Below are 57,671 nucleotides of genomic sequence, written 5' to 3' on the forward strand. Positions count from 1 at the left end.
TTCTTCAAGAAAAAACAAAAATGAACCTCAGGAACTGGGGGGATAGCACGGTAAAACTACTTTCGTGGGAAAGTACCAGCCCGTGAAGTAAGAATCCTCGACCTCATTAAGGTCGAGGTAGTTCAATTTTTATCCGCAGCGTTATAATTAACATAGCTGCTAACACGATGGCTAATCCATACATTACGGTTGCCATTGCATTCTGAATAATTATATCTGCAGTATTCACAACAATACTATCTTGTCCCTCTATAGTGTCTAATTTTTGGAAGTAGTCATAGACCTCCTGATGGAATTGTTCATCTCCTGAATAATCAGGCGCATAGGTATCGACTGCAGTACTAATACCGCCCATAACTCCAAGAATTAGAATTATTCCAATGATTGCTGTACCCAATGAGGAACCTAATGTCTCACCAGTTGTAATAATACCAGATGCATTATTTTGGCCTTCTGCAGGAACATCAAATAATGCAACATCCGCTGCTAAAGCCATCATAAAACCAATACCTGTTCCAAGTAAAAACTGTCCTGGAATTAAATCCAGCATGTTTACATTTAATTTAAATTGATAACTTAAAATCAGACATCCTACAATAGATATTATACATCCTATTGACATGAGTGTCTTGTGATTCAGTTTTCCCATTAGTTTTGGAGCGGTCAATGAAAAAATAAACAAAGCCATAACAAACGGAAGTGAAGCCAAACCAGTATCGAATGGATTTAACTGCAATACAGTTTGGAAAAACAGAACCATTACAAAAAATGTTCCTGATATTACAATATTATATAATAACTTAATAGATGTACCTATACGCAAATTTTTGTCTCTAAATAATTCAACATCAAGCAATGGCACCTTGCCTGACCTTTTTCTTTTGAGTTCAAACCATATAAAGATTGCTAAGACTATCAATCCCAAAATTATCTCAATTATGCTGGTAGCAACATCCTTAGTCAGAGTCAAAATACCAAGCACAAGCAAAAGAAGACATATACCGGAAAGTATAGCACCAATAATATCAAGATCGCTTTTAGATTCAGTAGGCTTAAAATCAGGTATTTTATTTTGCATTACTAAAATAAATAAAATGAATATTAATTCACATGCGAAAGTGTATCTCCAGCTGAAAAAAGTTGTAATAAGCCCACCAAGGAGTGGAGCTAAAATATCTGCAAGTCCTGCCATTACCCCGAGAGTTGCCAAAGCAATTGTACGCTTTCTTCCGGAATATATTCCGCTTATTATTGAAACTATGGCAGGCAGCATTAATGCCGCAGCAACACCTTTAATCGCTGCCCATCCGACAAAAAACATTGTAACACTTGAACTCAATACTGCAGCAAATATGCCGATACCAAAAAGTGCAGCACCAATTACAAACAGTTTCTTTTTACCAACTATGTCCTGAAGTTTGGTACTGAACAGTATCAACGCAGCAGTGATAAGAGTACAAAACGACACAATCATTTGAATAGTACTAACATCAGCATTCAAATCAACAACAATTCGAGAAATGCTAACATTCATGAAGAAAGAGTCCAACACTATAATAAATGAAGCACAAGCCACAACTATTAAGGGAAACCAAGAATTTTCGTTAGCCTTTTCATTCATATTTATTAATCCTCCAAAAAATTAATTTTAAAAAATATTTTTACATGCTAACTTTTAAACATGAACATGAGTTTATATTTGCTTTCCCAACGATTAAATTTTTGGATTGGATTTTTATCATATACTACGAGAATACCGCAATTCTGTAAAATTGATTTTCAATGCATCTGATTAACTTTAAATATCAAATGCCTAACCTAATAGCTACATCAATCTAGTTTGAGCATCAATATAACTTGGTTCGGAAACTTCCTTAACAGTTTCGCCCTCTTTAACCTCACCTATCAACAATGGCGAATCAGGATTATGCAATTTTTGGTTCCTTTTGACCAGCTTTATGTTGCTGTTGGCATAATACAATTCAAATTATCTACTACTTTTTCGATTTTTGTTTGATAGAATACGAACAAATAATGCTCGAAAAGTAGGTGAATTATCTACTACATTTAATAAAAACAAGTATTATCTATCTTCAAAATAATTATTTAAAAACCAAAATGAGTTTATCAACTCAGAGTTGAAAACTCCCTAACAAAGGACATACTTCCTAAAAAGAGTATGGTTTCCAGGATGTTAAATCACTTCATTATCCCTTAAAAAATCAATTAAATTCAAATGAATTATTCCATCATGAGACATATCCACATCATCCATGGTTATTACGTATTTTGGATAATTATCTTGAATACTCTTTAATGGTTTAAATTCTCTTTCAACAGTTTCTTCACTTGCCAATAAATAAGAAACTTGAATGTAAATGAGTTTGTTTTGTTTTTTGCATACAAAATCCACTTCCAGGCTATCAACTTTGCCGATGGTGATTTCATATCCTCTTCTTAAAAGTTCCAAATAAACAATATTTTCGATTACACGAGTGATATCCCGTTGATTGTTTCCTATTATTGCCTGTCTAAAACCCAAATCACATAGATAATATTTTTCATCATATTTTAATATTCTTTTACCCTGTAAATCTTCGCGCTTTACCTGATAAATCAAGCATGCATTTTCAAAGAATTTCAGATAATTGTAAATTGTATTTACAGATAAGTTTACCATATCCTGCTTTAGTCTTTTATGAATTTTATTTGCGGAAAATGGCTGGCTAATGTTATACATTACAAATCTCATAATCCTTTCCAACAAGTCGACATTTTTAACATTATTTCTTTGAATTATATCTTTAAGGACAATAGAATTGTATAAATCCATTAGAATTAATCTTTTATCATCGCCACTATAGTCAAATGTTGAAGGCATACCCCCATCTTCCAAATATCTATAAAAATGAGATTTAAAATCAGAAGTAATTTCATAGTAATCAAGATATTCCCTAAAAGAAAATGAATATATGTTTAATTCGACATAACGGCCAGATAAATATGTGGCAAATTCTCCAGACAATAATTTTGAGTTTGATCCAGTAATATATATGTCATAATTTTCTTTTGCAAAGTAAGAATTGATTAATTTTTCCCATTGGGGAACAACCTGTATCTCATCAAAAAATAGATAAATTTTGCCTTCAATATTTTCAGTTTTATGAGATATGAACTCTTCAAGCTTTTTAATATTATCTATTTCAAAATAATCACTTAATTCAAAGTTGATCCAAACAATATTATCTTCAGGTATTCCTTGTTTTATTAATGAATCAATAATTTGTTTTAATATGGTTGACTTTCCAGAACGTCTTGTTCCTATTAAAACTTTAATGATATGTTTATTTACAAAAGGATTGATTTTATCAATATAATCTTTTCTTTGAATAATCATTAAAATCACACTTCTTGTTATAATTATTAATTTATCATAACTACCATATAAAGTTTTCAGTATAATGAAAAGTAAATAATAAAACCAATATTGTTTTCAGTTAAATGAAAACCAATATGAAAATTAGAAATAAATTTCAAACCAATGAAATTAAAAATATAAATATTGAAAGTAAAGAAATCAAATTAATCTTTGTTGCATATCAATATAGCTTGGTTCATTAACTTCATTTACAACATCACCCCATTTAACATCCCCAATCAGCAGAGGCGAATTTGGATTATGTAACTTCTGGTTCCTTTTGACCAGCTCCATATTGACGTTGGCATAATAACATTAAATTTATAATCTCTTCTAATTAAATTTCATCACTCAACAAGAAGTCTAAGATATTCATATTTCGTATTCCTCTCTTGACATATTAAACTCATCAATGGATATTATATATTTTTGGATAATTGTCCTTAACCAGAATCATGGGAGGAATTCCCTTTCAATTGTTTCTTCATGAAAAACCTATATGGATAAGCATAAGTTAACAAATTTTAAAAAATTAAAATTGTTGCATTATAAGTTTACAATTTGATTAACTTCTAAAAGCAGTCAATGGTTCAGACTTGTTAAAACTTCTTCAATGAAATATTCATGAATTAAAGTGTCCTCTGTTAATTCTGGATGAAATGAAATTGCAATGTTGTGTCCTTGTTGAATGGCTATTATTTCACCATCAAATTCTGACAATATCTTAATATCATTTTTGGACCCATCATAAGATTCAAGTGCCGGTGCTCTAATAAACACACCAGAATACTTTTGATTTAATATTTCAATTTCCGCTTCAAATGAATCCTTCTGCCTTCCATAGGTATTTCTTTTAACAGTTATGTCCATAAGTTCAAGTAGCGGCTGGTTGAAATCTGTTTTTTTGCCAAGAAGCACCATTCCAGCACAAGTTCCAAAGACAGGAATATTATTTTCTTTAATAACTTTATCAATACCCCTTTCCTTAATGAGCTTGCCAATTACAGTACTTTCCCCACCAGATATGATTAATCCATCACATTTTTCAACATCATCACTGTATCTTACTTCTTCCACTTCTATATCGAGTTTTAAGTTTTCAACAGTTTTTCTTGTCATGTCAAAGTGTTCTGAAACTGCACCCTGAAGATTTAGGATTCCGATTTTTACCATCTAAGCACCTTAAAAAATAATTAAAAATATGAGGAATTTTAAATTCCCCTGTCCTGCATTCTGTCGGATTCGCTCAAAGTTGACATTTCCAGACCTTTCATGGCTTCGCCCAATCCTTTGGATACTTCCGCCAATACTTCAGGCTTGTCGTAATTTGCAGTTGCTTCAACTATTGCTTTTGCAAATGCTTCAGGATTGTTTGACTTGAATATTCCTGATCCCACAAAAATGCCGTCGGAACCTAACTGCATCATGAGTGATGCGTCAGCAGGTGTTGCAATTCCTCCTGCAGCAAAGTTGACAACAGGTAATTTGCCCAATTCTGCAGTTTGCTTTACAAGTTCAATTGGAGCTTCGATGTTTCGCGCATATTTCCAGAGTTCCTCTTCCTCCATTCCCTGTATTGTTCTGATTTCTCCCATCACCATTCTCATGTGGCGAACTGCTTCTACAATGTTTCCTGTTCCAGGTTCTCCTTTGGTACGAATCATAGCTGCACCTTCGTCAATTCTCCTTAGTGCTTCACCAAGGTTACGTGCACCACATACGAATGGTATTGTAAATTCCTTTTTGTTAATGTGATATTCTTCATCTGCAGGTGTCAACACTTCACTTTCATCAATCATGTCAACTCCTAGGGTTTCCAATATTTGCGCTTCTGCAATATGACCTATTCTTGCCTTTGCCATTACAGGGATGGATACTGCATCAACCACCTCTTCAACAATTGTTGGATCAGCCATTCTGGCCACTCCCCCAGCTGCACGAATGTCTGCAGGTACCTTCTCAAGTGCCATTACTGCCACCGCCCCTGCATCTTCTGCAATTGAAGCCTGTTCTGCATTCACTACGTCCATAATGACTCCGCCTTTTGTCATTTTGGCAAAACCTTTCTTTAACACATCTGTTCCCTTTTCTACCATGTTAATTTCTCCGCCATAATATAATATAACAATTGATATTATTTATTTTAATAATATATAAAGGTTAAGTTTTTACATAACATGTTTTAAATGAAATCGAAGAAGTTTAAAACTTCTTCATCTTTATTTTTAATAATTTTTAAACATTTCGCTGAAAAAAGTAATATTAAAAATTCAAATTAATTGATAACCTCTAGAACTTACATATAACTAAAATAACTTTTGTTGTGCATCAATATAGCGGGGTTCATTGATTTCCTTTACAACATCACTATCTTTAACATCCCCAATCAGCAAGGGCGAATCCATATTGTGCAACTTTTGGTTCTTTTTGACCAGCTTCATGTTGGAGTTGGCATAGCAGTACCTGCATCCATGCATGCAAGTGTTGTATGCTCCAATATCCCTTCCAAATATGCAGTTGCATTCACGGTTCTGGTATTTTCCTTTAGGCAATTTCAAATTATTTCCTATGGCTTTTTCAATCACCTGCTGGGTCATGCATCCTGATGAGTCACACCCGAACTGGTCAAGCAATGTACCCTCAAGACATGTCTTAATCTGGATATCATTTTCACGGGCGATTCTTGCAAAGTTCTCACCGATAACAAGCTGTTCCTCAACTGTCACCTCATCGGCTTCTGGAAAGTTCCTTATGACCTTCTGGTACAGGTCAATGAAGCTTATCGTGCAGTCGTGAGTGTAGCCGTTAAGTCTTGATGCAATATCCTCAAACCTGTCAATGTGAAAGTCCAAATCATACTTGTCAGTGATGAATATCGGATCATATCTCCAGGCAATGGCGTTTGTGCCTACATTATCGGAGATTTCACGGAATGTTTTAATTACATTTTTATAACTTGGAACATTAACTTCAATGTCCCTTCCGTAGGGATTGATTGTCAAAAACCAGTACTGCCTATACTCTGAAAGCTCATCCAAATGTTTAGCCAATGGCCTTGGGTTTTTAGAGCAGAAGCACATGCAGTCAACATTTTTTGGGCTGAACGTGTACTTGTAAATCTGGTCATTATACGGGTTTCTTGAGTAAACAAAACCTTCACTGACTCTATTAAGGAACCATTTGTGAAAAAAAGCCGGAATGTCGGTTCTTGAGCCTGTGTTAAGTATCATAAAAAAAAGAAAAGGTAAAAGAGATTATAAATCTCTTCCGAAAATGTGTACAGCTGCAGTTCCTCCGGTACCACCGATGTTGTGGGTCATACCGATTTCTGCACCGTCCACTTGGCGTCCGCCTGCTTCTCCTCTGAGTTGCCATACAACTTCAGCAGCCTGAGCGATACCGGTTGCACCTAATGGGTGTCCACGTGCCTTAAGACCACCGGAGGTGTTGATTGGGAAGTCACCGTCGATTTCGGTTTGTCCTTCTTCAATAGCTATTCCACCTTTACCTTTTTCGGCAAATCCTAAGTCCTCTACTGCTAATAATCCGTTGATTGAGAAACAGTCGTGCACTTCAGTTAAATCAATATCTTTAGTTGTCACTCCTGCCATTTCATAAGCTTTTCTGGAAGCAACTTTGGTAGCTTCAATAGTAGTCAAGTCTTTTCTATCATGTAAGGTCAATGTTCCAGAAGCCTGTGCGGAAGCTTTAACATAGATTGGAGTGTCAGTGTACTTTCTAGCGTCTTCTGCAGGAACCATAACAACAGCTGCTGCCCCGTCACTTACAGGGGAACAGTCAAGTAATGTCAATGGATCTGCAACCATGGTAGAGTTGATAACTTTGTCTACGCTAACCTCAAATGGGAATTGTGCATTTGGGTTTTTGGATGCGTTCTTGTGGTTTATTACTGAAAACTGTGCCAATTGCTCACGGGTGGTTCCGTATTCGTACATGTGTCTTTTTGCAATCATTGCATATAATGATGGGAAAGTAGCACCTTGTTGAGCTTCCCATTCCTTATCGGATGCAGTTGCAATAGCAGGTGTGGCGTCAACCACATCAGTCATTTTTTCAACACCCGCAGAGATTACAACATCATGGAATCCTGATGCAACAGCCATGATTCCTTGTCTTAAAGCTAATCCTCCTGATGCACAAGCAGCTTCTACTCTTGTGGTTGGAACAGGGTTTAAACCCATGTGGTCGGAAATAAGTGCTGCAATGTGTTCTTGTTCTACGAAAAGTCCTGAGGACATGTTTCCAACGAACATTGCTTCAATATCCGCACCGTCAATTTCAGCATCGATTAATGCTTTTAGACCTGCTTCAGCAATCAGGTCTCTGAATGATGAATCCCATAATTCACCGAATTTAGTTTGTGATACTCCTATAATCGCAACATCTCTCATTTTCAAGCCCCCTTACATTTTAATTTTGCCTTTGAATTTAGCATACACAGCATAATCAACGTATGTTTTTTGGTCAATGATTTCCTGTGTTTTTGGAGCTAATTCTCTTCTTTCAACAATTTCATCTTTAACAGTGATTGTAAAACCGTCACTTCCTGCACCTGAACCGTATGAGATTACAAAGATCTTGTCACCAGGTTCAGCCACATCTAAAATATTGGACAATGCCAATGGCACTGCACCGGAGTAAGTGTTTCCAATGTTAGGAGTCAACAATCCTTGCTTGATTTGTTCTGATGAGAATCCTAATTTTTTACCAGCTCTCAAGTAGAACTTACCGTTAGGCTGGTGGAAACATGCGTAATCATAATCTTCAGGTTTTGAGTCAGTTTCCTCAAAGAGCATTTTAGCAGTACTCAATACGTGCTTGAAGTATGCTGGTTCTCCTGTGAAACGTCCACCGTGTGATGGGTAGTCTTGTCCTTCCCTTCTGTAGAAGTCGGGAGTGTCAGTTGTGAAACTGCAAGTGTGGTCAATGTCAGCCAGGGTATTTTTCTCACCGATAATGTATGCTGCTCCTCCAGCGGAAGCAGTGTATTCCAAAGCATCTCCAGGTGCACCTTGTGAAGTGTCAGCACCAATAGCGAGTGCGTATTCAACCATTCCTGATTGGACAAGTCCCATGGACATTTGAATACCTGCGGTACCTGCCTTACATGCGAATTCCAAATCTGCTGCAGTCAACTTTGGAGTTGCGCAAACTGCTTCAGCAACAATTGAAGCGGTTGGTTTTACTGCGTATGGATGTGATTCGGAACCGACATAAACAGCACCAATCTTGGATGGATCAATTTGAGCTCTTCTAAGAGCATATCTTGCAGCGGTCACTGCAATGGTTGCAGTGTCTTCATCAGCAGAAGGTACGGATTTTTCATTAACAACCAATCCGTTTGATAAAGCTACAGGGTCATCTCCCCATACTTTAGCGATTTCTTCTACTTTAATTCTATATGATGGCACATGTGCCCCATATCCTACTATTCCTACCATTAAATCACCTTAAATAATAATCTTAAAAGAAATTAAATATCAATTTAATTATAAATATTATATTTTTATTATTATATAAAATTAACTAAAAATAGAGTATTTTCTTAACAAAATAAGTATTTTAAAAAAAGAATTAATATCAAGATGCAGTCGCCGGGATTCGAACCCGGGTTGTAGGCTTGGAAGGCCCAAGTAATAACCAGACTATACCACGACTGCATATAAAAAATGCGGCGTCCGGGATTTGAACCCGGGTCTCTAACGTGGCAGGCTAGAGTCTTAACCAGGCTGGACTAACACCGCATATAAAACTAACAACAAATAAACTTATGTTTTAATTATATATAAAGGTTTGCATTATTGATGAATTTTCATGTGAAAAAGCATGACATGACATTTTTGAAAAAATTGAAAATGAAATAAATTTAATTATCTCATGTCATGTTCATTGAAAAATTCAGATTTTTCTTGCAGTAATGCAAATCCAATCGTTTTCATCATTGATGAAAGCTTGGAAATCCTTAAATCCGGTTTCCTCCAATGATTGTCTTAAAACATCCTCTGAGTAAATCTTCATGTCCAGGAGTTCCACAAGATCATCATACTTTTCCATTTCACCTTCACGGTAAACCGCCTCATTGCAGAAGAACACCAGTCCGTCATGCTTGAGCACACGGTTCACTTCCTTCAGGTCATTGATGAAATCCGGCCAGAAATAGATTGTCTCAAATCCTGTGACGATGTCAAAGGTCTCATCATAGAACGGCATGTCTGAAACTGATCCCTGAAGCACATTGACGATTCCCCTGTCAATTGCCTCCTGGTTTAGCTTGGTTGATTTTTCAACGCTAACTTCGGAATAGTCCAAACCTACAACCCTTCCGTTGTCTGAGATTTGTTCTGCAAACCTTTCAATGTTTCTTCCGCCTCCACAGCCGATGTCAAGAATCTTGCTGTCCTCCTTGACCTCGAAATGGGTGACTCCCCATTGTGCCATGGACTCGTGGGACTTGTTCATCCTGTCAAGTATCTGATGGCCAAGTTCTCCCACTGGCTTTCTTGCGTTCTTGATTAATTCCTTATCTTCAATATGATGGCCTGTATTAACCTTATCGTTGTCTGACATTTCATCACCTATTTCTTAAATCCCTTACGGGTCTTGATTGCCTGGCCTGTTTCGAACTCGTTTATTTCACATGCTCCAAGCATGGCCTTACCGTAGGCTAGAAGCTTATCTTCCTCGTTTACAATTAGAACCTCATCCTTTGCACGGATGTTTTCATCACATTCAACCACGAACTTACAGAACACGCTTTTCCCTTCAAGTGCGAATGGTTCTGAGTCCTCATTGACCACTACACGGTTTTGAGGGTATGGCATTGCATTGTGAAGCCTTTTGGCTCCTTCCTTGGAAAGTATCAGGTAGGAGTCTGATGCCCTCATGTTGACGATTAGCACCTTTCCATCGTAGATGTGCCTGATTTTACCGGTCTTTTTACTCTTTTCAATGTTGATTTTGCCCTTGAATAGTGCTTCTCCTGCTCCGACTCCGAACTGGTAATCCGCTATGGCCTTGACCTTTTTGATGTCGTCCTTAGAATACCTTACATCTTCTGTGGCCTCGTACTTGTCAAACAGTTCAATGTCAAGGTCTCTCATTACTCTTGAGTGGAAGAGCACCTGGTCGTAGTACTCGACGAACTCGTTTATGAAGTCCTCTAAAAACTCTATGCTGTCAACGTCACGTGTTTTCGGTGCGTCGCTTTGGCTTAACGGGTACACTTCATCGATTTCCAACGGCACGAGTCCGAATGGAATGTCCAATACCATGAAGTCAGTGTTTTCAGGGTCCAGTTCATGCTCTTCTCCGTAGACGTAGAATTCTCCGAGTTTTCCTGTTGTGAATTTTGAGTAAGGTTTTCTTGTTGGCGGGAGAATCACAAGGTCACGTTTTTTAGGCATTTCACGAAGTTTTGTGAGGTGTCTGATTACTTCAGGTCTTAGGAGTGATTCAGGTCCTGTGTAGAAGAATGCTGATTTTTTGCTTCTTGGATCGTACTTTTCAAGGTCCTGTGAGTATAGTCCGAGCTGTCTTCTGGCTTCCAGGAGTGCTGGGTGTGCCCTGCACCTTTCCTCCACCAGTTCCATTAGGCTTCCGTCATATATTGCCTGTCTGATGAGTCTCAATTCTGCAAATGACACGTGAAGGTTGTGCTGTGCTATCAAGTCCCTTCTTTGCTTTTTAGGCATTGCCCTCAAGTCGTCGGGAGTGTATTTTGTGCACACTTCGCATGAGCATGGCATTTCCTGAAGGTTCTCCAATTTATAGGTTCCACGGGTTGAAAGGAGCCTGTCGTCCTCTGCATAGAGTATGTATGCCGCTGAGTCGAATAGGTCACATCCCATTGCAACGCATAGTGCGAATATCATTGGATGGCCCGCTCCCATGAGATGGCGAGGGGTGTCGTCGCCAAGCTCCTTCATTGAGTTCATAACCACATCAACAAGGTCCTTGTAGTGATAGGACTCCATCAAAGGAACTACCGCGCCAATAGGGTACAAATCAGCGTCAAGCTTTGAAAGCTCCCTTGCACAATCACGTCTCAAGTCAAGATATGTTGAGCCCTGAACCACGGAGTTCAAAAGCATCTCGATATTGTTTTGTTTTTTGAACTCAACGGCTTCTCGAGCCCTTTCAAGTGTGATTTCCAGGTCGCTTTCTGCCTTTTCACGGTCAACGAATGGTGCTGTCGGTATGTCTAGGCTTGTTCCGATATCGGTCTTGATGAGTTCCTGGAATTCAAGAACCTCCTTGTTTGTTATCTCAACATCACCATACACGGACAGTTGGAATGAGCCTGAATCGGTCATTATCGGTCCGTCGAAGTTTATGAGCTTGTGAAGGCCTTCCTCAATTGCCTTGGCCTTAAGCTCCTCATCCTTATAAATCAAATAAGCGTTAGTTATTACAATGTCTGCGCCGTATTTGGCCACATCTATTGCCTGTTTTCTCGGATGGATTACGGGCATCAGTGCGGGTGTCTTGACGTCTCCGTGCTTGGTTTTCAAAACGCCTACACGTCCCATGTTATCCTTTGCTTTAATCTCAAACATTTATTTTACCTTACCAGTTTTAATTAAGATTACTTTTAAACTGGAAATTATATAAATTTTGCTCAAGTGTGATGTTACAATTGCATCGGTGTTATAAAAAAAAGGAAAAAGTTGGGTTAAGTTTGGACTTAACCACATTGTATCTGTCCTTGATGATTGGCGGTCAATCATCCTTAAAGCGCATTCAGGGAGGAAACAACGCTTTTACAGATACTCATTACAGGATTTTGTCAAATGCACAATATTTGGGAGAAATACCATGCATGCACCAATGATTTTCAGACTTGGGAATTGGTGTAAAATCTCTTGAATCACCAGCACACTCATTTGAAACATAATCCCATAGTTTTTCGTGTTATATTGTTTTTTCGAATTAACAAATGGATTAAAACTTCATCATGATCATGCAACAAAAGGCTAATTTGCAGGACCATGGACATATGTTTTTTACAGACGTTTTCTCGTCCCATCGGATATCCTCAAACATTTGGATTCGTCAGTCAAAGCGAAAATCACTAAAACGCTTTGGGCAATCATGACCCTCATCATGTTTGCCATTATTAGTATTAGCGAGCATGATATATAAAGTGTTATGTCAAAAAATGCAATGGTTTTGACTGCAAAATATTATTATAAAACAAAACATAAAATTTAATTAGATACAATGAGTTATGAAGACAGTGCACGAATAATAAGCGATGACATTTTCGAATTGGTGAATGAATGTTTCCGTCAGGAAAAAAGTACCGGAAATATTGAAGGAAGAGTCAATTTTTTTGACACTTACAATGAATACTTTGTTTTAACAGATGATGGATCCTATTCTATCAATTCAAAGGAAATAAACCATAAAGTTGAAACACTACATACATCTACAGGGGCAATAAGTGAGTCATTTGAGAAATTCATCCGCCCGATGAAATTCGATTACTCCTCAGACATTGCCATACTGGACATCTGTGCAGGTCTCGGCTACAATTCATCAGCAGCCATTGCCGATTTCATGAAAAACTCAAAGGCTAACCTTACAATCGACATGGTTGAAATATCCAAGGCAACATTTGCCTGCGGACTTTTAGTGCCATCCCCAATTCCTGAGCATGACATCACCAAAAGGGCAATCGAGGATGAGCTTGTAAGGCAGGGCTATGCCACACTGCATCTTGAGGAGAGGGAAATCCCATCAAACATTGACATTAACGTCTACATCGAGGACGCAAGAAAAACCGTGCAAGGACTGCCTGATAATACCTATGATGCCATATTTCTGGACCCATTCAGCCAGAACATGGCACCTGAACTGTTTTCAGTTGAGTTTTTCAATGAGTTCAGACGCGTCATAAAGGATAACGGAATAGTTGCCACCTATACCTCTTCCGCTCCTGTGCGTGCAGGCTTTATCGATGCTGGCTTCTACATTGGCCTTGGTCCGATATTTGGAAGAAAGCAAGGAGGAACCCTGGCAAGCCCTAACCCGGAAATGCTTGACTATTCACTTCCAAGAAACGATGAGGTTAGAATCGCACTTTCCGACGTTGGAATACCGTTCAGGGACCCTGGACTTGACGGTTCAAGCGAAGAGATACTTGAAAGGCGTACAGAGGAAAGGCATGAGGCAAGGCACAACACCAAGATATCCTCAGCGGTAAAGACTCCAATATTCTTGGGAGTGGAAATGGATGATGAGAAGCTTAAAAGAAGAGTTGAGCGCAATCTCGCCAAGATGAACATTCCGTCAACAACATCACCTGAGGCAAGATACCTTGTTGAGGTTGAAGACAGCTACCTTGAAAAAACAGACGGTTCAAACAATACAACAACTAGAATCGTTGAAATGAAAAAAAGATTAAAAAAAGTAAAAAATGAGAAATTATAATTTAATATAATTTCCGCTTTTAAGAATGTAAGCAACTTCTTTTGAGGACTTAACCGGAGACATTATTGGAGTCAAGCGGTACGGATGATCATTTGTCACATGCTCCAATCCGAAAATTGAAAAGTCACAGTCACAATCAGGATTTCCACAGAAAATCATTCCCTCAGTACTTCCAGGCTCCATACGGCCGGTTGCCGGGAAAATTCCAACTTCTGTTGTCTCGTCACCTGCCCAGAATACATCCCAGTACAGGTCATGTCCTCCGCAGTACGGACAAGTCCTTTCAAACTCGCACATATACCATTCCCAACCATATTTTGATTCCTCACCGGGAGCGGATGGCCTTCCAATAGCCAATATGGTTAATCCATCTTCAGAAACACCATACTTGTTATAAGCAACACCCATCTCATGCATGATGACTGAAATCTGTCTTGTAACCTTATATCCGGTTGCAAGGTCCTCACACACGACCTTGTACTTTCCGATAGGCAACTTGAATGCTACCTTTGCAACACCCTTGGAATTGGTCTTGACAGTATGGGCGACACCGTTGATGGTTATTTTCATCTTAGTGTCCTTTGCGACCTTACCGCTCTGCTTGAGAAGTGTTGCCTGGAAATATCCGGTTGTGTTTTCAATGGCACCGACGTCAACCGCCTTGATTGAGGCAAGCTTTACGGTGACCTTTTTAGCCAGATTGTATTTGGTATACGGATCAATAGCCTTGAATACATATGTTCCCTTGCCAAGCTTGAATTTTACGGTTGCAACACCTTTGGAATCAGTCTTGACGGTCTTTTTGGATCCGTCAACATAGACCTTCATCTTCTTGTTTGCAGCCAATTTACCATTTGGCTTGTGCAGGGTTACCTTGAACTTGGAAGTCACACCTGTAAACACAGTCATTGAACTGGCTGATAATGGAGACAATACTGTAAGGGTATTGGTAACCTTTTCACCAGTCTTCGGGTTTATTGACTTGATCTTATAGGTTCCAGGTTCTGACAGTACCTTCACTGAGGCCACACCGTTCTTGTTGGTTTTCTTGTAAATGGTGTTTCCCCTCACATAGAATTTAACGTATTTCTTCTTGAGGACCTTACCATTTGTTCCATAGAATTTGGCCTTGAACTTCTGAGAGCCCTGATAGTACTTCTTCAAGTCTGATGCAGTTATTGATGACTTGACGGTAATCTTGTTGGAAATCTGATATCCGTTCGGATGAATGGCATAAACCACATATTTGCCTTTCTTCAAGTTCACTTCAAGACTTGCAACACCATTCTTGTTGGTTTTAACTGTGTATGTCTTGCCGTTGAGCTTGAACTTGACATTAGTGTTTTTCAATGCCTTACCGTGTGAGTCTAGAAAAGTTGCGCTGTACTTGGTTGGACTCTTATATGTCTTGGTGACATCCTTACCTGTAATGACAGGCAATACCTTAATCTTGTTTGAAGTTGTCACGTTCCCAAAAATTGCCAATATGCTGTATGTTTTAGGACTCAAGTCAATGGTAAGTGAAGCCTTTCCGTTGGCGTCAGTTGTTTTCACATAATCATTACCGTTGAGGTTGAGTGTGACATTGGCATTGCTGACAGGCTTTCCGCCATCAGACAAAGTTACCGTGTAACTTGATCCACCCTTATAATACATGCTTACGTCACTGCCCTTCAGAGAATAGTCATGCTGAACAGTGTCATTTTCATCAGCGGACAGTACCTCAACATCACCCGATGGAGGTTCCTCATCCACTTCACTGACAATCATGTCATCTGTTGAGTTTGAGTCAATCGCTGCAACTGCAGACACAGACAGCATGAAAACCAGTGTCATTAAAATTAAACTAATTTTCTTATTAAACATAACGTTAACTCCATTTAACATTTTGTTCGTATTAAATTATCTTTACTTAAAGGTATAAAAAGCTTTTTATTTTCAAAAAGAGTTATTAACTGTTTGATTTTGAATAAATAACCCAAAATAAGTTAATAATAAGTATAAAAAGGTAAAATTAATTGGAATGATTATTAAAAGATAAAATCCATTTGAATCGAAAATCATTTAAAAAGCTTTTATTAAAAAACCCTTTTAAATAATGCCATAAGTGAAAAGAAGGTATCAACATGGTTGATTATGATAAAAAATGATTAATTGATTTAAATTAATTTGATTTAAAAAAGAAAAAGTTTAATAGCCTAAAATTAAATTTAAGCCATTATTCAACAGTTACACATTTCGCCAAATTTTTCGGCTTGTCAGGGTCATGACCCTTCTCGAGAGTGATGTAATATGCTATGAGTTGCAACGGAACAATGTAAACTAAAGGTGCTATTATTTCCTTAACCTCTGAGTTTATTCCAATGACATCACTTGACTTTGCCTTTAATGACTCGTCATCACTGGACCCTATAGCCAATACATTAGCGCCACGGGATTTTACTTCCTCGAGATTGCTCATTGTCTTGAAGTAATTGTCACCAGGAGGTATAATAACAACCACCGGTATTCCCTCGTCAATCAAGGCCAACGGACCATGCTTGAGCTCTCCTGCGGCGTATCCTTCACCGTGAATGTATGTGATTTCCTTAAGCTTGAGCGCACCTTCCAATGCTGTCGGATAGGAGTATCCTCTTCCAAGGTAGAAGAAGTCACGTGCATAGTTGTATCTTTTTGAAAGCTCCTTGACCTGCTCAACGCTTTCCAGTGCCTCATCGATGAATTCAGGAACCTTGTCAAGCTCTTTTAATAATTCAACGTTCCTGGATATGAGTGCTGCGAAAAGATATATTGCAGTCAATTGGGCAACATAGGTCTTTGTTGCTGCAACACCTATTTCCGGACCTGCCTGGGTCTGGATAACGTATTGGGCTCTTCTTGTGATTGATGAGCCTGCAACATTGACTATACCAAGTGTCTTTGATGTCTGGTTGGCAACATCAAGTGCCTTGAGTGAATCTGCTGTCTCACCGGATTGTGAGATAAAAATAACTAAAGTGTCTTCGTTCAGGGTGTTTGCGGAGTACTTGAACTCTGATGCAAGGATTACATCTGTTGGAATGCCTGCCAGTGACTCGATGAGGTATTTACCGGTCAGTGAGGCATGGTATGATGTTCCGCATGCCACGAAGCATATCCTTTGAAGGTCACCCACATCATCGATTATTTCCTGGATATTGTCCTTCTGTGTGAGTGTGTTTCTAACGGCTGTTGCCTGCTCGTTGATTTCCTTGATCATGAAATGGTCATATCCTTCCTTTTCAGCCATTTCAGGAGTCCAGTTGATTGTGTCTATTTCCTTGTTGACCACATTGTCAAACTCGTCATGAACAACGACGCCGTCACGGTCTATGATGACGATTTCCCCTTTTTCAGGGTATATTATGTCACGGGCGTATTTCAATATTGCTGGAGAGTCTGATGCAAGGTAATATCCTTCCTCACCGATACCTACAATCAATGGTGAGTCCTTACGGGTTGCAACAATCTTGTCAGGTTCGTTTTTGGAGATTGCTGCTATCGCATAGGCTCCCTTAATGACATCAATGGTCTTTCTCACCGCATGTTCAAGGTCGAACTTTTCGGCCATGAACTTCTGGATCAGGTGGGGAATGACCTCGGTGTCGGTGTCTGACTTGAAGACATGGCCTTCAAGAATCAGTTTCTCCTTGATTTCCAAGTAGTTTTCAATGATACCATTGTGTACAACCGCAATGGTATTGTCCTCGTCAACGTGAGGGTGTGAGTTCATTTTTGAAGGGTCTCCGTGTGTAGCCCATCTCACGTGAGCTATTCCGAAGCTTCCAGGCATGTCTGTAAGGTCAAGTTTCCTGTCCACTTCCTCGATTTTGCCCTTGTCCTTTTTGATGTGAATCTTATCCTCGCTGAATGTGGCAAGGCCTATTGAATCGTATCCTCTGTATTCCAGCTTGGATATGCAGTCAAAAAGTATTGGCGCCACATCTTCCTCTTCCTTTAGAATGCAGCCTACAATTCCACACATGCTTATCACCTTTGATAATCGTAAATTTTCTTATACATGTTCACAACATCCCCGATAATCATTATTGCGGGAGTGTTGATTTTTTTCTCTGAAATGTCCGCCAATGTTCCGAACACAAGGTTTTCATCTGGAAGTGTTCCGCTTTCAACAACACATACCGGTGTGTCCGGTGAGCGGTATTTCATTATCTCTGAGGTATTTTCCTTAATGTTTCCAATACCCATCAGTATAATTAATGTGTCGGCAGTGTAGTCCCAGTGAACCTGGCTTTCAGGTTTTGTCGGGTCCTCATGGCCTGTGACGATTGTCACTGAGGTTGCCACTGCCCTGTGAGTTACAGGTAGTCCTAGAGAGGTTGGTGCTCCGATGGCGGAAGTTACACCTGGAATCACTTCAAACTTGATATCATGTTCCATCAATGCCAATATCTCCTCTCCACCACGGCCGAAGACGAAAGGATCTCCTCCTTTAAGCCTTACGACATTCTCATGGTCTTGAGCCTGCTTTATTATAAGCTCGTTGATCTCATCCTGAGTCTTGTAATGCTCGCCTGCCTTTTTACCTACATATATCCTTTCGGCAGTTTCCGGAGCATGGGCCAATATTTCCTCATTGGCCAAGTAATCATACAATACGACATCAGCCTTGTTCAAGGCCTTTACGGCCTTAAGAGTTATTAAATCAGCATCTCCAGGTCCTGCACCAATCAAATAAACTACCATATTATCACTAAATTATAAAAATCCTTTAAAGAAGTTCAAACCATCATCTGAACCGAAGAGTTCCTCACATGCCCTTTCAGGGTGAGGCATCATTGCGCATACAAGACCGGACTCGTCACATACGCTTGTAATTGCTTCCATGGAACCGTTAGGGTTCTTTCCTTCAAACTGCAATACGATTTGGTCCTGGTCCTTTAAAAGGTCAATGTCCTCGGTGTAGAATCTTCCTTCAGCGTGAGCTATAGGGAGCTTGATGATTTCATCTTTCTTGAATGCCTTTGTGAAAGGGGTTCTTGATGTTCCGACTTTAAGCTCAACCCATTCGCAGTTGAACTTAGGGTACTCGTTTGTGATGAATATTCCAGGCACAAGTCCGATTTCTCCTAGAATCTGTGCACCGTTACATATTCCGAGCACTGGTTTTTCCTCTTTCACCAATTCCTTTATTCCATCGATTACCGGAGTGATTGATGCCATTGCACCTGCTCTCAGGTAATCTCCGTATGAAAATCCGCCGGGAATGACTATGCCGTCATAGTCTGTGAGTTTTTCCTCGCTCCACCAGATGTATTCCGCTGTCATGCCTGCAAGCTCTATTGCCTTTGCAACGTCACGGTCGCAGTTTGTTCCCGGAAATCTTATTACTCCAATTTTCATTTTTACACCTATTTGCCGCAAGCCATGTTCTGTGGAATGACGTTGATCTTGTAATCGTGGATTACAGGATTGCATAAGAGTCTTTCGCACATGTCAACAACGTTTTCCCTGATTGCTTCCCTGTCTTCCCCTTCCATTTGGAACTTGAGGATTTCTACGGTTTTCATGTTGCTCACTTCATATCCTAAAAGTTCTAGTGACCTTTCGATTGTGGTCGCTTCAGGGTTCAACATGCCGCTTTTAAGGGAAATCTTAACTTCAATATCGAATAACATCTAAATCACCTTTTCATCATCTGGAATAATTCTATTATAAACTTCAACGTAAGCTTCCATTACTTCATCATCTTTTCCTTTCCTGAACAGTTCCTTGTCTAGCATGTCAAGGGTCTTGCTGTCCCATAACCTGCAGCTGTCAGGGGAAATCTCATCACCCAAAAGGATGTTTCCGTCCTTGTCCTTACCGAACTCGACCTTATAGTCAACAAGGATGATTCCCGCATCAGCGAAGAACTTGGTTAGAATCTCATTGATTTTCAAAGCCTTTTCGGTTAATGTGTCTATTTCATCCTGTGTTGCAATGCCCAATGCCTTGATGATTGAATCGTTTAGCATAGGATCATGGTACTCGTCAGCCTTGAAGTCCATCTGGACGATCGGTGGCTCGAGCCTTGTGCCGTCTGCGATTGGGTATTTGCGAACAAGACTTCCTGTTGCAATGTTTCTCACGATGACCTCGATTGGAATCATCTCAAGCTTTTTGGCAAGCATGACGTTAGGTTCAGGCAAGTCGATGAACTGGGTTTCAACGCCGTTTTCTTCAAGTACTTTAAAGATCTTGGATGAGATTACGGCATTGTATGAGCCTTTCTTGTTCATTACTTCCTTGCGTTCACCGTCACCGGCGGTCATGTCGTCTCTAAACTCGATGATAACCTTATCATCGTCATCGGTAGTGAATACGCTTTTCACTTTTCCACTGTTAATTAACTCTTTTTTGTCCATGATATCAACAAATAAATTATTATAATATAATTTTTGACTTTAATATTATATAAAAATAGTTTTTCAAATTGGAATAATTGGCAAATTTTAAAAACATCAAAGACAAATTAGAAAACATGGGAAATCACACCCGATTTCCATAAGCACGGGAGGTAACTGAAATATTGAATATTTGGAGGAAACAGTTATGTTAATCAATCCCGTTGAAAGATACTGTCTCAACAAAGGAAGAGAACAAGGCAAGAAAGAAGGCATTGAAGAAGGACTGAAAAAAGGAATAAAAGAAGGTAAATTTGATGCAAAAATTGAAATGGCTAAAAGACTACTTAACGACGGCCATCCAATTGGATACGTATCAAAAATATCAAGTCTGCCTTTAAACACCATAAAAATAATAAAAATAGAATAGCGGTTACAATTTGTTAATGGGAATTCCCACATGTTCTTCCTGTGGGAATTTCATGCCGTTGAGCTTTCCGTTTGGAAGTTCAGACATTACTATCACCGGAAACTCATCATTTGCCTTTAAAAACATCTGATGTGTCACGTCCTGGCGTGTCCTGACCGCTATTGTATAAACATTGTCCTCGACGGTCACATCGCCGTCAAGGAAAACCTCATTGAACGGATGGTTTAATAAGTACTCCGGCATGTCAATGTCAATGCCGAAGTGCTTGAGCAATACGCTTAGAATCATCCAATCATTCCATGCTTGGAAGCTTGTCCTGATCGGAATCGTAGGATGAGCCTATTAAGTCACCGGTTTCGGTGTCGTATTGCCTGAATCCGCCGTCCTTGTATGTGACTTCACGATAGTATCCTTCACCGTTCTGTGCGTTGAATTTAACTTCCTCTGAAACGATATCACTAGCCTTGTCGATTACTGATCCGCCGGAGGATGAGTCGCTTGAATCTGAAGATGCAACATTACTTACTTTATCCACTATATCACCTACACTACTTGAATCTACGTTATCAATTCCCGCTTCGTTCATTACGTGAAGCGCTGTTGCGCCACCGACAACTATCACAACTGCAATGATTGCCAATATGGCCAAAATAAAGCCTTTCATATTTTCACCTCACTAAGCTTTTCATTAGTTATATGAATGATGGCATTAAAATACTTTTCTGTTCATTTTATATAGATGCAAAATCTAAAATACTAACACATGAACCTTAAGGACACCATGATACTCTTGATATTCCTGCTGGCGATAGTGGGTTTGATTGTTGGAATATATTACAGCGAGGACGTATCCAGCGAGAGCACTCATCACTCAAGCCACAAGAGAGTTTATGAGGAATCCGATGGTGTTTTAACCGTCACACTTGAAAAGAATAATGATAATGATTATAATAGATTTTTAACTTGAAAAAAAAGAGGGTTATAAACCCTAAACTCTTTCTTCAGCCTTGTCCCAGTCAGGGTTTTTGGCCGGCAGTACTGTGAATATCAGTGTTACAATTAAAAGTATTGCAGCTGAGATTACAGTGAAAATCAATTGGTCTGTTGTTCCGTTGTTGATAACGTCAAACATTCCGCCTATCCAGACGATTGCAACGAATATCGGAAGAACGAATTTGACTACTAATATCCACCATTTTCCAAGCTTCAATGACTTTGATTTTGAATTTAAAAAGTCGATTAGCTTTTCTGCCTTGAATATCCATGCGAATATTATGCATTCCAGAATTACTCCAAAGAGTATTGCAATCTGGTTGATGAAAGTGTCCACAAATCCTAGAACCTCTCCACCATATGCTGTGGCGTAAATCATTGAAACTGCCGCTCCGACAATGATGAGGATTGTCATTGTCCTTTTTCTTGTAAGGCCGAACTTGTTCTGGATTGAGAATGCCAAAGGCTCGATTGTTGAGAGGATACTTGTAAGACCTGCCAGGTAAACTGTCAGGAAGAACAGTGGTCCAAGCACGTATGCCCATTGGCCTAAAACATTGAATACAATCGGATATGCGATGAATACTAAACCGGTTCCTTGTGTGACTAAATCAGCAACTGCTGTTCCGGACTGTAGGGACATGTAACCGAGAATTGAGAAAACACCTAATGCTGCGAAGTTCTCAAACAGTGAGTTTGCAAGAGCGATTGAGATGGTGTTAGTGACTAAATCAGCATCGTCCTTGGTGTAGCTTGCATATGTGAATGCGATTGACATACCAAGGCTTAATGAGAACACAATCTGTCCGAATGCAGCCATCCAAATCTCGAAATTGCCCAGAAGTGACCAGTCAGGGTTGAAGAGTTCCGCCAAACCGATTGATGCACCAGGCAGAGTAAGTGAGAATCCGACAATGATTACCATAATAATGAATAATAACGGAACCAGCACCTTTGAAACCTTACCGAGACCTGCTTCAAGGTCACGGTGTGAGATAAACCAAATGATTACCCAACCGACAAGCATTGCAACCGCTACAAGCGGGATGAACTGGACAAGCCCAGTTATGGAATCAGATGATTGAAGGAGAGTGGTTGTGAAGTATGCGTTAGGGTCCGCTCCCCAGCCCTTGAAGAAACTCAATATCATGTAGATTCCATCCCATCCGAGGATAGCTGAGTAATAAATCATAATCATAAAAACAGCGACCGGCAAGAACCAGCCTAAATACTCCCATTTGGAGTTGATTTTCTTAACCGCCTTAGCGAAGGAGGACTTGAAATTGTATCCGACACCATACTCGAGTATGAGGAATGGTATTCCCATAAGAAGGATTGCAACGATGTATGGGATGTAGAATGCCCCTCCACCGTTGGAGTAGAGCACATACGGATATCTCCAAATGTTTCCTAAACCGACAGCAGACCCGATCATTGCAAGTATGAATGACAGGTTGCTGCCCCATTCATTTTTATCCTGTGACATAATAAAATTTCCTATACGTTATGTCAAATATTTTTGTAGTTTATTCATTAAAAAGGTTTATATTCAGGGTTTTATTTTAAAAAAAATGATTGTGAAATGATTTGTTTAAAAAAAATGAGATTAACTTATAAGGATATTGAATAAATGGGAAAAAAGGTAAAAGAAATTATAATAATTCAGATTCATCTTGGTATTTGTCAAGTTACTATACGGCGGATTTGATTGAGTTCCTTTCACACAAATAACGTAAGGCATGCCGAGGGATTGTAAAATAATGAAAAAGCAATGATTCAAGCCCACGAAATATTAATAAAAAAATATAATTAGTATTTGCCGAAATCTATTTCGTTCAGGATATGACAAAACTGCTCTTCTTCAGGTGGAAGTTGCATATAATCCCCATAAATAGGAATTAATGTATTATCATCATTATTAGGAATATTAAATAAAGAATCCTCAAATTTAGCCTTTTTTGGAGGTTTATAATCATCACGTTTAAAAACAACACGTTCTCTCAATGTTAAATCTGTGACAAATTGACCACTATCTGATTTTTCATATTTTCTAAATAGTCGAGGGATTCTTCTTTGGAAATAACTTGGATTTAAATTAATTAAATTTAACAATGAATGGATAAAATTAAGAATTAAATTAATAATTTTAGGATAAGTATCAAATGTTAATACAGAAATTGCATGCAATCTAGTGACAATAAAACAATATTGAATAAATAACCATCTTTTTATTTTATTATCCGGTAAAACATCTAAAACAAAAAGATCTATATGAATTCCTAATTTGAATGAAACCTTATTGTCCCAATATTCGGCCCAATATGTTCCATTTAAAGACATTCGTCCAAACTCAAAACAATACTCGGGATTATATCTTGGATCAAAAATTGTATATTTCTCATTAGGATGCTCTTCCATAACTTTTAAAAATTTTTCATAATCTTCACGAAAAATCATGATATCAATATCATCATCCCATGGGATAAAACCCTGATGTCTTATAGCACCAATTTGAGTTCCAAAAATTAAGTAATATTCAATATCATTTTCTTCACAAATTTTTACAAAATCTTTTAAAATCATTAATTCCACATCTTGAAGATGGGAAAGAACGTCCCCTTGTAGAATATTATCCATTTTATCACAAGTTATTTGATGAAATTAACATCTTTATTTTCAAAATCTTCAATAATTTTACAAATTGCTTTAGAAACTTTATAATCTATATAAGCATTATTTCTACTTAATTCAATAGATTTAGCAAAAGCTACAAGTTCATATCTTATTCCTTCACCATCCAATTGATAGAAGTATTTTTTATTATCCTCTTGATTTTCAAATCTTAATTCAAAATAATCTGTTTTCCACCAAGGTGCAGGAACAAACGCATAACCTTCAGTTCCGGAAATTATTAATTCACCTTCAGATTTAACACCATTAGCAACTTTTATTGAAGCAACCGCATTTTCATATTGAAAATCTATTTTAGTAAATAGATCAAAATTTTGGTTTTCATCTAATGTTAATGAATTGATTGTTTTATTTTTATAATCAGTACCCAATATTTGAAATATTGGTAAAAGAGCAGTTGGAGCCCATGAAGTAATACTATTCCAAGAATTATCCTCATATTCCCTCAGGCTTGTACAAGTTGCATCAACAGAATAGATTTCTCCAATTTTACCTCCTTTAAGTAAAAGTAATAATCTATTATATGCTGTGGAATAAGCTGTTTTAATAGAATCCATTAAAATTAAATTATTCTCATCAGCCATCTGTTTTAGTTCATCAAAATCTGCCTGATTTAATGCTATTGGAGATTCGCATAAAACATGTTTTTTATGAGATAATGCTTTTTTAATATCTGAATAATGCTGTGATGGATGAGATATGATAAATACTGCATCAACAACAGACAATAATTCATCAAAATCATCAGTTAAGAGCAATTCTTGATTTTCATAGGATTTTCTTTCATTATGATTAGGTACAAGAATCGCATTAACTTCAATCCCATTTACAAATTTAGATTCTTCATAAAACTTATTTAAAACATTACCTTCCCCAATCAATCCTAAATTAATGCTTCTTTTTTCAGCTCGTAAATCTGAACTTGAAACTCCTTCAGTCCTTTCAAGATAAATAACATCACAGTACTCTTTTAAATAATCAAAATAACCAACCCAATCGGAACCTACAGTGAAAATATCTATCCCTAATCTTTTTATATCATCGATTTTCTGACCTTCATACTCTTCAATGATAATTTCATCAGCAAGACCCGTAGCACGAACAGATTCTATTCTTTCCATTAGGGATTGTTGAACATTGATTTTTCCTCTTTTTTTATCAAAATCATCTGCTGTAACTCCAACAATCAGATAATCTCCTAGTTTTTTGGCTCTTTCAAGGAGTCTTTGGTGACCATAATGGAATAAATCATAAGTTCCATAAGTTATTACTTTTTTCATTTAAAATAGCCCTCTTTTTTGAATATCTCTAAGTGCTTCTATTAATGTGTCATTGTCTTCTGGAGATAAATCTCCCATATGACCCACTCTAAATAGCATGGTTTCAGATAAGTCATCACGTGCTGTACTAACCCAAATATCATATTCATTTTTAAGGATTTCAACAATATTGGCTTCAATTTTTTCATTAGAGTGGACTGTTGTTACTGCATTTGACAAACATTTGCATTTAACTTCAAATGGGAATTCTGTGATTTTATTTCTAAAATCTTCAGCTAATGATGAGATTCTTTTGATTTCCTCATCAATACCTCCATCATTTTTAAGTTGTTTTAATCTAGCATTAAGCTGTAATATCACTGTAATTGCCGGAGTAAATGGAGTTTGACCTCTAACACCGTTTATTAACATGTCTTCAAAATCAAAATACATGGATTTACAATCATTTTCTTCAACACGTTTAATTGCATCTTCAGATAAAACAATAATAGCAATTCCTGGAGGGCATGCTAAAGCTTTTTGTGATCCAGTCAATACAACATCAACCCCATGTTCAACCATATTTAAATCATCAGCTAAAAAGGAACTGACTGCATCAATAACCAAAAATAAATTATTTTTTTTACAAAATTCACTTATTAAATTAATATCATAATAGACTCCAGAACTAGTTTCACATATATTTAGCAAGAATGCAGTATATTCCTTACCATCATATTCATATAATTTTTCATGAGTAAGACAATGTCCAAATTCTAGTTTAATCTCATCACAGTCAATATTATGTAAATTGCATAAGTCAACAAATCTTTGACCAAATCCTCCTCCGTTAACAATTAAAACTTTATCATTTTCATTGAATACATTCATTACAGTAGCTTCCATACCTGCAGTCCCTGATCCAGTTAAAAAAATAGCTCTTGAATCATCACTGGCATGGAGAAGTTCTTTCATTAACTGTTCATTTTCTAAATTCACTTTAGAAAATTCCGGAGTCCTAAAGTAAGGTGTTTGTTTTGAACCAATATCCAAAACTAAATCACTACTCATCACAGGCCCTAATGCAAAATTTAACATGATAATCACCTTATCCAATTACATAAAACATGTAATTAGTTTCAGTATGGTCGCTTAAATCATCGAAAAGATGACCTGTACGCATTTCTTTACAGTTTAATTGTTTAAAGAAATCTAAATATTCTTGTTCAGTCCTATAAATTGCACTATAATCAGATTCTAAACCTTCAGAATAGAAATCTTTAAGGGTTAATCTTGTTTCCATACAGGAAGTTGGTTCCATAGCAAATATTATTTTATCTTCAGCACCAATTTCGTTAACTTCATCCATGATAATGTTTATATCATCGTCATTAATGTACATTAAAAATCCAGAAAATATTATTACATCAAATGGAGGTTCAATCAGTAACTCATCAACTTTAATATCGGTAGCGGACATTAATTGGAATTTACAGTTATCAAATTCTTTATAGGAATTTTTAGCAATTTCTAAAAGTTCTTCAGAAAAGTCTAAACCTAAATATGAATCGCATTTGTCATGCAATGCTTCAACCCATCTACCAACGCCACAACCAATTTCAAGAACCTTTTTGCCTGAAACGTCGACATTTTCATAGAATATTTTTTTCTCTTCTTGGTGTCTTTGTTCAGAGTTTTCCTTATCTTGGAATAAAACAATTGAAAATTCACCTTCTTCATCTTTACTTGCTCTTTTATTGAAGAAATCTTTAACTTTATCAGAGTTAATATCTTCTTTATCTCCATATAATCTAGACATTTTAACACCTTTAATAATTATGTTAATTAATTAGTGGAAAACTAATCAAATATATTATATAATTATTTAATCATATAATATATATTAAACAACTCTTTATTAAATTTTTATATAATCAAAATAATATTTATTTAAAAAAATTAGATAAAGATTAAATAAATGATAGATAAATTCTTCTAATATGATTTATTAGTGATATAATAAAAATAAAGGAAAATAAACATGATTAAAGAAAAAAGATATGATGATGAAACATTGAAACATCAACAACAAGTCAGCATGAAAATCTTAAATTATCTCATAAAAATTTGTGAGGAAAACAATTTGACTTATTTCCTGTATGGAGGCACTTTAATTGGAGCTGTAAGGCATCAAGGATTTGTGCCATGGGACGATGATATTGATGTAATCATGTTTAGAGAAGACTTTGAAAAATTAAATAAAATTTTAGAAAAAAACATTGATGACAAATATAGATTCATGAATTGTTTAAATGAAGAAACATATCATTACACTTGGGGAAGGTTAATGCTAAAAAATACCATTTTCAAAGAATGGTGGGCAGATCAAGTTGATTATGAACCAAATATCTATATTGACATATTTATTTTAGACAATATTCCAAATAACAAATTTAAAAGATTTATCCATAGATGGACATGTTATTTTTTAAATATGATTTCATCTTATTCTTTAATTAAACATGAAAATGATTCTAAAATAAAAAAAATAATTCAGCAAACAGTTTATTATACAATTAAAGTGCTCCCTATTTCCCCGGATAGTATTAGAAAAAAATGTGTTAAATCATTCACTAAATATCAGAATGAGAACTGTGAAGAAGTATGTGATTTTCCATCTTCAGGAATAATGCCTATTTCTTTTAAAACAGATTGGTTCCCTGTAAAAAAAGTGAAATTTGAAGATATTGAAGTCAATATTCCAAATAATTATGATAAAATCCTAAAACTGGAGTATGGCGAGTATATGGAATTGCCACCAGAAGAGGATAGATTTAGGCCTGCGCCAGAAGAGATTGATTTTGGCGAATATTAGAAATCTAGAAAACTGCACATCGAGAATTAGACCCAAATATAAATATTTAAAAAAAATATCATAGTAACTATTAATACAATTACATTCAAATATATTAACGGAGATTAAATGGTAAAAAATAAAAAAAACATATGTTTAGTGACTACAGTATATTCATTTTTCTTATATTTATTGATAAATGGATATAATGAAGATGATATCTATATATTTACTGCATGGTTCCCAAAAGAAGTATCTGACAATGTGAAACACATTAAAATGCCACCAGTAGTTTTCAGAGGGAAAAAATTCGCTGAATTAAATTCAATATCAGGAATTTACAAAAATATTATTGGATTCTCTAGATATTTCTATGGATATTTTAAACTTAGAATATTACTATTTATTAAAACATTTAACTGCGATGTCGAAGTTTACGGACATGCACAGACACCATTTTCATATATATTTTTTGAAAATACCTCCAATATAATTGAAGATGGAATGGAAAACTATACTGCAAAAATATGTGAAACCCACAAAATAAATCATATCATTGATACACTTTTACATATTTGTGGAATTTATTTTTTAAATATATGCGAATGTTATGGTACTCATAAAAATGTAAAAAATGTTTACTTGACAAATAACCTTGATCATCCGTTAATTAATGATAAATTACAAGTGATTGATATAAAACAACTTTGGAATAACTTAAATGATGCTGACCAAAAGAAATTTTTAGAAATATTTAATGTGAATATTGAGGGCATAGATTTTAATAAAAAAACTGCTCTTTTATTAACAGAACCTTTATCTGAAGGATATTTAATAAGCATAACCGAAGAAGAAGAAATACAAATATATAAAGAAATGATTGAAAAGTTTAATGATTATCAAGTGATTATTAAACCTCACCCGAGAGATACAAAGGATTTTAAAAAAATATTTCCAAATGTAAAAGTTATTGATAGAAGTTTTCCAGTGGAAATATTGACTATGATTGATATTAATCCAACTGTCGTATGTTCTGTTGTTTCCACTGCATTATACAATTTTGAAAAAAGTCAAATTTATGTATATGATGGAAAATTGACTGATGAATATATTATTAATGCACAGAATGAATTGTTAAAGATACTAAAAGAAAAAAATTTAAAGTTAATTCATTAATTTATAAATGATAAATCAAATGGAGTTCCTTTTTTTAAATCTTTTTTTACTTGTTTACCTAATATTTCCTTTAAATATTTCGGATGAAGACCAAACCCTGGCCTGATTGAACGGACATTACCTTCAGTGATAATATCTCCTTTTTTCATATCCTCAACAACAAATAATGATCTTGAAAATTCACGGTTTGCTTTCACTTTATCAGATAACTCATAACTAACATTACCTAATGCTTTTTCAACATTTCTTATTGAATCAACCATTTGTTTAAATTCTAAAGGTTCCATTGAAAAGTCAGAATCTGGACCTCCCATATTTCTATCCAAAATAAAGTGTTTTTCAATGATTTTAGCACCTAATGCAATCGCAGCTGTTGAAACTTCACCTCCTAAAGTATGATCAGACAATCCAACAGCAACACCAAATTTATCTTCAATATCTGGAATAGTATTTAAATTTATTTCATCTAAAGGAGCAGGATAGGATGAAGTGCATTTTAAAAGTGCAATTTTATTATTACCTGCATCTAAACAGGTTTTAACAGCAAGATCAATATCTTCCAATGAAGCAATGCCAGTAGAAATAATTATTGGTTTGCCTTTACTTGCAACATATTCAATCAATGGAATGTCAGTTATCTCAAAGGATGCGATTTTATATGCAGGCACATCCATATCTTCCAGAAAATCTACTGAAGTTTTATCGAAAGGTGAAGAAAATACGATTAAGCCTAAATCTTCTGCAACCTTTTTGAGTTTAGGTTGCCAATCCCAAGGCATGTATGCATCTTCGTACAACTCATGAAGGACTTGTCCATCCCAAATAGTCCCCTGCTTTATTTGGAAATATTCATTATCACAATCAATAGTAATGGTATCTGGAGTGTATGTTTGAAATTTAACCGCATCGGCACCAGCCTCTTTCATTGCTTTAATTGTCTTAACTGCAACATCAAAATCATTCATATGATTAGCAGATAACTCTGCTATTATAAATGTTGGTTGATTAACACCTATTTCCTTATTTGCTATTCTCATTTAAAAACACCTAAAATTTCATTTAAATTATTTACTATATAATCAGCTTCAATTCTTTCATAACCTCTTTTTTTCCAGTAATCTAATTCATCTTCCATTTTAACCTGGATTGATTTCATACCCAATTGTTTTGGAGCTTTAAAATCCTTATAAGGATCATCACCAATATAACATGATTCATTTACATTAGAATTAAGAAGAGACAACGCTAACTTATATGGTTCAACTGAAGGTTTCCAAAAGTCACTACCTAAAATATCAGTGAAAATGATTTCATCAAAATATTTTTCAATATTTAATGCATCCACTTTTCTTTTTTGAACAAAAGACCTACCATCAGTTATTAATGCTAATTTATAATCTTTCTTTAAACGATTTAAAAGAGGAATTGATTCGGGATATAAAGATATGTCAGGAAAATGAAATCTATAAATATATACTAATGTAGAAACATCTTCATTAAAATCAAAATCAGATATCAATCTATCAAATACACTACCTCTACCATCTTCATTAAAGATATCCATAATTTTTGAAAATAAACTATCAAAATTACAATCATATTTATTACTTAAATACTTTGCAACCTCTTTAAATCCGCTTTCGACATAAGTTTTCTCAGGATATAATGTATTATCCAAATCAAAAATAATTGATTTCATTATTTGTCCTCTAAATTTTGTCCATCAATAAAATAATCCTCAACAAAACGTAATGCCACCAAATTATCTTTAAAATTACCTATTCTTGATTCTAATTTTTCACCATTTAATAATTTAATTAAAAATTCGGCAGAATTAGCTCCTGCTTCAAAACTAATACTTGCAGCTCCCCCAAAACGAGGATTTATTTCAATGAATTTAATGTTAACACCATCAAAGAAACATTGAATTGTATTATGTCCTTTAAGTTTTAATTTTTCCGCTAGTCTAACAGATTCATCGATAATTAATTTATTATTAACAGTTCTGGTTACTAAAGACTCTCCCCCCCAAACATTTACCCTTTGCCTAGGAACTGCAGAAATAACTCTCCCTTCAAAATCTGCAAACAAATCAATAGTATACTCCGGTGCTTCGACACACTCCTGAATAATAAAATCATTATCTTTAGACAGTATCTTATCTAATTCTTCAAATGAATCTACTTTAAATGTATCCATACCACTTTTTCCGACAACAGGTTTTAAAAATAAAGGAAAATCTTCTTTTGAAATTGATTGAATGTTTTCAAAAGTATTTGGAATTCCAAAAGCATTATTTTTACAAAAATTGATGAATTTAAGTTTATCCTGACAAATTTCAATAGTCTCAACATCAGAAACCATCAATTTTACACCAATTTCATCAAATAAACTTTTATTCTTGGAAAACAAGATTAATTCTTCATCACGAGTTGGAATAATAAGTTTAACTTCATTATTTTTACAAAAATCAATTATAAAATCTATAAAATTAGGGTGATCACTTCTCGAAACAATTAAAGATTCATCAGCAAAATATAATGCTGGAGATTCCACATTAATATCAGCAGCATATATTTTACCATTGTCCCCAATAGCCTTTTTAAAATTTCTAACGAGACTAACTTTTCTTGAAGCACTAGTTATTAAAATATTATTCATCAACCCACGACCTAATTAAATTAATTTACCATCCTTTTCATAGGCAATGATTTTTTTAATTCCTGTTTTAAAATCTGTTGGAGGTTGCCAGCCAGTAACTTCCTTTAATTTAGTTATATCTGCACAACTCGCTTCATATTGCTCAGTAGTTCCATGATCATTCACTTTAGATTCATCTAAAATTCCTTCATCAATTAAATTATTAATCAAATTATTAACAGTATTCGGAGTTCCAGTGGCTAAATTTACAATACCTTCAGCTTCACTTTCCTGTGCTAATGTCAGTAATCCTTTTGCAACATCTCCTGCAAAAACATAATCAAATTGATTATCTCCATTATATAAATCCAAAGTTTCACCATTTAGACACATTCTAACCCATCGAGAAACAATACAATTAGAGCCTCTACCATAAACTCTGTAAATCCTTGCGTTTACAACCCTTAAATCTGGCAAGAATAACTCTTTAATAAATTCTAATTCCTTTTCAGTGTAAAATTTAGCTCCACCACATAAATTACGTGGATAAACAATGTCTGTTTCTTTTAAAAATTTTACATCCTTCAATGAATCAGACATGTACAATTGAGTATCATATAATAGATAACTTGAAGCAAAAACGAATGTATTTAAATTAGTCATCTTTTTAGCAATATTAGTTATGTTATGACTAACTAACATGTTATCATGCCAATTCACATCCCAAAATTCGGGAGATTCTTCAGATCTTTCAAAAGCCGCTGCCAAGTGAAGAATTACTTCCGGATTAAAATCAACTAATTCCTGCAAATCATCTGTAGCCAAATCTTTTTGAATATGAGTTACCTCATCCCAATCCCCTTCTGGAAGGGGTAATCTATCAACAGACATAATATCTGCTTCTTCTTCAATTAAATATCTTAAAAGTTCACGACCAATAACACCAGATGAACCTGTCACCAATACTTTTTTATCTTTAAATGAAATTTTACTCATAATTAAACCACCATTTCATCAATTACACGTTTTGAGCCATAACCATCAATGAACTTTTGACCATCAATACTCATTTTTTTACGTGCATCTTTATTATTAATTAAATAATCAAAAATATTTATAAGTTCTTTTTTATCTAAATCTTCCAATTTACCAATAGTTTTAAATAAATTATTATCATCTAACCCAGTTAATAAAACTTCCTCTACATATGATGTTGCACCAACAATCGTTGGCACACCCATAAATGCCAATTCCCAAACTGTTGTCCCTCCACTTGAAAATGCAAGATCTGCCCATTGCATAACTTCCGGCATATTAGATATATTTTTTAGTATTTTAACATTAAATTTGAGATTACCAATAAAGTTATTAAGTATTTCTTCATGAATATTATTAGCTCCTATTAAAACAATGACCTCAAAATCACTGAAATTAAGAGAATTCAAAATTTTTAAAATATCTAACGAGTAATTATTAACATCACTGCCACCTAACGTGACTAAAATGTTATTAGCTTTACTTTTAATTATTTTTGTATAGTTTTGAAATTCTAAAAATTCATTTCGAAGCAATGTGAAATCCGTACCAATTAACAATTTAGTATAATCTTCTTTTTTAGAACTGTACCACTCACATTTCCCGTGTAAATTCTGATTTAAAACAATATTTGAATTATAGTGAGATTTTTTACCATCATCATCAAAAATCAAATAATTAATATCATTTTTTCTTAAAAATCCAAGATAATCTTCATTAAAAACATAGCCATCAACAATGACCCATGAAATACATTTATCCTTGACAATATCGAGTAAAAATTCTGAATCTTCTTTAGAACCTGATTCAAAAGGATTTACAATATACTCCATATTTTCAGAAATTATTCTTTTTTTAAGATTTTCATTATCGTTTATTAAAAAATAAATATTGTCCCTTACTTTTTGCCATTTTTGAGCTAGAGCCAAAGTCCTCATAAAATGCCCCATTCCACTTTCATAGGTACTGTCCACACGAATTAATAAGTTATTCATTGTTTTTCTCCAAATGCCCTTCTATGAATTTTTTAGCTCTATTTAAATCCTGAATATCGCACAAATTCATTGCTTCAATTAATTCTTCATCTAAGTTATTGCAAACTTTTTTTTGGATAACCTCTTCATTAATATATTTAATCCAAGGTTTACGCTCAAATAAATCCAGAATATCCGATAATGTGAAAAAATTATTTTCATAATACAAGTTATTATAAATTACACATAGTAATGCATAATCTTGTGGAGTATCTAAAGTGATGCGGATATCAGAATTATTTTTACTTTCAAAATATTTATTTATTTTAAAATCATCAGGATGAGACTTATAAATGTAAGGAGTTACATGTTCTTTTTCATAGGTCTCAGTTGCATTTAAATATGCTTTTTCTAATGCTTGAAAATTAATAACTTCGCAATCGATTCCTCTTGGAAACGATTCAATTAGACTATTTGATGTATAATCAGCATCAGAATTTATATGACTTTGAATAACTTTATCAATAATAGTCCAGTCAACACATGGACAATCACTGGTTATTCTAACAACCACATCCAAATTAAACTCAACTGAAGCATGATAATATCTTTCTAAAACGTTGTCTAAACTTCCTCTAAAATAAGGAACATTTTCATCAATTGCTACCCTAACAATTTCATCATCTTCAGAATTAACTGTGGTCGCAATAATAACCTCATCTAAAAATTCTGATTTTTTAACACGCCTAATATCTTGTTGTAATACACAAATATTACTTCCATAGGGAAGAGATTGTAAAACTTTTTTAGGGAATCTCGATGAAGAGGTTCTAGCTTGAATAACTGCCCCAATTTTCATTTAAAAATCACCAAATACCTCAAATAATGTTTCTTTTACAAATTCAATATCTTCATCGCTTAATGTAGGATACATTGGAATACTTAACTCTCTTTTATAAAATTCTTCACAAACGGGGCATAAATCCATTTTAAATCCTAGTTTTTGATAATAAGGTTGTTTATAAACAGGAATATAATGCACCTGCACACCCAATCCATTTGCCCTGAGTTTAGCAAATATTTCCTTTTTAGATTTTATGAATTTATCTTTAAGCAATATTGGGTATAAATGATAAGCGGATTTTCTACCCTCTTTTTCTATTGTTACATCAAAATAAGGATTATCCTCAAATATTTCATTATAAATACTAGCAATTCTTCTTCTTGCTTTTACAAATGAATCTAATTTTTTAAGTTGTGATAAACCCAATGCACATTGAATATCAGTTATACGGTAGTTGAATCCAAGTTCCTGCATTTCATAGTACCAATCACCATGAGACTCATTTACAAGATTATTTTTGGTAATTCCATGTGATCTGAATAATTGTAATCGTTCATAATATTCTTCATCATTAGTGACAATTATTCCACCTTCCCCTGTAGTGATGTGTTTTACCGGATGAAAACTGAACATTGCCATTTCAGAATACTTCAAAGAACCTATTTTTTTACCGTCATACACTGCACCTAATGCATGAGCCCCATCTTCAATAATTTTAACATTATCTATTTCAGAGAGTTCTTTTAAATCAACAGGATTTCCAGAATAATGAACCGGAGTTATGAGTTTAGTATTTTCACTAGTTTCAATTTTAGAAGCGTCAATATTTCCAGTTTCAAGTTCGATATCTCCAAATCGAACATTAGCTCCCAAATATAATCCTGCATTGGAACTAGCCACAAATGTGTTTGGAGAAGTTATCATTTCATCACCTTTTTTAAGACCCAATGCAAAATAGGCTCCATGCAAGGCAGAAGTTCCTGAATTGAATGCTACAGCATATTTGGATCCGCAATATTTTGCCAATTCTTTCTCAAACTCTTCAATTTTAGGCCCTTGAGTGATTAATGGAGATTTTAAAGTTTTTATGACTTCCTCAATATCCTCATCATCAATTGTTTGTTTTCCATAAGGTAAAAATTTAGAAATAATATCACCTTAATAAACTATATCAATATGTTTTAAAGCTTCACGAATCTCTTCAACAGTTAACCATTCTGAATTGTTGTCTGATGCATAGCGGAACCTGTCATCAACCTTTTTTCCACCTTCAATTTCGAGATTATCCCACCATTCAAGTTCAGGATAAATTATATAGTAATCATCATATTCATAAGCGGATCTTGAATCCTCTTCAGTAATCATTACTTCGTGAAGCTTTTCACCAGGCCTGATTCCAACGTCTTCAAGTTCACAGTCAGGAAGCATTGCACGAGCGAGGTCTGTCACTTTAAATGAAGGACATTTGTGGATGAACAGTTCTCCACCTCTTGCTTCACCAATAGCTTTTATAACTAAGTCAACAGCTTCATCAAGAGTAATCCAGAAACGAGTCATTCTCATATCTGTAATAGGTAATTTTGTAGCTCCTTCATCAATTAATGTCTTGAAAAATGGAATTACAGAACCTCTACTTCCACTAACGTTACCATATCTTACAACAGAGAAAGTAGTGTTTTTTGCTCCAACATAGGCATTAGCTGCAATAAACAATTTATCTGAAACCATTTTAGTGGCACCATATAAATTAACAGGGTTTACTGCCTTATCTGTTGATAATGCAACTACCTTTTCAACATTTTTGTCGATTGCAACATCAACAATGTTTCTTGCACCATCAATATTGGTTTTAATAGCTTCCAATGGATTGTATTCTGCTGCTGGAACCTGTTTAAGTGCAGCTGCATGAACAATGATGTCCACACCATCACATGCCCTTGCAAATCTTTCTTTATCCCTAACATCTCCCAAGAAGTATCTCATTTGCTTTTTGTAATCTTGGAATTGTCTTTGCATCAAATACTGTTTATATTCATCTCTAGAGTAAATAATGATTTTTTTAGGATTGAACTGTTCTAAAACTCTTTTTGTGAATTTCTTACCAAATGAACCAGTCCCTCCAGTAATTAAAATAACTTTATCATCTAACATGATTGAACTCCTTATAATAAAAAAATATATTAATAAAAGTTTATTAATATTAATATATTATTTTTCACTTAAATATTTAACAGAAAAAATATAATTAGGATATTAAGCCTATGAGTCAAATACAAACAATATTTAAAAATATGAGTTGGTTATTTATTTCACAAATAATAGCGAGTATTTGTGGATTCATATGGACCATATTAATGGCAAGATACTTAGGGGTTAGTGAGTATGGAATTTTAGGTTTTGCCATTTCATTTTCGGGAGTTTTAGTCGTTATTGTCGAATTAGGAATTAGTTTTAATATGGTAAGAACCATTGCAACAGACAATAGTTCTGCAACAAAATACTTAGGCAATGCCATACCCCTAAAAGGATTACTTTCAGTTATTTATTTTACAATATCCTTAATTATTTTAATTTTAATAGGATCAAATGAACTTACAATTACAATTACACTACTATTTGTAATAGAAGCGATTATTAAATCATACACTAATATATTAAATAGTGCTTTTCAAGGATTTGAAAAACTCAAATATCAAGGAATTGGAAATACCCTACTAAATATAATCTTATTCATTTTTATTATATTAACTGTTTACGCAGATTTCGGCATATTCGGTATTTCAATATCATATATTTTAGCCAATATTATCGCATTAATTTATGAATATTACGTTTTAAGAAAATATATTACAAAACCTCATTATGAATTCAATAAATCATATTGTAAGGAAATTATATTAGTGTCAATACCATTTGCAATAACAGGATTATTATACACAATATATTATTCCATTGACATGGTTATGTTAACACAATTTGTTGGGAACTATGCAACTGGGATATATAATGCCACATATAAACTAATTTCAGTATTAACCTTATTTTATGGAATATATTCTGCAGTAATCTTTCCAGTTATGAGCAAATTCTTTAAAAAAGATGACAAAATGCTTATAATAAGCTATGAAAAATCAATAAAATACTTGATGCTTATAATGATACCTCTTGCAATTGCGACAATGTTTTACTCTTTAGATATAATTCAATTTATTTATGGGCATGAATATGATGCTGCATCATCAGTTTTATCTATTTTAATTTGGACTGTTTGTTTATTATTCATTAGTGGTGCAGGAAATACATTATTAAATGCAGTGCATAAAGAAAAAACAGTGACAAAGATTTATGCACTTGCAGCAGTGTTCAATATAGTTTTAAACTTCTTTATGATACCTTATTTATCTTACAATGGAGCAGCCATCACAACTGTTTTAAGTGATGTTTTAATTGTGGTTGTTCAAAGTTATGTAATTTATAAACTAGGACACAGACCTAACAAGAAATTATATTATGATTTAATAAAAATCATAGTAGGATCAGGAATATTGGGAATCGCATTGTACTTCCTACACCTAAACATGTGGGTGGCACTGCCTGTTGGAATTATAATTTACTTTGCAACAGTTTACTTATTAAGATTATTCGATGATGACGACAAATACGTCATTAAAGAGATTTTAGGAAGAAATTAGTGATACTATGGCAGTTAAAAAAGAGAGAATATTTTACTACGATGCATTAAGGGCATTTGCAATCATTGCAGTCATAATCTGTCATGTGGACATGTTTTTTGGCCCACTAACAAGCCAAACACAAGTCATTGCACAAATGACTTTCCATGACATCGGAAGGATTGGTGTTCCGATTTTTCTAATGATTAGTGGTGCATTGCTTTTAAACCGTGACTATCCTGATTTGGGACATTTCCTTAAAAAACGTTTTGCAAGAATCATTTATCCATTCATCTTTTGGATAATCCTGATTCTAGGCCAATTATACCTTTATCATTACTATCCGTCATATCTTTGGAAAGTGTTTATAGGTGAGCCTTCAATCACATGGTATTTCTGGACACTCATTGGGATTTACCTGTTCATTCCTGTCATAAACGCATTCATCAAGGAATATGGAGAAAAGGGAATCAAGTACTTTTTAGCAATATGGTTCATCACAATGGTTCTGAGAACATTCAACGCTTATCCATTATGGCAATACTTTGATTTGAACATGTTTGCAGGATATATAGGCTATCCTATCTTAGGTTATTGGCTTTCAACCAAAAAATTCAACATGAGCGACGTTAAGGTATGCATTTTAGGTCTCATCACACTTTTAGTGTCATTGTCAGTGTTTGTTTATCTGAACTATCTCGGCAGCGACTGGATCAGTCTGATTTATCAAAACATTCCAATAATATTCATGGGATCCGGCCTGTTCCTGTTTGTAGAATATCTGGATAAGCTTCACAAGTTCGATTCAATTAAAAATAACTTCATAGGCAAGGCAATAATCTCATTGAGCGTGTGCAGCTACGGAATGTACTTCTCACATGTTCTGGTGGTGAAATTCCTGTCAGACTACAATCCGCACACTCACCTGATGTTTCCGGTGATGTTTGTGCTTACAATATTCCTGTCATGGCTGATGCCGTACATTTTAAGCAAGATTCCTTATGTCAAGACAATAAGTGGAGTTTAAGCTCCACATTCTATTTTTTTAAAGCAGAAAATAAGTTCTTCTGAAAACCTTGTTAAAAAAAGGGATAACTCTTAATAATAACTAAATAAAATTTAGAACATGCCCAAAAAATGATTATTTTTCAGCTTAAAAATAATTTCAAATTGAATATTAAACCTTAAAAAAATAAGTTAAACACAGTGATGATTAGGAAAATAAATTTTCCAAATCATCTTAAAGTTTTAAGTGATATTCTAAAAAACTACAAGTTTTTTAAAATGTGTGCAAAGCACATGTTGATAATTTATTTATGATTAAATAAAAACTTATCTAAACATTGTTACTAAAAATGGATAAGTGTAAATAATAACTTAATAAAATCTTAATAAAAAATTATTCAAAAAATCATCTAACATATATTACTACCGAATAATTCAAGTATACATTAAATATACATTTAGACACAAACTATTTTAACTTTTATAACCGAAATCAAAACCCACATTATCACATAATTTATCCATAACCAAAGACAATATAAACACATGAAAGCAATTATTCCAGCAGCAGGATTAGGAACCAGATTCTTACCTGCAACTAAAGCTCAACCAAAGGAAATGTTACCAGTCTATGACAAGCCAACCATACAGTATGTTGTCGAAGAAGCAGTGGCTTCAGGAATCGAGGACATCATCATAGTCACAGGAAGACACAAAAGATCCATTGAAGACCATTTCGACAAGTACTATGAACTTGAATATAACCTTCAAAAGGCAGGAAAAGACCGTGACCTTAAGGAAATCAGAAAAATCACTGACCTGGCAGACATCTGTTATGTCAGACAAAAGGAGCAAAACGGATTGGGGGATGCAATCAAATGCGGTCAAAGACATATTGGAGGAGAAGCTTTCGCTGTTCTTTTAGGTGATTCAATCACTAAAGGTCCCACCCCATGTACCAAACAGTTAATAGATGTTTACAATAAGTACAATGCATCTGCAATCTCACTTGAAGAGGTTCCACCGGAAAAAGTTGAAAGATATGGAATCATCAGCGGAAGTGAAGTTGAAAAGGATATCTACAAGATCAAGGAACTGGTTGAAAAACCACCAATGGACAAGGCACCTTCCAACCTTGCAATAATGGGCAGATATGTGCTGACACCGGATATTTTTGACAAGATTGAAGAGACAGAACCTGGAGTTGGCGGTGAAATTCAGCTAACTGACGCTCTTCAAAAACTGGATTCAATTTATGGAGTCGCATTTGAAGGCAAAACCTATGATATTGGAAACCGTTTTGAATGGTTAAAGACTTCAATAGAATTTGCATTGGATGATGTTGAGTTTAAATATGACCTTATGGAGTACATGAAAAGTTATATATAAAATTGAATAATTGATTATCAATAGTTATGTATGATAAAATAGAGTTTTCCACAGAAAAATCAACCAAAAGCATCAATGAATCAATTATCATTTTTTATTAATCACTACAATCAATATAATTCCCAAGAAAAAGTATTGGATGTAAATTAACTTGTATCAATTTATCGCCTAAAAATATTAATGACCAAATGCTCTCTAAAGCCTTTTATATTACCTTGAACAAAGCATTTATAATAATGAATAAAAAAAAATTAATAAAAAATAAATTCATGCATATGGACATGAAACAATAGAGTATTATAATCATAATGTTTAATAATTTAAATTTAACGAGTAATTATATTTAATATTAAAGTTTAAACTTTAATTTTTGTGCGAACTACTTGCATAATACCGATACATTTATAAAGATTATACACTCATTATATACATGGAGGTGTTTAAAAAGAATTTAATAAAAAAAGTAATCTGAAAAAAATGTTGATTCATTATTGATAGATTGGGACCTTAACAACAATGAACAACAAATATAAAACCAAAATAACATGAATAGTTTTACATATAAAACTTTAATTACTTACTATTTAAAGATAATCATTGTTTTATACTACACAAACTATTTTTCAGATTAAATTTATTCTCTTTTTAAAATCCTCCTTAAAAATAAATGAAACGGAGGAAAGATAATGAGCGATATAATATCTAAATTACATGATAAGAATGAAGACGTGAGCAATATTGAGTTACTAGATGAAATTATTGCATTTCAATTCTCTAAAATTATAAAGTATCATGAGAATTCAGTCAAAATATCTAATACTGTAAATGAAAAAGCTGAAAATTCAATGCGTAATTTAATTGAACTTTTAAAGCTTAGAGAAAACTACAGATATGATCAATAATACTTGTTGAACTAAAGGTCCCAATTAATTATTCAAAAAACGATAAATTGAAAAATTAAGGTGGATTATGAAAGCTTTTATTAGTCATGATTCTAGAGATAAAGAACGTTTCGTTAAAGAATTTGCAGAGAAATTAATGAACAAAGGAATAGATGTTTGGTATGATGAATGGGAACTTAAACTAGGCGACAGTTTAATGAAAATATTCGAAGATATGCCTGATTGTGACATATTCATCACTATTATTTCTAAATATAGTATAAATTCAAAATGGGTGAAAGAAGAGTGTGATTCTGCATTTATAAAAAAGATTGAAAATAACATGAAATTCATACCAGTCATACTCATGGATGAAAATTTTGAAATACCACATTATTTAGATCATTTAGTTCAAAGTAGGATTCACAACATAGATAATTATGAATCTGAATTTGACAAGATTGTCTCAGACATATGGGGAGTTTCTAAAAAACCACCATTAGGAGACAGACCTAAATATACTTCAATAACCCCTATTAAGGGATTTACACAACTGGATTCATTAATTATTCAAAAATTAGGAGAATTATTACATTCTAAAAACAATATGTTTTCTTCTGATGAGATTATAGAGTTGACAAACAATGAATTTTCAAAAGAAGACATTCTTGAATCCATACAAGTCCTTGAAAGTGACTATAAACTTGAATGTCAATATGGTTTAGGTTCCAGATTCCCATATACCCTAAAATTAACTCCTTCAGGAGTGATTTTTTATAGCTTGCATTATGAGGAAGATTTTGAAACTTATATGAAAGATGTTGTTTCAACTCTTTTAAATGAAAAAGTACATAGCAATGAAGAGATTTGTAAAAAAATTGATTGTCCAAAATTCATTGTTAATGCAATTTTAGAGCAATTTTTAAATCATAGAATAATAAAGGGATCAAAAACCGTAGACGGCTCAATAATCATATATGAAATTACCGGTAAGGGTCGCAGACAATTAAAGAATTTTCTTGATTAAAAAAAGGAGTTTAAATGAATACTTTAAAAACATTTATTGTTATGCATCTGAAGATAAGGAAAGGTTTGTAAAACATTTTTATCTAAAATATCCTCCAACGTATCTTTTTAACTAACAATACCACTCATGGATGATTCCGTGCATTTAATCAAAATTCCTTATGTCAAGACAGTCAGTGGAGTTTAAGCTCCACATTCTATTTTTTTAAAGCATAAAAAATAAGTTCTTCTGAAAAACCTTGTTACTAAAAAGGGATAAGTCTAAATAATAACTTAATAAAAACTTATCTAAATCGTGTTATTAAACCTACCTAAAAAAACGTAACCTGTTAACAAAATATATCAAAACTCCAACGTATATTTTCATTCAAAACATTCATTTTAAACATATCCGTGCGTGTTTTTCTCTCAATTTCCCTTGAAGACAATCCCCCATCAAAAACACTCATTAAAATGAGTCTGAGCAATAATTCGCGCGGATAAGCAAATTCACCAGGCTTTCCACGAAATTCCTGGTTCGCTTTCGAACAATCAACTAAATCAACCACATTTTTAATAAAATAGCACGGATGATCTTCAGGAATCAAATTTCGCAAGTCCATAGGGACCAACATAGTCTGATTAATATTATCATCTTTCAAAACCATGAATAAAACAACCATAAATATTAATATCTATAATAAAAGATTGTACTTCATAGTATATAAAATTAAAGGAAAATAAGTCAATTAAAATTAGAAAAAATTGTGACTTCGTGTCACATCCTCAAAAAAGAAAAAAAAGAAAAATGAGCCCGTCAATTAATCATTTGCCCATCTTTTTAATTTAGGAAACACTTCATTCATCATTGCGCTGGCCTGTGCCTTATCAATTTCAGGATGAACTTCAACCATCTTTTCAATGCAGAAATTCATCATCTCATCCATTGACATGTCTGAAGTGAATTCACCATCTTTAAAACAGTATATGCAGTAATCTTCGTTTTTTGTTCCGTCTGCATTGGTTCCAAAGAGTTTATCATCAGCCAAAGGCATTGCACAGGACTGGCAGAATTTTTGGTTTTCAAAATCATTCATGATATCACCATTACTTAATATTAACATGATTCTATTTAAATCAAATCACAGAGCGTCTGAAAAATAATTTAAATTGAAACATCCATTTTTGTGAAATAGATATATGAAATGACCAGTCCGATTACAAAAGTTGCCAGAATAACCCCATATGAAACTGTGATGCTTGTGCTATACTCTGCTATCTCACCGGATGCAATCAGATACGGACATACCCACGGAACAAACGGTGCCCAGTTTTGACCATAGACCATAAGATTCACCAATGCCAATCCTGCACCGCCGATCATTGCCGGAACCATGTTTGTAATGAACAGTGATACAAACACGAACGGAGAGAATGACAAAAACAAAAGCACATTGGCATATAATAGCTGTGCAAAGCCATCTGCAAATATCTTTAAACTGAATCCGTCAAGACCTGCCGCAAAACCAAATGCAAGTGTTGATATGCTGGTGACAACTGTTAAAATCACAATCCATACTAAAAACATTATATATTTGCTTGCCAGGAACTTTTCCCTTGATACCGGAATTGTCAGCATTGTCTTTAAGGTATGCTCATTGTACTCTCTTCCAAACAGATAGGAAATGATTATTGCAAAAATCAAAACCGCAAACATTGCTGACATGTACATGTTCACGTTGGTGAATAATGCCTCAAATGTCTGTCCCTCGTCAAAGGAGGTGACCGCAATAAACATCAGCAGCGGAGGAAGAACAGCTCCAAGCAAGCTTAACAGAAATATTTTTGATCTTTTGAGTTTTAAAAATTCCATTTCAATAAAAGTAAACATCAAATCACCTCAATTATTAGATACAAATCTGGTAAAGAACTCTTCCAGATTCTCTTCACACAGATTCACTTTTCTAACGTCAATGCCTGCCTTAACAAATAACTCATTGAATTTATCCCTCAGATTCAAATGTGTATACAGGTAGATTGTATTTTCACTGACTGTGAAATCCTCATTTTCCTTAAGTTCCAGTGCTTTAAAAATTTTAACCGCCATAGCAGCGTCTGATACTTCGAATTCGACATGCTTGTCCAGCCTTTCAGAGAGCTCTTCACGTGTAATCTCTTCAATCAAAACTCCCCCGTCCATAAATCCGATGACATCGGCAATGTTTTCTATTTCACTTAAGATATGGGATGAAATTAGGATTGTTATTCCGAACTCATGTGACAGTCTTTTAAGCAGCTGCCTGATTTCCTTTATTCCGAATGGGTCCAGACCATTTATGGGCTCATCCAAAATAAGCAATTCCGGACTATGCATAATTGCGGCTGCGATTCCCAGACGCTGTTTCATGCCCAATGAAAAATCCCTGAATTCTTTTGACTTTTCAGTATCCAAATTTACCATCTTAAGAACAGAATTGATACGAAATGGGTCATAATCGCCCCTTATTTTGGCAATTACCTTTAAGTTCTCATATGCTGTGAGATTTTCATAAAACCCTGGAGTTTCAATGATTGATCCTATATTTGAGTATACATTTGAGTATCTTCTAGCGTTTTTTCCGAAAAGGAATATGTCTCCGCTGCTCGGATATGTCAAATTTAAAAGCATGCACATTGTTGTGGTTTTTCCTGCTCCGTTTTTACCCAAAAGCCCATAGATCTTACCTTTTTCCACATGCATATTTACTGAATTCACAACCAGATTTTTGGAATATTTTTTTGACAAATTGTTTGTTTCGATGACGTAGTCTGACACAGATAAAACCTCCCCTAAATTAGTTAAAAAAATGAAAGTGGAATGCGTTAAAACATTCCATCTATTTTATGGATTCTCTATATATTGATCCGCAAACCCTGCTGAAAAATACAGTCATGTATGAATCTATAAACAATCCTTCAATTATTGCAATAACAATGGATATGATTACTGCCTGATTGTTGATGACTGCTGCAAATGCTACTGTTATAAAGCTCAATATGATGCCTACAGCAACAGAAATAATCATCATTACAATGACTGTGAACAGGACTATTCCAATATATTTTCCCCATCCTAGATTTGCAATATTGTCCGTAATTTCTCTAAAGTCAAATGCCTTTTTAATGCTGCCATATGCCACCATGTTGTTTACTGCCATAATCATGAGGAAATATGCAATTATAACGAGCAACCCTGCAATTAAACTTACAATAATAAATACTGATGAGTCACCCGCAAATGCTATTCCAGCAGTCCATACAATAACCGGAATGATATAATATGCCACGGTCACAATGAGGTATTTTATTCCTCTGACCAATAAGCCCGCAATGTCCTTAAATCCCGGAAGATCTGCCTTCCTGTCAATTGAGAATTTTACAACATCATATTGATATCCTAATATGAACAATCCGACAATAAAACTAATGACTGATAAACCAACCACAAGGTAAATGTCTCCTGCAGGCAACTGCGAAAACGGTATCTGTGATACTGTGCTGTTGGTGTTTTCAACAAGATGTATTGACATTCTGAAAATATCAAATGATTTGATGCCTATGACTGTTGACAGTGCGCTTACTAAAGCAAACAGCACTCCGATTCCTAAAATTTTTTTAATGTTAGTGAAGGGATATTTCAGCCCTTCAACGACGCAGTCAGTTATGCTTGCCATATAAATCACCTAGATTTGCATTGTGTAAAGCAATCCAATGGACCTTGAATTGAATATGCTCAGGTATGGTCCGACAATAAACATGGTTATGGCTGAGTTAATCAATACGCCCAATACGAATATTCCGCTTGGGTCGGCACCTAAAACTGCTCCGGAAATTCCGAATGCTGTAAATATCAGTCCGATGATTGCAGTTACAACAAATGAAATGACCAATGTTATGATTATTAGCCCAACGTATGTTACAATGCATTCAAACCATCCGATTTCATCGATTGCCTCTTTTATTTCACTGAATGCAAATGCCTTTGAAAATGCTCCGTCATTGTATGCCATGTGACATATTCCCATCTGAATCATCAGCTCTGCAACTATGAAAATTACAAATGTAATCAGAGCTCCGATAAGCATTAGTGCAGATGATGCAGCGCCTGATAAATTTCCGGCAATGACTGCAAATATCAAGAATATTATGAATGGTATAAGCAGATAAGCTATTTGAACAATCACGACTTTTACACCGTCAATGAACATTTCTATCAAATCATTGAATTCCGGCAACGGATCCCTTCCGTTGATTACTCCATGTACCGCATTGTTAATAACTCTATAATTGTATCCTGTAAGTAAGAATAGGGGCAGCAGCAGGAAGCTGAATAAACAGACAACTCCCAATATCACCAATTTTGTCCAGTCTTTTGCTGAATATTCAAGTGCGTCCTTGTATATATCTAAAATCATTTTATCACCTAATAATAATCATCATCAAAGATAAATATTTCTTCCATAATGAAATATTTCTCCCGATCTCCTTTAAACATCAGTTTATTAAAAACCTGGGTTATTTCATAGGCCAAAAATAAAGACGGGTTATACCTACCATTTTCCAGCGCATTAATGGTTTGACGGGTAACACCAACTTTATCCCCAAGTTCTTTTTGGCTCAGTTTGAGCTCTTGCCTTAAATATTTAATCATGGTTCTCATTGTATCGCCACAAGTTACTTATCATTTTGCAAAAGTATTTAAGTAGACAAGCAATTATGTTAAAAACTAATTACTTATGTTAATGTTAAATTACATAGTATATAAACTTTACTATTTTATATTAATCCATTTAAATTAATTTAAAACAAGTATAAAAAAATATATATTAGTATAATTTAATAATAATAACTTTAATATCTTATTTTTTAAAATTAAAATTATATTAGTCTTTAATTATAATTTAATCAAATTATTATTGTTTTAAAATTTAAAATTAAAAACAAAACATTTATATAGTAGGTAAATCATCTTTAACATATGTAACATTTAATTAACATATTTGATGTTGCATGGTATAGTTCCAAGCAAAAAAAAAGAATCATTCTTAATGAACACAATTTAGTTTGTCAGATTTAAGAACCGACCCTTGCCGGTCGGTTCGAGGTTTATGAAAGTGCAAACTTAATTTATCGCATTGGGCTATCATGGGTAATTATATGGGGGCTTGTCCCCCATTAATTTAGGCATTAATGGAACCAATGCACGCCATTACCCGATACGATGCAAATATATTTTGGAGAGGAAGAAAATGAAAAAAATTACCTCCCCATTTCTAATTCATCAAAGGTTTTGAATGATTCCCTTCATAATATTCATGATTCGAAAGATTACCTTGAAAATTCATAAACATATAAAGTATTTAAATCTGGAACTACAAACTAAAATTCATATCTGATTTTTTTATAGGTGTGTGTCAGAGTGGTCAAATGAGATAGGTTCAGGGCCTATTGCTTAGTGCTTCGTGGGTTCGAATCCCATCACACCTACTTACCTTTGTTTCAGACATTGTCTAACACTGCGAGTTCTTATTAATTTTTTCAAATCATTCACAAAGAAGAGCCAGATAAACAATTAGCTTTATGCGACTAATATACTGCCAAAATCAATATTGTATTGGTGATATTATGAACATTACGGCAATCAGTGAAATTATATTTGGAATTGCAATGCTATACCTGTCCCACCTTTGGAGTGGATCCGGAACATGGGGAGCATTTTCAGGACTTGTAGGACTGATAGTTCTCGTATCCGGAATATATGGGATTTACAAATCCAGGTAAAAAAAAGTTGGGGGATTGAATTCCCCTAGATTACTTAAAGGTCACTGACATAGACTGTGCCCTTATACTTGAAGTTTTCATTGAAGTATTCATCATCATTTTCAAATACCAAACCGTAGCTATCCTCAAATTCTCTCAATAACTGGCCAAGTTCCTGTTGTTTTTTAAGCTCATGCAAGGTTATTGCTTTTAGGAATTTTATTTCCTTAATGAATTTGGTCTGCTTTTCATTTCCACCCATTCCTGCAGCGGCAGCAACCATTTTTGCAGCAGCCACTAGTCCTCCGGCATTGCCTCTTCCGATTCTTGTTTCAAGGAGGACACCTTCATATCCAAGAATGGCATTGCAGTATGACAGGCATTCCTCATATTGGTTCAAGACCATGAATGAGAGAAGGCCGTTTATGCAGTTTGCAGTGAAATTGTTCCAAAACTGCTCGGCTCCCCACATGTTTGTTTTGGGCAGGGTAACCTCCACATATTGGGAGAACCATTGCCTGAAACAATCGCAGGTTATTTCATATTCCTCTTCACTTGCAGACATGAAATATAAGTCATAGACCGGACAGCTGTTGGCTTTAATAAATTTTTTTGCTCTTTTTGCTGTTTTGTCAAACTTGTTTTTTCTTTTCTCTTCAGGGCTTTTTCTGCTAAACAATCCCATAATAACACCTTGGTGCAATTTATGTAAACGACAAATTATAAGTCATGAAAAGCATTTCATTTCAAAAGCAATCCCTTTATGTGACTTATATGTTTACATATTGAAAATTATAATTAGCTAATAGCTTTAAGCCAAGACCTGTTCTAATCGCTTTAATGTGCTATTTAGTTTTTAATTTAAATGACTATATGCATTGAATGGAGATTATCATCTGATTATGATGATTTTTTGATTAAAATGAATATTTCAAGCCTGATTTGTCACAGAAAACCGGAAAGAAGCTTTCATGTCAGGGGCCATCAGTTTCCAGTCTGTGCCCGTTGCACCGGAATCTACATTTCTGTCATGCTGTATTTCATATACGCTTTTTTTAACTACATCAACTATTCTCAAGAATTGATAATCCTGGCAGCAATCCTTATGATTCCCGCAGGCATTGACGGATTGACACAATCTTTCGAATATCGAGAGAGCAACAACACATTAAGGCTCATCACCGGCCTGTGCATGGGTTTGGGCTTGGCCATTCTTGTAAAGGCATTTAAATTCTATTTTATTCAACGAGGAGGAATTTTATGAATCCAGTGATAAAGCTGTTGTTTTATAAAACTTACGAGGATCGACTGTCCAAGCTCAAGATAATATCAATCATATGGTTTGTTTTCATATTCATAGCCATGTATACTGCCAACCAGTCAATATTAGGGTCATTCTTTGGTGCATTGGGATTAACAGTTCCCTTATTTTCAATAGGATTGATATTGAGAATACTGATTATTGATGATAAGAATAAGGAAGTAAAAAGTGATGCGGAAGCAAAACCCGCAGCCACTTACAATAATGAAGTGAAACCAGACACTATTGATAAGAAAGATGATGTGAAAAGCATTGATGAGGCTTATGCTGATGAGGGCTCACAAAACACCTACACGGAAAAGGACAATGTGGGAACCCGCCAGGACAGTCTGGAAAAGGCCAATGCATATTGGCTGGGCACAAGACTTCAGATGGATGAAAAGCCGCCGTTCAGCCTGTACACATTCAAGTCAGCTCAAGACGCTGAAGACGCACTTTTGGAATTGCCGTTCATCCACAAGGCTACAGATACCGGCAATCTCATTTGTGAAAAGGTGATGGAATTCGGATATTACAGGGTTGAGGCGGATAACTACGAAGCCATACTTTCAGGATTTGACTATACCCCGGATGAATTCAAACAGGCGGAAGCGTCATTCAAGAAGCATAACGGTGTGTTGAAAAACAATCTGGAACCATCTGATGGGGCAAAACAGACTGAATCTGTTGGCGGAGATAAGAATAACGTCAAGTTCAGGGAAACCATAACCAAAAACCAGTACACCTACGAATGCTATGACGGAAAAACCAAGGCGGATGCAATGGACTTCCTTAAGGACAAGGAGGTCAACAAGGGATTGTATTACGTTTGCGTCTATACGCCTGAGGGCGATTTCGGACGTGACATAAACGGAATATATGAGATGTAGATGGTGTGATTACAATGAGTTTAAAGGATTATAGAGATGACTGGGAAACATGGAGCAAGGGCAAGAAAATCATATCCCTTATTGCCGGATGCTGTATTTTAACCTTTGTTCTTTTAATGATAGCTGGAATGTTTCTTCCTGATGCGAATGACACATATGACTCCACTGACGGCGACAGTTACACCGACGAGGACGGGCCATTTGAAATAGATATTGATAATGTTTCTGTTGTGGATTCATCAATTTCAATCACTTCACAGGACAGTGAAAGCAGCACCTACGCCTATTTCTATCAGGACGGAAGCTATGCCGAAGAGGCTTATACAACATATAACGCTGAAGATTTCAATATTGTGTTGAACATGACCGATCTTGAAATATCCAACAGCAGTAAAATAGAATATTCACAGATGTTTGGTGAGAGTGACACCTACAATATGTCCAATCTAAACAAGGACATTAAAAAACTGCTGAAATCGGATGATGTAGACATCACAATGAAATGTTATAATAAAAAGGACATATACCAAGGAGGATATAATGACTTTGACGTTTCAATGAAAAAAGGAATACTAACCTTAAGCCACTCAGAATCAGACACATCCGATTATCATACTGGAAAACATGCAACTGACCTTTCCGGTTATGACCATGCTATAATTGAAATTAGCGGAAAGTTACCTGGAAATAATGCCACAAGAGACATATTCTTTACACTATCTTCAGATGAAATGGATATAGTCACAAACAATTAAGGAATGATTTTAACAATCATTCCTCTTTTTTTATTTTTTAGATTTTGCACTTATCACTCGTGACTAAAATCTAGTTACTAAAAAAGTATAAACCTTAACTAACTTGTGAGTAAACCTTATTACTAAAAAGGGATAACTATTAATCAACTTGTTATAAAAAATATCTTACGTATATTATCTGTTGGATTATACGTTAAAACACTTTTTGGGTTTAATCTATCATTTTTAGTTAAATTAAGACTGTAAATAGAAGATTATGCTTTTTTCAAAAAATGTTAGGAACTCGATTTATTGCTTTTCTTGAGTTCATTAAGTTCTTCACTTAATCTACTTATTTCCTGGTCTTTTTCTTCAGTTATTCTAGTTATTTCCTGGTCTTTTTCTTCAGTTATTCTGGTTATTTCCTGGTCTTTTGCATATATTTCCCTTTCATATGAGTTCATTTTATCCACTTCCTCGTCTGTGAAATTAACTGTAATCAAGTATAACAGCTCTTTGGCCTTTTCTAAATCATCACCAAAGTGGTACAGTATCATCTTTTTCAGCACTTGGTGCATATCAATCTTCAAATCAGGATCAATCTTTGGAAACCTGCTGAAAAGAACGGCGATTTTCTCCATTACATCCTTGGCGTCGCTTTTTACAAAGATTGCAATATATGCAAAATTCAAAACCTCATCCACAGTGAAATCTCTTCTGGTTTCAACTATGTCCCTTAAGATATTTAACCTTTTTGAGATTTTTTCAGCGGTCACGATGATGTAATGGACCCTCAACACATGATTGAAAACCTCATAATCAATCACATCACTTCCGGGGCCTTCGTTGATTATTATAACCGGCACAGAGGGAAGATTTGTCTCATGGGTCTTTGATACTGTGTAGAAGAATATCGCATCGATTTTTGAATCGTCCGGAATCTGGGACTGGTGCTCAACAATCGTTGCAGATTTGAGTTTAATGATTTCCCCATCGGGAAGCACTACAACTCCATGGTCGATTTCCAGATTGCGACCGTCATCTGTGACAACATGAGTGTCCAGTTTTTTCAGGTATTTCCCTGGAAACTCAAATGTGACATGTGCGTGCTGCGCCCATCCTGAAACCGTCAACCGGAATGATGAGTCTTTCGGATGATGATTTTGCCCTTTCATGATCTGATCAATAAGTGTTTTTAGACTTGTCAGGCTTTTGGTTGATTGTTTGACTGCTTTGACTTCTTTTTTCATATTTAAAACCTTCGTCCTTTTTGATTGCCAATTTAGTGGTGTTGTGAAAATCAATTTTCACTAAAATTAAATTGAGCAGAAAGCAGTTTAATGTTTATGCTAAATCATATATAAATATTTTGATTTATAATTGATTATATGGGCTGTATTTTTGATATACATAAATATTAATCTTTTATAAGGTAAAAGCAATATTTTAATGTGAAATCAATATTGATGTCATGAGGTAATTTTAGTCAATGACCTGAAAAACATAAGACTACACAATATGTGAAAAAAACATTAAAAAAAGATAGCACTCCCAATAGTGCAATTCATCAATGACTTAAAAGAAGTCGTGGATTCTCGCATTATTAAGATAAAATTATGTTTGTGTTATTTACAATATTTGCCATGAATCAAATCAACAATAATTAAAAAAAAAGCAGTGTTTGTGCAGTTCACCTCGCATTGGTGTCGAGGTGTACCTAGCACGTTTTTTCTAAATTCAAAGTGTTTTACATTAACATACTATTCGCCTCCTGTGTTTTTTTTCGTACGTGTTCATCCGAATATCTTTTTGAAGAGTCTTGAGAAGCAACCTGTTGGAGCCATATTCTCCACCTCCTGTGTTTATTTTCCATTTGTGTTCATCCGAATATCTTTTTGAAGAGTCTTGAGAAGCATCCAGTTGGGGCCATATTACCCACCTCCATGTTAAATTTTTTTTCGTTTGTTTTTAGCGGAATAGTTTTGCGATCTTTTGGAAGAGTCTTGAGAAGCATCCTGTTGGGGCCATGTTCATCACCTTTTTAATAATTCATGTTCAACAGCAGATTACATTTTTTTGATCTTTACGGAAGACCATAATGTTAATTTTTGTCACTTGTATTGTGGTGAAGTTCTCATTTTATTTGTGTTTAGAACTTCTCACACCTACTTATTAGTATAAAAAAGGTCATATATAAAGTTTTTCGAATGTAAGTGGTTACTTGCATCTTAAAATAAAAAAATAAGCAAAATTAAATTGTAAAATCAAAAAATAATAAGTTTAAACTCATCCAAGAAATAAAGGAATAATTCTATTCATAATATTCACAAAAGCTTCCAAATGCCACCTGATGACCCAAGGCGCAATAATACTCAACGTTTCCGCCGGCATCAAAATCGCCGACAATGCCTCCGTAGCTGTCGAGAAACTCCTCGTAGCAGTGCCTGCAGTTCAAGCCACAATAGCCGCCAGAACCCCTTTCAGTCCGCACAGTTTCATGACGAATCACCGGTTCGCTTGGGGCAGTGACTTTCCTCACTTCCCTGCGTGTCTTTATTGACAATCTGATATAGTCCTTGATATCCTCATCACTCATATCCTCGTCTTGATCGATGATTTTAGCTTTCAGCATGCTTTTAATGAGATTAATGTCTGATTGGCCGATGTTGTTGTTTCTTATCTCTGAGCGGATGTCCTCAGAGGAAAGTATTGAATCGATCCTTTGCAGCTTCCTGTTTTCCTCATCCCTTTTGGTCTTGTATTCGGATATCAGCTGGTTGACCCTGAATTCCACTCCCCCGCTTTTAAGCTGGCCTGAGTCGATTTCCTCCTCAACCTGTTTTTTGATTGCCATTCCAACGTGAGTGATGTCCAGGCCATTTTTAATCAATGCGCTGGTGAAAGCCTTATTGAAAACATAACTTCTACCGACTACCCTTTTAAGCTCCTTTTTCGCATCCTTTTTGTCAATGCTGTCTGAATATGAACTGTTCTGTTTAAAACCAGAGTTATCAACTCTTGTTCCACAATTATAACAGAAATTATCATCGCTTCTTAGCTTGGTTCCGCAATTGGTGCAATAATTGGCCATGTTAAAACCTTCCCAAATTAGTCTCACTAAACAAATTTCAGTGCGAAAACTTATTTATATATTGTGCATATTTTCAACAAGTGAAATCAGATTCACTGTTTTTAATATGGGAATGACGACAAAAACGATACCATCCAGAAACGGTTAACATTAACGGCAGGCATTTTGAAATAGAAAATTGTATTTGAAAAGTAGTTGATATATATGCAAAATTAAAAATGGATTTGATTTTCCACACCCTTGATGTTGATGTTAAAAGCATTGCATGAAAATGAATGATATGGAATTAGGATTGCATTTAATGATGGCGAAAATGCATTATTATTGAAGACAATATTGTGTCGAAAATTAGTTTAAAAAAGAGAAGAAAAATAAGGAATTGAAATCCCTTATTTAAATTAAACCAAGTTTTTTAGCTGTCTTTTCATCAACCTTACCGGTCACCTTGAGTCCTTTGTCATGCTGGAACTCCTTGACGGATCTTTCAGTGCAGCTTTGGAACTTGCCGTCAACTTTCAAGTAGTGTCCTTTGTATGAAAGGTAATATCCATGGTCTTTTAAGGCCTGTTGGATTTCCTTAACGGTTGCCTTATCCTTGCTTCCTTTGGATACTGTCTTGAAGGTTACAATGACTTTAATGTTGGCTTTTTTGGATACCTTATTGTAGTACTTGTTTCCTTTATAGGTTATTGTTGCCTTGAAGGTTCCTTTCTTTTTGAGATTTTTGATTTTGAAGACTGCTTTGCCTTTGCTGTTTGTGGTTGCCTTGTAGGTTTTGCCTTTGACTTTCAGGGTGACTTTAGCCTTCTTGATTGCCTTGCCGGCATTGTCCTTTAATGTAATAGTGTACTTTTTGGTTTTGACACTGGTTTTAAAGGTTTTCTTTTTAGCAGTCAATTTAGGAGTTGCCTTCTTGACAGTGACTTTAACATTTTTGGCGGATTTTTCATAGTTGGTATTTCCGTTGAATGTTATTTTTGCAGTGTATGCTTTAGGAGCAAGTCCTTTGGTTGACACCTTGACCTGACCGTTCTTGTCGGTAGTGTAGGTTTTAGCACCGTTCAAGTCAACAGTTACTTTAACATTAGTTAATGCTTTGCCGTTGCTGTCTTTTAAAGTGATTACTAAATCCTTGTTGATGTTGTATGTTGTGGACACATCAGCACCGGTAATGCTGGTTGCCTGCTTGTTTACGGTGAATGTTTTTGTATCGTTTGATTGATGGTATATTCTGCTTTCGTTGTTGATTATTGTTATTGTGTATTCGCCAGCATCCAGGCCAATAACGGTAATGGTATCGTTTGTGATGATTATTTTATCATCGGATACGCCATCAATGGTTACTGTTACATTGGTTTTGTTTTCAATACTGTATTTGATTGTCACATTGTTTGGATATACGGTATTGTTAATTGGTTCGATTGTGACTTTGGAATCGTATTTGATTACATCAACATTTATTGTTTTGTCTTCAGCTGCTGCATAATCATCATTACCGGCAAAACTGACTGTAATGATTGCAGATCCTTCACCAACAGCAATGATTTTACTATCTTCAACTTTAGCAACAGTAGTGTTGCTTGAAGTGAAGGTTAACTCGCCTGCGTCAGCTGGTTTTAATGCAGCACCAGTACCAACAGAATCAAGTACCAGCAATTCAACAGTTGTATTTTCAACAGTGATTGTTGTTGGAGTTTTACTGATGGATATAGTTGCATTTGTAATTGTTACATTGTCCAGTCCAACATATGTTGCATTGACCTGATAATCACTATAAGCATCAAATTTATGCACTGCCCACCAAGTACCATTAGTACCATAAGTCGCATTGATTTGGGTACCGTTTGGTAAGATAAATAGTAATTTACCATCCCAAAGAATATCTTTTGGAATATCAGTTTTTGCAGTGATGTTGACAGTCTTGTTGTTGGTTGTAACTGAAGTTACATTTATAGAATACCTGACATTAGGCATTGTTATTGTTACTGTTCTGTTGATTGGTTGAAATTCAGCATATGTGGTATTGAAAACAGCAATATAAGAACCTACTGGTAAATCTGGAATCCATCCTTCACCGCTTAAACAAGTATAATTGCGAACCCAGACGCCATTGTCTTTAAAGTACACACTTATTGAGATATTTCCATTAGTTACAGGAATGCTGCTGTTTGTTTTTAAATCAAATGTTAATTTCTCACCTGAGCCATAAACTGTTGTGAAATTATCAACATTCAATGTAGGTGGAAGATTACGTGTATTGAAAGTTGTATCTGAATCAGTTTTAAAAATACAAGTATCAACAGTAACTCCAAGATAAGGTACACTTAAAATAGCCCCTCCTCTGGATGCGGAGTTATCAGCAAAATTACAATTTGACACAGTACCTTGATTCAAGAAGTAAACTGCACCACCATGTTGAGTTGCTTTGTTATCAGTAAAATTACAATTTGTCACAGTACCCGTCCAATCAAAGTAAACTGCACCACCATTACTTAAAGTATCAGTTGCAGTGTTGTTAGTAAAATTACAATTTGTCACAGTACCAGTATACAAGAAGTAAACTGCACCACCAAGGGTTGCAGTGTTATCAGCAAAATTACAATTTGACACAGTACCCGTCCAATCAAAGTAAATTGCTCCTCCATTACCATTATAATTAGCATTTTTAATGGTTAGGTTTTTAATTGTTACACCGGAAGCAGTTACAGTGAATGCCCTGATTGTTGATTCGTTCATGTCAATGATTGCACCGTTACCATCAATGACTTTATTGGC

General features: G+C 34.9%; 56 protein-coding genes and 2 tRNA genes (1 of these 58 running past the window's edge). 14 read left to right on the forward strand and 44 right to left on the reverse strand.

Annotation, left to right across the window (positions count from 1 at the left end):
• Nucleotides 1-106 precede the first annotated feature (106 nt).
• From E7Z78_RS06820 to tgtA, 12 genes are all read right to left on the reverse strand, one after another.
• Nucleotides 107-1,621: an MFS transporter gene (locus E7Z78_RS06820; RefSeq protein WP_303724417.1), complete on the reverse strand. Its 1,515-nt coding sequence runs from the start codon at nucleotides 1,619-1,621 to the stop codon at nucleotides 107-109.
• A 204-nt stretch (nucleotides 1,622-1,825) separates the two neighbouring features.
• Entirely contained in the window at nucleotides 1,826-1,981 is a 156-nt protein-coding gene (locus tag E7Z78_RS06825; RefSeq protein WP_303724418.1) for a hypothetical protein, read from the reverse strand.
• Nucleotides 1,982-2,194: 213 nt separating this feature from the next.
• A complete protein-coding gene (locus E7Z78_RS06830; protein WP_369693471.1) occupies nucleotides 2,195-3,394 on the reverse strand; it encodes an ATP-binding protein in 1,200 nt (399 codons plus the stop codon).
• 606 nt (nucleotides 3,395-4,000) lie between these two features.
• Complete coding sequence (pdxT, locus tag E7Z78_RS06835; protein WP_292876359.1) at nucleotides 4,001-4,591, reverse strand: pyridoxal 5'-phosphate synthase glutaminase subunit PdxT; 591 nt, start codon at nucleotides 4,589-4,591, stop codon at nucleotides 4,001-4,003.
• 38 nt (nucleotides 4,592-4,629) lie between these two features.
• Nucleotides 4,630-5,514, reverse strand: coding sequence for a pyridoxal 5'-phosphate synthase lyase subunit PdxS (gene pdxS, locus E7Z78_RS06840; RefSeq protein ID WP_303724420.1), 885 nt, complete (start codon nucleotides 5,512-5,514; stop codon nucleotides 4,630-4,632).
• A gap of 210 nt (nucleotides 5,515-5,724) precedes the next feature.
• Nucleotides 5,725-6,648 (reverse strand): DUF1848 domain-containing protein, encoded by a 924-nt coding sequence (locus tag E7Z78_RS06845; protein WP_303724421.1) that lies wholly within the window; start codon nucleotides 6,646-6,648, stop codon nucleotides 5,725-5,727.
• Nucleotides 6,649-6,672: 24 nt separating this feature from the next.
• On the reverse strand, nucleotides 6,673-7,830 hold the full coding sequence (locus E7Z78_RS06850) for a thiolase domain-containing protein (RefSeq protein WP_303724422.1): 1,158 nt from the start codon (nucleotides 7,828-7,830) through the stop codon (nucleotides 6,673-6,675).
• A 12-nt stretch (nucleotides 7,831-7,842) separates the two neighbouring features.
• Nucleotides 7,843-8,880 carry a hydroxymethylglutaryl-CoA synthase gene (locus tag E7Z78_RS06855; protein WP_303724423.1) on the reverse strand — a complete coding sequence of 346 codons (1,038 nt, stop codon included), beginning with the start codon at nucleotides 8,878-8,880 and terminating at the stop codon, nucleotides 7,843-7,845.
• Between the two features lie 145 nt (nucleotides 8,881-9,025).
• Nucleotides 9,026-9,099 (reverse strand) — tRNA-Gly (locus E7Z78_RS06860).
• Between the two features lie 10 nt (nucleotides 9,100-9,109).
• A tRNA-Gly gene (locus E7Z78_RS06865) sits at nucleotides 9,110-9,183 on the reverse strand.
• 154 nt (nucleotides 9,184-9,337) lie between these two features.
• A complete protein-coding gene (locus tag E7Z78_RS06870; RefSeq protein ID WP_303724424.1) occupies nucleotides 9,338-10,006 on the reverse strand; it encodes a class I SAM-dependent methyltransferase in 669 nt (222 codons plus the stop codon).
• An 8-nt stretch (nucleotides 10,007-10,014) separates the two neighbouring features.
• Nucleotides 10,015-11,994 carry a tRNA guanosine(15) transglycosylase TgtA gene (gene tgtA, locus E7Z78_RS06875; RefSeq protein ID WP_303724425.1) on the reverse strand — a complete coding sequence of 660 codons (1,980 nt, stop codon included), beginning with the start codon at nucleotides 11,992-11,994 and terminating at the stop codon, nucleotides 10,015-10,017.
• Nucleotides 11,995-12,658: 664 nt separating this feature from the next.
• Between tgtA and E7Z78_RS06880 the strand changes: the two genes are divergently transcribed.
• The gene (locus E7Z78_RS06880; RefSeq protein ID WP_303724426.1) at nucleotides 12,659-13,870 is read left to right on the forward strand and encodes an MnmC family methyltransferase; all 1,212 of its coding nucleotides are present in this window, start codon (nucleotides 12,659-12,661) and stop codon (nucleotides 13,868-13,870) included.
• On the opposite strand, the gene E7Z78_RS06885 is transcribed toward E7Z78_RS06880, so the two are convergent.
• The 6 genes from E7Z78_RS06885 to purC form a co-directional block, all read right to left on the reverse strand.
• Nucleotides 13,865-15,736, reverse strand: coding sequence for a collagen binding domain-containing protein (locus E7Z78_RS06885; RefSeq protein ID WP_303724427.1), 1,872 nt, complete (start codon nucleotides 15,734-15,736; stop codon nucleotides 13,865-13,867). The genes E7Z78_RS06880 and E7Z78_RS06885 overlap by 6 nt on opposite strands.
• A 352-nt stretch (nucleotides 15,737-16,088) precedes the next feature.
• Complete coding sequence (gene glmS / locus E7Z78_RS06890) at nucleotides 16,089-17,873, reverse strand: glutamine--fructose-6-phosphate transaminase (isomerizing) (protein WP_303724428.1); 1,785 nt, start codon at nucleotides 17,871-17,873, stop codon at nucleotides 16,089-16,091.
• A gap of 5 nt (nucleotides 17,874-17,878) precedes the next feature.
• Nucleotides 17,879-18,595 carry a uroporphyrinogen-III C-methyltransferase gene (gene cobA, locus E7Z78_RS06895; protein WP_303724429.1) on the reverse strand — a complete coding sequence of 239 codons (717 nt, stop codon included), beginning with the start codon at nucleotides 18,593-18,595 and terminating at the stop codon, nucleotides 17,879-17,881.
• A 12-nt stretch (nucleotides 18,596-18,607) separates the two neighbouring features.
• Nucleotides 18,608-19,252, reverse strand: coding sequence for a phosphoribosylformylglycinamidine synthase subunit PurQ (gene purQ, locus E7Z78_RS06900; protein WP_303724430.1), 645 nt, complete (start codon nucleotides 19,250-19,252; stop codon nucleotides 18,608-18,610).
• An 8-nt stretch (nucleotides 19,253-19,260) separates the two neighbouring features.
• The gene (purS, locus tag E7Z78_RS06905) at nucleotides 19,261-19,527 is read right to left on the reverse strand and encodes a phosphoribosylformylglycinamidine synthase subunit PurS (RefSeq protein ID WP_116591189.1); all 267 of its coding nucleotides are present in this window, start codon (nucleotides 19,525-19,527) and stop codon (nucleotides 19,261-19,263) included.
• Nucleotides 19,528-20,256: a phosphoribosylaminoimidazolesuccinocarboxamide synthase gene (gene purC, locus E7Z78_RS06910; RefSeq protein ID WP_303724431.1), complete on the reverse strand. Its 729-nt coding sequence runs from the start codon at nucleotides 20,254-20,256 to the stop codon at nucleotides 19,528-19,530.
• Between the two features lie 187 nt (nucleotides 20,257-20,443).
• Between purC and E7Z78_RS06915 the strand changes: the two genes are divergently transcribed.
• The gene (locus E7Z78_RS06915; RefSeq protein ID WP_303724432.1) at nucleotides 20,444-20,665 is read left to right on the forward strand and encodes a hypothetical protein; all 222 of its coding nucleotides are present in this window, start codon (nucleotides 20,444-20,446) and stop codon (nucleotides 20,663-20,665) included.
• Nucleotides 20,666-20,668: 3 nt separating this feature from the next.
• Here E7Z78_RS06915 and E7Z78_RS06920 read toward each other — a convergent pair whose 3' ends face one another.
• Together E7Z78_RS06920 and E7Z78_RS06925 are read right to left on the reverse strand one after the other, a co-directional pair.
• A complete protein-coding gene (locus E7Z78_RS06920) occupies nucleotides 20,669-20,953 on the reverse strand; it encodes a hypothetical protein (protein WP_303724433.1) in 285 nt (94 codons plus the stop codon).
• A gap of 4 nt (nucleotides 20,954-20,957) precedes the next feature.
• Nucleotides 20,958-21,329 (reverse strand): flagellar protein, FliL, encoded by a 372-nt coding sequence (locus E7Z78_RS06925; RefSeq protein WP_303724434.1) that lies wholly within the window; start codon nucleotides 21,327-21,329, stop codon nucleotides 20,958-20,960.
• 99 nt (nucleotides 21,330-21,428) lie between these two features.
• On the opposite strand from E7Z78_RS06925, the gene E7Z78_RS06930 reads away from it, so the two are divergent.
• A complete protein-coding gene (locus E7Z78_RS06930) occupies nucleotides 21,429-21,632 on the forward strand; it encodes a hypothetical protein (protein ID WP_303724435.1) in 204 nt (67 codons plus the stop codon).
• 21 nt (nucleotides 21,633-21,653) lie between these two features.
• On the opposite strand, the gene E7Z78_RS06935 is transcribed toward E7Z78_RS06930, so the two are convergent.
• From E7Z78_RS06935 to E7Z78_RS06955, 5 genes are all read right to left on the reverse strand, one after another.
• Nucleotides 21,654-23,144, reverse strand: a complete 1,491-nt coding sequence (locus E7Z78_RS06935; protein ID WP_303724436.1) for a sodium-dependent transporter — start codon at nucleotides 23,142-23,144, stop codon at nucleotides 21,654-21,656.
• A gap of 323 nt (nucleotides 23,145-23,467) precedes the next feature.
• On the reverse strand, nucleotides 23,468-24,295 hold the full coding sequence (locus tag E7Z78_RS06940) for a phosphorylcholine transferase LicD (RefSeq protein ID WP_303724437.1): 828 nt from the start codon (nucleotides 24,293-24,295) through the stop codon (nucleotides 23,468-23,470).
• Nucleotides 24,296-24,306: 11 nt separating this feature from the next.
• Complete coding sequence (locus E7Z78_RS06945; protein WP_303724438.1) at nucleotides 24,307-25,629, reverse strand: Gfo/Idh/MocA family oxidoreductase; 1,323 nt, start codon at nucleotides 25,627-25,629, stop codon at nucleotides 24,307-24,309.
• Nucleotides 25,630-26,706, reverse strand: a complete 1,077-nt coding sequence (locus tag E7Z78_RS06950) for an alanine--glyoxylate aminotransferase family protein (RefSeq protein WP_303724439.1) — start codon at nucleotides 26,704-26,706, stop codon at nucleotides 25,630-25,632.
• A gap of 10 nt (nucleotides 26,707-26,716) precedes the next feature.
• Complete coding sequence (locus E7Z78_RS06955; protein ID WP_303724440.1) at nucleotides 26,717-27,427, reverse strand: class I SAM-dependent methyltransferase; 711 nt, start codon at nucleotides 27,425-27,427, stop codon at nucleotides 26,717-26,719.
• A gap of 222 nt (nucleotides 27,428-27,649) precedes the next feature.
• Between E7Z78_RS06955 and E7Z78_RS06960 the strand changes: the two genes are divergently transcribed.
• Nucleotides 27,650-28,483 (forward strand): phosphorylcholine transferase LicD, encoded by an 834-nt coding sequence (locus E7Z78_RS06960; protein ID WP_303724441.1) that lies wholly within the window; start codon nucleotides 27,650-27,652, stop codon nucleotides 28,481-28,483.
• A 108-nt stretch (nucleotides 28,484-28,591) separates the two neighbouring features.
• A complete protein-coding gene (locus E7Z78_RS06965) occupies nucleotides 28,592-29,638 on the forward strand; it encodes a polysialyltransferase family glycosyltransferase (protein ID WP_303724442.1) in 1,047 nt (348 codons plus the stop codon).
• On the opposite strand, the gene pseI is transcribed toward E7Z78_RS06965, so the two are convergent.
• Genes pseI through pseB form a run of 8 tightly spaced genes read right to left on the reverse strand, consistent with a single transcriptional unit; the run spans nucleotide 29,635 to nucleotide 37,282 of the window.
• Entirely contained in the window at nucleotides 29,635-30,675 is a 1,041-nt protein-coding gene (gene pseI / locus E7Z78_RS06970; protein ID WP_303724443.1) for a pseudaminic acid synthase, read from the reverse strand. The two genes, E7Z78_RS06965 and pseI, sit on opposite strands and share 4 nt — an antisense overlap.
• Entirely contained in the window at nucleotides 30,672-31,337 is a 666-nt protein-coding gene (locus E7Z78_RS06975; RefSeq protein WP_303724444.1) for an HAD family hydrolase, read from the reverse strand. Before E7Z78_RS06975 ends, pseI begins: the two co-directional genes overlap by 4 nt.
• On the reverse strand, nucleotides 31,337-32,299 hold the full coding sequence (locus tag E7Z78_RS06980) for an ATP-grasp domain-containing protein (protein ID WP_303724445.1): 963 nt from the start codon (nucleotides 32,297-32,299) through the stop codon (nucleotides 31,337-31,339). Before E7Z78_RS06980 ends, E7Z78_RS06975 begins: the two co-directional genes overlap by 1 nt.
• Nucleotides 32,300-32,314: 15 nt before the next feature.
• Nucleotides 32,315-33,274: an NAD(P)-dependent oxidoreductase gene (locus E7Z78_RS06985; protein WP_303724446.1), complete on the reverse strand. Its 960-nt coding sequence runs from the start codon at nucleotides 33,272-33,274 to the stop codon at nucleotides 32,315-32,317.
• Between the two features lie 2 nt (nucleotides 33,275-33,276).
• Nucleotides 33,277-34,308: a UDP-2,4-diacetamido-2,4,6-trideoxy-beta-L-altropyranose hydrolase gene (pseG, locus tag E7Z78_RS06990; protein ID WP_303724447.1), complete on the reverse strand. Its 1,032-nt coding sequence runs from the start codon at nucleotides 34,306-34,308 to the stop codon at nucleotides 33,277-33,279.
• Nucleotides 34,301-35,146, reverse strand: coding sequence for a glycosyltransferase family protein (locus E7Z78_RS06995; RefSeq protein WP_303724448.1), 846 nt, complete (start codon nucleotides 35,144-35,146; stop codon nucleotides 34,301-34,303). The genes pseG and E7Z78_RS06995 overlap by 8 nt, the downstream gene beginning before the upstream one ends.
• Nucleotides 35,147-36,283 (reverse strand): UDP-4-amino-4,6-dideoxy-N-acetyl-beta-L-altrosamine transaminase, encoded by a 1,137-nt coding sequence (gene pseC / locus E7Z78_RS07000; RefSeq protein WP_369693472.1) that lies wholly within the window; start codon nucleotides 36,281-36,283, stop codon nucleotides 35,147-35,149.
• Nucleotides 36,284-36,289: 6 nt separating this feature from the next.
• Nucleotides 36,290-37,282 (reverse strand): UDP-N-acetylglucosamine 4,6-dehydratase (inverting), encoded by a 993-nt coding sequence (gene pseB, locus E7Z78_RS07005; protein WP_303724449.1) that lies wholly within the window; start codon nucleotides 37,280-37,282, stop codon nucleotides 36,290-36,292.
• A 110-nt stretch (nucleotides 37,283-37,392) separates the two neighbouring features.
• Between pseB and E7Z78_RS07010 the strand changes: the two genes are divergently transcribed.
• The 5 genes from E7Z78_RS07010 (at nucleotide 37,393) to E7Z78_RS07030 (ending at nucleotide 43,104) form a co-directional block, all read left to right on the forward strand.
• Nucleotides 37,393-38,823, forward strand: coding sequence for a flippase (locus E7Z78_RS07010; RefSeq protein ID WP_303724450.1), 1,431 nt, complete (start codon nucleotides 37,393-37,395; stop codon nucleotides 38,821-38,823).
• Between the two features lie 7 nt (nucleotides 38,824-38,830).
• Nucleotides 38,831-39,829 (forward strand): acyltransferase, encoded by a 999-nt coding sequence (locus E7Z78_RS07015; protein ID WP_303724451.1) that lies wholly within the window; start codon nucleotides 38,831-38,833, stop codon nucleotides 39,827-39,829.
• 524 nt (nucleotides 39,830-40,353) lie between these two features.
• Complete coding sequence (galU, locus tag E7Z78_RS07020; protein ID WP_303724452.1) at nucleotides 40,354-41,196, forward strand: UTP--glucose-1-phosphate uridylyltransferase GalU; 843 nt, start codon at nucleotides 40,354-40,356, stop codon at nucleotides 41,194-41,196.
• Between the two features lie 686 nt (nucleotides 41,197-41,882).
• The gene (locus tag E7Z78_RS07025) at nucleotides 41,883-42,098 is read left to right on the forward strand and encodes a hypothetical protein (protein WP_303724453.1); all 216 of its coding nucleotides are present in this window, start codon (nucleotides 41,883-41,885) and stop codon (nucleotides 42,096-42,098) included.
• Nucleotides 42,099-42,165: 67 nt separating this feature from the next.
• Nucleotides 42,166-43,104 carry a toll/interleukin-1 receptor domain-containing protein gene (locus E7Z78_RS07030; RefSeq protein WP_303724454.1) on the forward strand — a complete coding sequence of 313 codons (939 nt, stop codon included), beginning with the start codon at nucleotides 42,166-42,168 and terminating at the stop codon, nucleotides 43,102-43,104.
• A gap of 328 nt (nucleotides 43,105-43,432) precedes the next feature.
• Here E7Z78_RS07030 and E7Z78_RS07035 read toward each other — a convergent pair whose 3' ends face one another.
• The 7 genes from E7Z78_RS07035 to E7Z78_RS07065 form a co-directional block, all read right to left on the reverse strand.
• On the reverse strand, nucleotides 43,433-43,750 hold the full coding sequence (locus E7Z78_RS07035) for a hypothetical protein (RefSeq protein WP_303724455.1): 318 nt from the start codon (nucleotides 43,748-43,750) through the stop codon (nucleotides 43,433-43,435).
• A gap of 153 nt (nucleotides 43,751-43,903) precedes the next feature.
• Nucleotides 43,904-44,179 carry a zinc ribbon domain-containing protein gene (locus E7Z78_RS07040; RefSeq protein WP_303724456.1) on the reverse strand — a complete coding sequence of 92 codons (276 nt, stop codon included), beginning with the start codon at nucleotides 44,177-44,179 and terminating at the stop codon, nucleotides 43,904-43,906.
• A 68-nt stretch (nucleotides 44,180-44,247) separates the two neighbouring features.
• On the reverse strand, nucleotides 44,248-44,973 hold the full coding sequence (locus E7Z78_RS07045; RefSeq protein ID WP_303724457.1) for an ABC transporter permease: 726 nt from the start codon (nucleotides 44,971-44,973) through the stop codon (nucleotides 44,248-44,250).
• A gap of 9 nt (nucleotides 44,974-44,982) precedes the next feature.
• Nucleotides 44,983-45,897 carry an ABC transporter ATP-binding protein gene (locus E7Z78_RS07050; protein ID WP_303724458.1) on the reverse strand — a complete coding sequence of 305 codons (915 nt, stop codon included), beginning with the start codon at nucleotides 45,895-45,897 and terminating at the stop codon, nucleotides 44,983-44,985.
• A gap of 61 nt (nucleotides 45,898-45,958) precedes the next feature.
• Nucleotides 45,959-46,795: a DUF4013 domain-containing protein gene (locus E7Z78_RS07055; protein ID WP_303724459.1), complete on the reverse strand. Its 837-nt coding sequence runs from the start codon at nucleotides 46,793-46,795 to the stop codon at nucleotides 45,959-45,961.
• 9 nt (nucleotides 46,796-46,804) lie between these two features.
• Entirely contained in the window at nucleotides 46,805-47,536 is a 732-nt protein-coding gene (locus E7Z78_RS07060) for a DUF4013 domain-containing protein (protein WP_303724460.1), read from the reverse strand.
• Between the two features lie 8 nt (nucleotides 47,537-47,544).
• The gene (locus E7Z78_RS07065; protein ID WP_295001241.1) at nucleotides 47,545-47,781 is read right to left on the reverse strand and encodes a helix-turn-helix transcriptional regulator; all 237 of its coding nucleotides are present in this window, start codon (nucleotides 47,779-47,781) and stop codon (nucleotides 47,545-47,547) included.
• A 965-nt stretch (nucleotides 47,782-48,746) separates the two neighbouring features.
• Here E7Z78_RS07065 and E7Z78_RS07070 point away from each other — a divergent pair.
• Entirely contained in the window at nucleotides 48,747-48,902 is a 156-nt protein-coding gene (locus E7Z78_RS07070; RefSeq protein WP_303724461.1) for a hypothetical protein, read from the forward strand.
• Between the two features lie 34 nt (nucleotides 48,903-48,936).
• On the opposite strand, the gene E7Z78_RS07075 is transcribed toward E7Z78_RS07070, so the two are convergent.
• On the reverse strand, nucleotides 48,937-49,566 hold the full coding sequence (locus tag E7Z78_RS07075) for a hypothetical protein (RefSeq protein ID WP_303724462.1): 630 nt from the start codon (nucleotides 49,564-49,566) through the stop codon (nucleotides 48,937-48,939).
• A 180-nt stretch (nucleotides 49,567-49,746) separates the two neighbouring features.
• Between E7Z78_RS07075 and E7Z78_RS07080 the strand changes: the two genes are divergently transcribed.
• From E7Z78_RS07080 to E7Z78_RS07090, 3 genes are read left to right on the forward strand one after another with little or no spacing between them, the layout of a single operon-like run.
• A complete protein-coding gene (locus E7Z78_RS07080) occupies nucleotides 49,747-50,145 on the forward strand; it encodes a DUF2085 domain-containing protein (RefSeq protein WP_369693470.1) in 399 nt (132 codons plus the stop codon).
• Nucleotides 50,142-51,071 (forward strand): hypothetical protein, encoded by a 930-nt coding sequence (locus E7Z78_RS07085; protein WP_303724463.1) that lies wholly within the window; start codon nucleotides 50,142-50,144, stop codon nucleotides 51,069-51,071. Before E7Z78_RS07080 ends, E7Z78_RS07085 begins: the two co-directional genes overlap by 4 nt.
• Before the next feature lie 14 nt (nucleotides 51,072-51,085).
• On the forward strand, nucleotides 51,086-51,826 hold the full coding sequence (locus tag E7Z78_RS07090) for a hypothetical protein (RefSeq protein ID WP_303724464.1): 741 nt from the start codon (nucleotides 51,086-51,088) through the stop codon (nucleotides 51,824-51,826).
• 275 nt (nucleotides 51,827-52,101) lie between these two features.
• Here the strand turns inward: E7Z78_RS07090 and E7Z78_RS07095 are convergent, their stop codons facing one another.
• The 3 genes from E7Z78_RS07095 to E7Z78_RS07105 form a co-directional block, all read right to left on the reverse strand.
• Nucleotides 52,102-53,055, reverse strand: coding sequence for a hypothetical protein (locus E7Z78_RS07095; RefSeq protein ID WP_303724465.1), 954 nt, complete (start codon nucleotides 53,053-53,055; stop codon nucleotides 52,102-52,104).
• A gap of 1,061 nt (nucleotides 53,056-54,116) precedes the next feature.
• Nucleotides 54,117-54,896, reverse strand: a complete 780-nt coding sequence (locus E7Z78_RS07100; RefSeq protein WP_303724466.1) for a zinc ribbon domain-containing protein — start codon at nucleotides 54,894-54,896, stop codon at nucleotides 54,117-54,119.
• Nucleotides 54,897-55,289: 393 nt separating this feature from the next.
• A protein-coding gene (locus E7Z78_RS07105; protein ID WP_303724467.1) for a peptidoglycan-binding protein crosses the window boundary here: on the reverse strand, nucleotides 55,290-57,671 show its 3' portion. 351 nt of this gene lie beyond the right edge of the window; the window shows 2,382 of its 2,733 coding nt (coding positions 352-2,733); its start codon lies off the right edge, out of view; the stop codon is at nucleotides 55,290-55,292.

The organism is Methanobrevibacter thaueri, from assembly GCF_015062915.1.
In the GTDB taxonomy this organism is placed as follows: domain Archaea; phylum Methanobacteriota; class Methanobacteria; order Methanobacteriales; family Methanobacteriaceae; genus Methanocatella; species Methanocatella thaueri_B.

Coding starts and splice junctions, on each gene's coding strand:
- E7Z78_RS06820 (WP_303724417.1), bottom strand. CDS start 1,621: ATGAATGAAAAGGCTAACGAAAATTCTTGGTTTCCCTTAATAGTTGTG.
- pdxT (WP_292876359.1), bottom strand. CDS start 4,591: ATGGTAAAAATCGGAATCCTAAATCTTCAGGGTGCAGTTTCAGAACAC.
- pdxS (WP_303724420.1), bottom strand. CDS start 5,514: ATGGTAGAAAAGGGAACAGATGTGTTAAAGAAAGGTTTTGCCAAAATG.
- E7Z78_RS06845 (WP_303724421.1), bottom strand. CDS start 6,648: ATGATACTTAACACAGGCTCAAGAACCGACATTCCGGCTTTTTTTCAC.
- E7Z78_RS06850 (WP_303724422.1), bottom strand. CDS start 7,830: ATGAGAGATGTTGCGATTATAGGAGTATCACAAACTAAATTCGGTGAA.
- E7Z78_RS06855 (WP_303724423.1), bottom strand. CDS start 8,880: ATGGTAGGAATAGTAGGATATGGGGCACATGTGCCATCATATAGAATT.
- E7Z78_RS06870 (WP_303724424.1), bottom strand. CDS start 10,006: ATGTCAGACAACGATAAGGTTAATACAGGCCATCATATTGAAGATAAG.
- tgtA (WP_303724425.1), bottom strand. CDS start 11,994: ATGTTTGAGATTAAAGCAAAGGATAACATGGGACGTGTAGGCGTTTTG.
- E7Z78_RS06880 (WP_303724426.1), top strand. CDS start 12,659: ATGAGTTATGAAGACAGTGCACGAATAATAAGCGATGACATTTTCGAA.
- E7Z78_RS06885 (WP_303724427.1), bottom strand. CDS start 15,736: ATGTTTAATAAGAAAATTAGTTTAATTTTAATGACACTGGTTTTCATG.
- glmS (WP_303724428.1), bottom strand. CDS start 17,873: ATGTGTGGAATTGTAGGCTGCATTCTAAAGGAAGAGGAAGATGTGGCG.
- cobA (WP_303724429.1), bottom strand. CDS start 18,595: ATGGTAGTTTATTTGATTGGTGCAGGACCTGGAGATGCTGATTTAATA.
- purQ (WP_303724430.1), bottom strand. CDS start 19,252: ATGAAAATTGGAGTAATAAGATTTCCGGGAACAAACTGCGACCGTGAC.
- purS (WP_116591189.1), bottom strand. CDS start 19,527: ATGTTATTCGATATTGAAGTTAAGATTTCCCTTAAAAGCGGCATGTTG.
- purC (WP_303724431.1), bottom strand. CDS start 20,256: ATGGACAAAAAAGAGTTAATTAACAGTGGAAAAGTGAAAAGCGTATTC.
- E7Z78_RS06915 (WP_303724432.1), top strand. CDS start 20,444: ATGTTAATCAATCCCGTTGAAAGATACTGTCTCAACAAAGGAAGAGAA.
- E7Z78_RS06920 (WP_303724433.1), bottom strand. CDS start 20,953: ATGATTCTAAGCGTATTGCTCAAGCACTTCGGCATTGACATTGACATG.
- E7Z78_RS06925 (WP_303724434.1), bottom strand. CDS start 21,329: ATGAAAGGCTTTATTTTGGCCATATTGGCAATCATTGCAGTTGTGATA.
- E7Z78_RS06930 (WP_303724435.1), top strand. CDS start 21,429: ATGAACCTTAAGGACACCATGATACTCTTGATATTCCTGCTGGCGATA.
- E7Z78_RS06935 (WP_303724436.1), bottom strand. CDS start 23,144: ATGTCACAGGATAAAAATGAATGGGGCAGCAACCTGTCATTCATACTT.
- E7Z78_RS06940 (WP_303724437.1), bottom strand. CDS start 24,295: ATGGATAATATTCTACAAGGGGACGTTCTTTCCCATCTTCAAGATGTG.
- E7Z78_RS06945 (WP_303724438.1), bottom strand. CDS start 25,629: ATGAAAAAAGTAATAACTTATGGAACTTATGATTTATTCCATTATGGT.
- E7Z78_RS06950 (WP_303724439.1), bottom strand. CDS start 26,706: ATGTTAAATTTTGCATTAGGGCCTGTGATGAGTAGTGATTTAGTTTTG.
- E7Z78_RS06955 (WP_303724440.1), bottom strand. CDS start 27,427: ATGTCTAGATTATATGGAGATAAAGAAGATATTAACTCTGATAAAGTT.
- E7Z78_RS06960 (WP_303724441.1), top strand. CDS start 27,650: ATGATTAAAGAAAAAAGATATGATGATGAAACATTGAAACATCAACAA.
- E7Z78_RS06965 (WP_303724442.1), top strand. CDS start 28,592: ATGGTAAAAAATAAAAAAAACATATGTTTAGTGACTACAGTATATTCA.
- pseI (WP_303724443.1), bottom strand. CDS start 30,675: ATGAGAATAGCAAATAAGGAAATAGGTGTTAATCAACCAACATTTATA.
- E7Z78_RS06975 (WP_303724444.1), bottom strand. CDS start 31,337: ATGAAATCAATTATTTTTGATTTGGATAATACATTATATCCTGAGAAA.
- E7Z78_RS06980 (WP_303724445.1), bottom strand. CDS start 32,299: ATGAATAATATTTTAATAACTAGTGCTTCAAGAAAAGTTAGTCTCGTT.
- E7Z78_RS06985 (WP_303724446.1), bottom strand. CDS start 33,274: ATGAGTAAAATTTCATTTAAAGATAAAAAAGTATTGGTGACAGGTTCA.
- pseG (WP_303724447.1), bottom strand. CDS start 34,308: ATGAATAACTTATTAATTCGTGTGGACAGTACCTATGAAAGTGGAATG.
- E7Z78_RS06995 (WP_303724448.1), bottom strand. CDS start 35,146: ATGAAAATTGGGGCAGTTATTCAAGCTAGAACCTCTTCATCGAGATTC.
- pseB (WP_303724449.1), bottom strand. CDS start 37,282: ATGTTAGATGATAAAGTTATTTTAATTACTGGAGGGACTGGTTCATTT.
- E7Z78_RS07010 (WP_303724450.1), top strand. CDS start 37,393: ATGAGTCAAATACAAACAATATTTAAAAATATGAGTTGGTTATTTATT.
- E7Z78_RS07015 (WP_303724451.1), top strand. CDS start 38,831: ATGGCAGTTAAAAAAGAGAGAATATTTTACTACGATGCATTAAGGGCA.
- galU (WP_303724452.1), top strand. CDS start 40,354: ATGAAAGCAATTATTCCAGCAGCAGGATTAGGAACCAGATTCTTACCT.
- E7Z78_RS07025 (WP_303724453.1), top strand. CDS start 41,883: ATGAGCGATATAATATCTAAATTACATGATAAGAATGAAGACGTGAGC.
- E7Z78_RS07030 (WP_303724454.1), top strand. CDS start 42,166: ATGAAAGCTTTTATTAGTCATGATTCTAGAGATAAAGAACGTTTCGTT.
- E7Z78_RS07035 (WP_303724455.1), bottom strand. CDS start 43,750: ATGGTTTTGAAAGATGATAATATTAATCAGACTATGTTGGTCCCTATG.
- E7Z78_RS07040 (WP_303724456.1), bottom strand. CDS start 44,179: ATGAATGATTTTGAAAACCAAAAATTCTGCCAGTCCTGTGCAATGCCT.
- E7Z78_RS07045 (WP_303724457.1), bottom strand. CDS start 44,973: ATGTTTACTTTTATTGAAATGGAATTTTTAAAACTCAAAAGATCAAAA.
- E7Z78_RS07055 (WP_303724459.1), bottom strand. CDS start 46,795: ATGGCAAGCATAACTGACTGCGTCGTTGAAGGGCTGAAATATCCCTTC.
- E7Z78_RS07060 (WP_303724460.1), bottom strand. CDS start 47,536: ATGATTTTAGATATATACAAGGACGCACTTGAATATTCAGCAAAAGAC.
- E7Z78_RS07065 (WP_295001241.1), bottom strand. CDS start 47,781: ATGAGAACCATGATTAAATATTTAAGGCAAGAGCTCAAACTGAGCCAA.
- E7Z78_RS07070 (WP_303724461.1), top strand. CDS start 48,747: ATGAACATTACGGCAATCAGTGAAATTATATTTGGAATTGCAATGCTA.
- E7Z78_RS07075 (WP_303724462.1), bottom strand. CDS start 49,566: ATGGGATTGTTTAGCAGAAAAAGCCCTGAAGAGAAAAGAAAAAACAAG.
- E7Z78_RS07080 (WP_369693470.1), top strand. CDS start 49,747: ATGACTATATGCATTGAATGGAGATTATCATCTGATTATGATGATTTT.
- E7Z78_RS07085 (WP_303724463.1), top strand. CDS start 50,142: ATGAATCCAGTGATAAAGCTGTTGTTTTATAAAACTTACGAGGATCGA.
- E7Z78_RS07090 (WP_303724464.1), top strand. CDS start 51,086: ATGAGTTTAAAGGATTATAGAGATGACTGGGAAACATGGAGCAAGGGC.
- E7Z78_RS07095 (WP_303724465.1), bottom strand. CDS start 53,055: ATGAAAAAAGAAGTCAAAGCAGTCAAACAATCAACCAAAAGCCTGACA.
- E7Z78_RS07100 (WP_303724466.1), bottom strand. CDS start 54,896: ATGGCCAATTATTGCACCAATTGCGGAACCAAGCTAAGAAGCGATGAT.